Raw genomic sequence first — 56,042 nt, 5'->3', positions numbered from 1 at the left:
CCGCCCGACCGTGCCGACGTTCTTCTGCGACCAGACGCTCCGCGCGCGCCGCGGCGTGTACCGGACGGTGAACCAGTCGTCGTCGACCCGGTTGGCGCGGCCGTCGATCCAGCCGAAGCACAGCGCCACCTCCACCGCCTCGGCCGCCGTCACCGACGGCACCCCCGCGGACTTCTTCGCGATCTTCAGGAACAGCCCCGCTGCGCGTTCGTGCTCCGCCTCCAGCCACGCCTCGAACGCGGCCGCGGACGGGAAGGACAGCACGGGGAGGTCGTCGTCACCGGGCATGCCGCGCATCCTGCTCCTGCCCGCTGACAGTTCCCGGCGGTTTCGCGCACGCACGCCCCGGCTACGGCAGGGCGGACGGCGCCGGGACCAGGCGCCCCGACCGACGGGACGTGGGATGGCGCAGGAGCCGGGACCGTCCGCGCTGTGGCTGGTCCGCCACGGCGAGAGCCTCGGCAACGTGGCCGACGCCGAAGCGCACCGGACCGGGGCCGGGCGGCTGCAGCTCGACGTCCGCGACCCCGACGTCCCGCTGTCGGGCACCGGCGAGGAGCAGGCCGCGGCGCTGGGCCGCTGGCTCGCCCGGCTGGACCCGGCCGAGCGGCCCACCACGGTGCTCAGCTCGCCGTTCACCCGGGCCGCGGCCACCGCCCGCGGCGCGGTCGAGGCCAGCGGGCTGGACCTGACCACCCGGTTCGACGAGCGGCTGCGGGAGCGCGACTTCGGTGCCTTCGACGGCATGACCGGGACGGCGATCCGTGACGAGTACCCCGACGAGGCGCGCCGCCGCGACGTGCTGGGCAAGTTCTACTACCGCCCCCCGGGCGGCGAGAGCTGGGCCGACGTCGCCCTGCGGGTGCGCAGCCTGCTGGCCACCGAGGCGCTCCGGCACGACGGGGAGCGGCTGGTCTGCTTCACCCACCAGGCCGTCGTGATGGTCTTCCGCTACGTGCTCGAGGAGCTCTCCGAGCAGGAGCTGCTGGAGGTGGACCGCGCGCACACGGTCGCCAACACGTCGGTCACCCGCTACCACCGGGACGACGGCGGGGCGTTCCGGCTCGAGGAGTTCAACGGGGTCGGCCACCTGGCCGGCGACCGCGAGCCCGACGTCACCGAGGAGCACGATGTCCCGTCCCCAGCCTGAGCGCGTCCTGGTCACCCCGCAGGTGCTGCGCGGCTGGCAGCTGCCCGAGCCCACCGGCGGCAAGGAGGCCCGCGGCTCGATCCTGGTCGTCGGCGGCAGCACCGAGACCCTCGGCGCGGTGCTGCTCGCCGCGGAGGCGGCGCTGCGGTCGGGAGCGGGCAAGCTGCAGGTCGCCGTCCCGGCCAGCGTCGCCGGGCCGGTGGCGGTGGCACTGCCGGAGGCCCTGGTGCGGGCGCTGCCGGAGACCGCCGACGGCGCGGTCTCCGCGGACGCCGCCGACCGGGTGGTCGAGCTGGCCCGGCGGGCCTCCGCGGTGCTGATCGGCCCGGGCATGCAGGACGAGGAGCAGACCCGCCACCTGGTGCAGCGGCTGCTCCCCGAGCTCGAGGGCCCGGTGGCGCTGGACGCGCTGGGACTGGCCGCGGTCACCGCCGACCCCCGCTGCCTGCACCACCTCGACGGCCGGGTGGTGCTCACCCCCAACCCGACCGAGCTGGCGATCGCCCTGCACGCCGAGCAGGGCGCCGTCGAGGACGACCCGGCCGGCGCGGCCCGGGAGCTCGCGAGCGCCGCCCGGGCCGCAGTGGGGCTGGGTGGCGCGACCAGCTGGGTCGCGGCCCCCGACGGCCGGCTGTGGGAGGACCAGAGCGGCGGCGCGGGCCTGGGCGTCTCCGGCTCGGGCGACGTCCGGGCCGGGGTGGTCGGCGGGCTGCTGGCCCGCGGCGCCGACCCGCTGCAGGCCGCGGTGTGGGCCTCCTACCTGCACGGCCGGGCGGGTGAACGGCTGGCCGGGGAGATCGGCATGCTGGGCTTCCTCGCGCGGGAGCTGCCGCTGCAGATCCCCAAGATCATCGCCGAGACCGCCCGCTGAGCACGTCGACCCCTGCAGGAGCCAGCCGCATGACCGAGCCCTTCCTCGGCGCCCTCGACACCGGTGCCCCCGACGTCGACCCGACCGCGTTCGTCGCGCCCACCGCCACCGTGGTCGGCCGGGTGACGATGGGCCCCCGCTCGAGCCTCTGGTACGGCGCGGTCGCGCGCGCGGACGCCGAGGTGATCGAGATCGGCGCCGACTCCAACGTGCAGGACGGCTCGACGCTGCACAGCGACCCGGGCTTCCCGCTGGTGCTCGGCGAGCGGGTGACCGTGGGGCACGGCGTCGTCCTGCACGGCTGCCGGGTCGACGACGAGGTGCTGGTCGGCATGGGCAGCACCGTGCTCAACGGCGCCCACATCGGCACCGGCTCGATCATCGCCGCCGGCGCCGTGGTCACCCAGGGCACGGAGGTGCCGCCGCGCTCGCTGGTCGCCGGGGTGCCGGCGAAGGTCCGCCGGCAGACGACCGACGACGACGTGGCCGCCATCCGGGCCAACGCGACCAGCTACACCGACCGGCTGGACCAGCACCGCGCGGTGCGCCGGCTCCCCTGACCCGCGGGGCGGGACGAGCCCCGCGGGACTCGTGTGACGAGTGGGCCCGCCACCCGGTGCGCGGTCCGGCGAGGCGACGACGGGACGGGTCCGTCCCTCCCTAGCGTCGTCGCGCCGGGTCTTCCCACCCGGCCCCTGGGTCGCCCAGGGTGACGGGGAGTGGAGGGCGCGTGCGCCAGGAAACGACGTCGCCGGCCCGCGCGAGGGGCCGGCTGGCCGCTCTCGACGGGCTCCGCTTCCTCGCCGCCCTCGCCGTCGTGGCGTTCCACTTCACCGGGCGGATGAGCCCGGCGTGGGACGGCGGGATCGACACGGTCTTCCCGACGCTGAGCAAGCTCACCGTCCTCGGGTGCTTCGGCCCGTACCTGTTCTTCATGATCAGCGGCTTCGTCGTCCTGATGAGCGCCTGGGGCCGGCCGGTCGCGGGCTTCCTCGCCTCCCGGGTCGGGCGGCTCTTCCCGGCCTACTGGCTGGCGGTGGTCGTCACCGGCGTCGTGCTGTTCACCAACCAGACGTTCCTCGCCGGCTGGGAGGGGCTGGGCCTGCCCGGCGTCACCCTGAACCTGACGATGTTCCAGTCCGCGTTCGGGGTCGGCCACGTCGACGGCGTCTACTGGACGCTCTGGGCCGAGCTGAAGTTCTACCTGATCCTGGCGCTGATCGCGGTCGCCGGCATCACCCGCAGCCGGATGCTGCTGCTCTGCCTCACCTGGCCGGTGCTCGGCGCGCTGGCCCGCACCACCGAGCAGCGCTTCCTCACCGAGGTGCTGATGCCGGACTACGCGCCGTTCTTCTGCATCGGCGTGCTGCTCTACCTCGCCTACCGCGACGGCTGGGGCGCGGCCATCGGCCTGCTGCTCGGGCTGAACTACGTGTGCGGCCTGTGGGCGATCGACCTGTACTACATCCCGGAGACCACCAAGGTCGCCGGCATCCCGGCCGGGTCGTTCGCCACGCTGGCCGTGCTGTTCACCCTGTGCATCGCCGCGATCGTCGTCGTCACCATGACCCGCGTCTCCCGGATCGGCTGGGGCTGGCTGACCACCCTCGGCGCGCTGACCTACCCGCTGTACCTGCTGCACGAGATCAACGGCTGGACGCTCATCCGGCACCTGCAGCCGGTGCTCCCGGCGTACGCGAACGTCGCGGTCACCGTGCTGGTCCTGCTGCTGCTCGCCCACCTGACGGCCCGGTTCGTGGAGAAGCCGCTGGGCAACCGGCTGCGCCGCGCCGTCGAGCGCGACCTCGGCCGCTCGTTCAGCCGGCTGGCCACGGTCCCGGCGGGCGAGCGGGCGGAGCAGGCCCCGCCCGCCGCACCCGCGCCCCAGCTGATCGCCCCGGCCGCGCCGGTCGCGGAGCCCGCGACCGCGGCGATGGCCCGGCCGCTGGCCCAGTTGGTCGACCAGCTGGTCTCCCCGCCGACCCCGCCCGCCCGGCGGATGCCGCCGGTCCCGGCGGCGGGCCGCTCGACCGTCCAGTTCCACGTCCCGGGCCCCCGGTCGACGCCGGAGTGCACCCCGGCGGCGGCGCCCGCCACCGCCGAGGTGCCCGCCCAGCGCCGGCCGGTCAGCTCCCGCTGATCAGACCCGGTACTGCTGCACGAGCGGGCAGCGGAACGGGTCGCGCTCGCCGAGACCCACCTGGTTGAGGTAGCGGACGACGGTGCCGTAGGAGCCCAGCAGCGACATCTCGGTGTAGGCGATCCCGTGCTGGGCGCAGAACGCCCGCACCATCGGCTGGACCTTGCGCAGGTTCGGCCGGGGCATGCTCGGGAAGAGGTGGTGCTCCACCTGGTAGTTGAGCCCGCCCATGAAGAGGTCGGTGAACCGGCCGCCGCGGATGTTGCGCGACATCAGCACCTGCCGGCGCAGGAAGTCGACCCGGCCGTTCTCCGGCACGATGGGCATGCCCTTGTGGTTGGGCGCGAACGAGCCGCCGAGCAGGACGCCGAAGACGGCGAGCTGGACGCCGATGAAGGCCGCGGCCAGCCCCGGCGGGAGCAGCAGGAACAGCACGCCGGCGAACGCGGCCAGCCGGGCCAGGACGACGCCCAGCTCCAGCCGGCGGTGCGGCATGTCCTTGACCTGCAGCAGCGTCTGCACGCTCGCGGCGTGCAGGGCGAGGCCCTCGAGGGTCAGCAGCGGGAAGAACGCCCAGCCCTGCCGGCGGGCGAACCAGGCGCTGAAGCCGCTGCGCTTCTGGGCGTCCTCGACGGTGAACACCAGCGGACCCTCGCCGGAGATGTCGGGGTCCTTGCCCCGCTGGTTGGGCGCGTTGTGGTGCTTGTTGTGCTTGCCCATCCACCAGCCGTAGCTCAGCCCCGCGAAACCGCAGGACAGCACCCGGGCGGCCCACGCGTTGGTGCGGTGCGAGGCGAACACCTGCCGGTGGGCGGTGTCGTGGCCGAGGAAGCCGAACTGGGTGCTCACCACGGCCAGCGCCGCGGCCAGCGCCAGCTGCCACCACGTGTCGCCCAGGAGCACGACCGCCACCCAGAGGCCGGCGAACGCGGCGACGGTGAGGGCGATGGCGGTCAGGTACCAGCCGCGGCGGCGGGCCAGCAGCCCGGCGTCCCGCACCTGGCGGGAGAGGTCGGCGTAGGCGCTGACCGGCCGGTCGCGTCGGGAGGGGGGACGCACGGCGTCGCCCAGGAGCTCAGCGGTCATGGGTGCTCTCTGAGGTGTGCCCCGGACTGCCACGGGACGGCGCCGGCGGGGAGCCGGCGGAGGGGAAGGACCGCGCTGCGGCTGCAGGGGCCGCGTAGGCCGACGGTAGGTGGCGAACCCGTGGTGCGCCACAGAACGATCGGCTGCCCAGGACCCTCAGCTGCCCAGCGCGGCGACCGCCGCGCGGATCTCCCCGACGGTCAGCGCCAGCGTCGCGTCGCCGACCGGCAGCTCCACCCGCAGGGTCCCCGGGTCGCCGGTGGGCGCGGGGTGCAGGCCGACCCACAGCCCCTGCCGGGCCAGCTCCAGGCTCGCGGCGCGGAACGCGTCGGGGGTGGTGCGCAGCAGCAGGTGCAGCATCGGCGTCTGCGGCGGGTCGGGGACGACGGTGGTCCCGGGCAGGTCGCGGACGGCGTCGGCGACCTCCCGCGCCCGCACCAGGTACGCCGGGAACCGCGACCGCCGGCGGCGCAGGTTGGTCAGCGCGGACGCGGCGCCCGGCCACAGCCCGAACAGGGTGCCGCCCATCCGCCGCCGCCAGGTGCGCACCTCGGCCACGACGTCCTCCGGCCCGGCCAGGCAGCAGCCGGCGAGCGCGCCGATGCCCTTGTAGAAGCTGACGTAGACGGTGTCGAACAGCGCGGCCAGCTCGGCGGGGGAGCGGTCGTAGCCGGCCGCGGCCTCCCACAGCCGGGCGCCGTCCAGGTGTGCGGCCGCGCCGAGCCCGTGCGCCCAGCGGACCTGCTCGACCAGGTCCTCCCACGGCGGGAGCTGCCCCCCCAGGTCGCGCTGCGGCAGCTCGACCAGCAGCGCCGCCGGCTGCTCGGCCACCTCGTCGAGGTCGCTGCGCAGCAGCAGCCGGTCGCGGTGGCCGGTGGGGCGGCCGACCAGCCCCTGCAGCCGCTCCAGCGCCCGGCCCTCGTGCACCTCGAGGTGGGCCTGCGGGTGGTAGACCACGGTCCGCCGGCCGCGCCGGTCGGCGTGCACCCGCAGCGCCGCCTGCTGGGCCATCACGCCGCTGGGCAGGTACACGGCCGCGGGCAGCTCCAGCAGGTCGGCGACCTCGCCCTCCAGCTCGGCGACCACGCCGCCGTCGCCGTACCGGTCGACCTCGGTGTCGGCCGGGACGTCGGCCAGCTGGTCGGCGACCCGCCACACCCCGTGGCCCGCCAGCGACCGGTCGCAGGAGGGCCGCAGCGCCTTCAGGTCGTCGTCCACCCCGTCAGTCTGCCTGGGCGTCAGCCGGCGAGCAGTTCCCGGACGAGGTCGCCGACGGCGGCGGTCTCGAGCAGGAAGCCGTCGTGCCCGTAGGGGCAGGGGATGACCCGGAGCGGCACGCCGAGGCCGTCGGCCACCCGCTGCTGCTCGCCGATCGGGTACAGCCGGTCGGAGTCCACGCCGGCGACGACGGACCGGGCGGTGACCCGGCGAAGCGCCGCCTCGACGCCGCCGCGGCCGCGGCCGACGTCCCAGCCGTTCATCGCCTCGGTGAGCACGACGTAGCTGCCCGGGTCGAACCGCCGGGCGAGCTTCGCGGCGTGGTGGTCGAGGTAGGAGGCCACGGCGTAGCGGCCGTCGTCCTGCACCGTGTTGCCGAAGCGGGCGCCGAGCTCGATGTCGCTGCGGTAGGTCAGGTGGGCGATCCGCCGGGCGATGCCCAGGCCGGTCACCGGGCCCGGGCCGGGGTGGTAGTCGCCGCCGGCCCAGGCGGGATCGGCCCGGACGGCGGTCTGCTGGGTGGTCTGGGTGCCGATCTGGTCGGCGGTCGCGACCGCCCCCGACGCGAGGAAGAACAGCCCCGCGACCCGGTCCGGGTGCCCGACCGCCCACTCCAGCGCGCGCATGCCGCCCATCGACCCGCCGACGACGGCCCGCCAGCGGCCGACGCCCAGCGCGTCGGCGAGCGCGGCCTCCACCACGACCTGGTCGGTGATGGTGACCTCGGGGAAGCGGGAGCCCCAGGCCCGGCCGTCGGGCGCCGTGGACGACGGGCCGGTGGTGCCCTGGCAGCCGCCGAGCACGTTGGCGCAGACGACGAACAGCTCGTCGGTGTCCAGCGGGGCGCCGGGCCCGACCAGCGAGGGCCACCAGCCGGCGGTCGGGTGGCCGGGGCCGGCGGGGCCGACGACGTGGCTGTCCCCGGTGAGCGCGTGCTCGACGAGCACCGCGTTGCCGCCGTCCGGGGCGAGCGTGCCCCAGGTCTCGTAGGCGACGGTGACGACGGGCAGCACGCCACCGCGGTCGAGCCGGACCGGTCCGTCCAGCGTCAGGAAGCGCCGGTCCCCGGCCGGGTCGCCGGGCTGCCAGCCGCCGGCATCGGGGGTCCGGGACGCCGGTCCGGCGTCCCGGACCCCGCTCACGTCAGGCCGCCTTCGCGGCCCGGAAGCCGGACTCGAGGTCGGCGAGGATGTCCTCGATCCCCTCCAGGCCCACGGCGAGGCGCACCAGGCCGGGGGTGACGCCGGTGGTCCGCTGCTCCTCCTCGGTCAGCTGCGAGTGCGTGGTCGACGCCGGGTGGATGACCAGGCTGCGCACGTCGCCGATGTTGGCCACGTGGCTGTGCAGCTCCAGCGCCTCCACGAACCGCTTGCCGGCCGCCACGCCGCCGCGGATCTCGAAGGCGAGCACCGCGCCCGCACCGCGCGGGGCGTACTTCTGCTGCGCGGAGTGCCACGGGGAGGAGGTCAGGCCGGCGTAGTGCACCGACTCGACCTCGTCGCGGGACTCCAGCCACTCGGCGACCCGCTGGGCGTTGGCGACGTGCCGCTCCATCCGCAGCGACAGCGTCTCGATGCCCTGCACGACCAGCCAGGCGTTGAACGGCGAGATGGCCGGGCCGAGGTCGCGCAGCAGCTGCACGCGGGCCTTGAGCGCGTAGGCCGGCGCGCCGAGGTCGGCGTAGACCACGCCGTGGTACGTCGGGTCGGGCTCGGTGAAGCCGGGGAACTTCCCGCCGGTCCAGTTGAAGTTGCCCGAGTCGACGATGACGCCGGCGATCGCCGTGCCGTGCCCGCCGAGGTACTTGGTGGCGGAGTGGACGACGACGTCCGCGCCGTGCTCGATCGGCCGCACCAGGAACGGCGTGGCGATGGTGTTGTCGACGATCAGCGGCACGCCGTTGCGGTGCGCCACCTCCGACACCGCGGAGGTGTCGAGGACGTCGCCCTTCGGGTTGCCGATCGACTCGGCGTAGAAGGCCTTGGTGTTCTCCTGGACCAGGGACTGCCAGTTCTCCGGGTCGTCGGGGTTCTCCACGAAGGAGACCTGGACGCCGAGCTTGGGCAGCGAGTGGTGCAGCAGGTTGTAGGTGCCGCCGTACAGGGAGGCGGAGGCGACGACGTGGCTGCCGGCCTCGGCGACGTTCAGGATCGCCAGGGTCTCCGCGGCCTGGCCGCTGGCCACGGCGAGCGCGGCGACGCCGCCCTCGAGCGACGCGACGCGCTGCTCCAGCGCGTCCTGCGTCGGGTTCATGATCCGGGTGTAGATGTTGCCCATCTCGGCCAGCGCGAACAGGTCCGCGGCGTGCTGGCTGTCGCGGAACTGGTAGCTGGTGGTCGCGTAGATGGGCAGCGCGCGGGCGCCGGTGGTCGGGTCGGGGGCTGCGCCGGCGTGGATCTGCCGGGTCTCGAAGCTCCAGCCGCTGGGCTCGGTCATGCGCCATTACCTCCTGAGGTCGCCGGAGCACCCACGGCGCGGAGGGCTCCGTCCTTGCCCGCCGGCGGGCGCCGGAGGGCCGGCTCTTCCCCTGGGAGCACCTCAGACGGAGTAGAGGTTGCCGGGCAGCCAGCCAGGTGCTTGTCGCTGCCTCTCGTGAGCCAGTCGCGATCTTAGGACGGCGGCCCGGCCCCTGCGCAATCCGCCTTCCGTCCTGATCGGCTGGCACGATCCCCGGGTGCCTCCTCTCGAGCTGCGCCCGGTGGCGCTGGCCGACCTCGTCGAGCTCCGCGACGCCGCGCTCTCGGCCGGGCACCCCGGCCGGCCGGTGGTCTGGCCCTACGACACGGCCCCCGGCGCCGGCCACCACGGCGGGTACGTCGACGGCCGGCTCGTCGCCTGCGTGAGCACCGACCGCACGCCGCTCGAGGGCAGCGACCCGGCGTCGACCTACCGCTTCCACTCGATGGGCGTCGCGCCGGCGTGGCAGGGCCGGGGCGTGGGCGCGGCGGTGCTGCGCGCGCTCGCCGGCGTGCTGGTCGACCAGCAGGCCACGCTGCTGTGGGCCACCGCCCGCGCGTCGGCGCTCGGCTTCTACCGGCGGATGGGCCTGGCGGTGGCCGACGGGGAGTTCGTCGTCCCGGAGACCGGTTTCGCGCTGCGCGTCATCTCCCTGGACGCGGCCGGCCTGGCCACCCTCGCCGGCCGCTGTTGAAGGACCCCGTCCCCCTCACCCCTCGCACGCTCGGGGCGAGCCCCTGGACGGGGCCGGGGGAGACTGGCCGGCGTGCGCGCGCTGGTGTTCGAGGAGTTCGGCGGTCCGCTCTCGGTGCGGGAGGTCCCGGCGCCCGACCCGGCCCCGGACGGCGTGGTCGTGCGGGTGGGCGCCAGCGGCATCTGCCGCAGCGACTGGCACGGCTGGGCCGGGCACGACCCGGACGTCGTCCTGCCGCACGTGCCGGGCCACGAGCTCGCCGGCAGCATCGCCGCGATCGGGCCCCGGGTGCGGAGCTGGTCGGTCGGTGACCGGGTGACCGTGCCGTTCGTCTGCGCCTGCGGCCGGTGCGCGGCCTGCCGGGAGGGCAACGGCCAGGTCTGCCTGCGCCAGACCCAGCCCGGCTTCACCCACTGGGGGTCGCTGGCCGAGCTCGTCGCCCTCGACGCCGCCGACGTCAACCTGGTCGCGCTGCCCGACGAGCTGCCGTTCGCCACCGCCGCGGCGCTGGGCTGCCGGTTCGCCACCGCGTTCCGGGCGGTCACCGGGGTCGCCGCGGTGCGGCCGGGGGAGTGGGTGGCGGTGCACGGCTGCGGCGGGGTGGGGCTGTCCGCCGTCCAGGTCGCGGTCGCGTCCGGCGCCCGGGTGGTCGCCGTCGACGTCTCGCCGGGCGCGCTGGAGCTGGCCCGGGCGTGCGGCGCCGAGCACGTCGTCGACGGGACGGCGGACGACGTCCCCGCCGCGGTCGCCGCGCTCACCGGTGGCGGCGCGCACGTCTCCCTCGACGCGCTCGGCGCCCCGCAGACCTGCGTCAACTCGATCCGCAGCCTGCGTCCCCGCGGCCGGCACGTGCAGGTGGGGCTGCTGCCGCCGGCGGCCGGCCGCGCCGAGGTGCCGATGGAGCTGGTGATCGCCCGCGAGCTGCAGCTGCTGGGCAGCCACGGCATGGCCGCCGCCGACTACCCGGCGATGCTCTCGCTCATCGCCGCCGGCCGGCTGCGGCCCGAGCTGCTGGTCACCCGGCAGCTCGGGCTCGCCGACGCGGGCCCGGCGCTGGCCGCGGTGGGCCGCACGCCGGGCATCGCGGTGGTCACCAGCTTCTGAGGTCAGCCGGTCGGCGTCGCCCCGGTGCCGCTGCCGCCGGTCTCCTCGGCGCCGCTCTCGCCCCCGCCCGCGGTGGTCGCGGGCGCCTCGCTGGTGCGCTCGCGCGGGCTGGGCGGCGACACGCTGGTCGAGCGGGGCGGTGCCGACGACGTCGACCGCTCCGGCGTCCGCGACGGGGTGGTCGACTCGTCCCCGGGCGCGCTGCTCGGGGCCGACCCGCTGGTCGTCGGCGACCCGGGGGCAGGCGACGAGGACTCCGCGGGCACCGACGACCGCGGGGCCTCCTCCGTCGGCGTCGACGGCGGGGTGGTGGTCGCCGGGGCGTTCCGGTTGAACGAGCTCACCCGGAACTGCTCCCCGGTGTCCGGGTCGGTGATCGTGCGGGTGTCCGGCCGCGGCAGCGCCACGTTCAGCGCGAACAGCAGCACGAACAGGCAACCGATGACCACCGTCGAGGTGCGGGCGCGGCCGAGCCGGGTGGGCACCCGGCGGCGCCAGAGCGGTGGCCGCTTCGCGGTCGGGGCGCCGGGCACCGCCGGCAGGCCGGCCGCGACGGGCAGCATCGTGGTCGGCGGGTCGACCGGGCCGGGCCGGGCGCCGTCGGGGCCACTGCCCTGGGGACCGGGGTCGGCGTGGGTCATGCCGCACCCCCGCTGCGCACGCGGTCCTCCGCGAGCGCCTCCTCGTGCGGGTCGGTGCCGTCCGGACCGGTCGGAACGTGCAGGGTGACCCCCTCCCGGGACAGCGCCAGCGCGACCCGGGCCCGCAGGTCGCGGCCGACGTCGAACTGCTTTCCGGGCAGCGTGCGGGCGACCATGCGCAGGTTCACCTCGTCCAGACCGAGGCTCTCGACGCCCATCAGGCTCGGCTCGTCGAGCAGCAGCGGGTGCAGCCGCTCGTCGGCGAACGCCCGCGCGCCGACCTCTCGCAGCACCTCCTGCACCCGGTTGACGTCGGTGGTCGCCGGCACCGGCACGTCGACGACGGCGCGCGCCCAGTCGCGGGACAGGTTCACGACCTTGACGATCTGGCCGTTGGGCACCGTCACCACCTCGCCGTCGGGCGAGCGGAGCCGGGTGATGCGCAGCGTGACGTCCTCGACGGTGCCGCTCGCCGGGTCACCCCCGCCGACGACGTTGATCGAGACGACGTCGCCGAAGCCGTACTGCCGCTCGGTGATCAGGAAGAACCCGGCCAGCACGTCGCCGACGACCCGCTGGGCGCCGAAGCCCAGCCCGACACCCAGCACGGTCGCCGGCGCGACCAGGCCGGTGACCGGAACGCCGAGCCGCTCGAGCACGAAGAACACCGCGATCGACCAGATCAGCACGATCAGCGACCAGGTGATCACCTGGGTCAGCGAGTGCCGGTGCTTGGCGGCCTCCGAGCGGACCAGGGCGTCCCCGCCGGTCGAACCGGCGTCGATCCGGTCGGTGATCCGGTTCCCCGTCCAGCTGACCAGCCGGGCCAGCAGGACGGCCCCCAGGATGATCAGCAGCGCCTCGAGGCCGGGGCCGCGGAGCCAGATGAGGAGGTCTTCGGCAGGGCCTTCGCTGAGCACGTCCATCCCCTCCAGTCTGGCCCGTCCCCCGGGCCGCGGCGACACCGGTGTCGTTCACCCAGGTGGGTGACGATCGGGCCACATCCGGGTTCGCCCCCGGTGCCAGCGGGGATGGAGGAGAGGTTCCGCCTCCGTGCGCCACACCGCCGTGCGCGCCGGACCGCACCACGAGAGGAGGGGCGCCCGCACCTCGGGCGCCACCCACATGGCGAGTACCACCGTGCCCCACCGGCCGACGGACGGGGACGACGCGCCGCACCCGGCGCTCGACGTCCGGCCACCCGTCGCCGACCGCTCCGCCGGCCTGGACCGCGTCGTCTTCGGCGTCGCCGCGGCCGTCGCGCTGGCCTTCCTGGCCTGGGGTTTCCTGGGGTCGGACAACCTCGGTTCCACCAGCTCCGGCGCGCTGACCTGGATCGAGTCGAACCTCGGCTGGTTCTTCGTGCTCATCGCGTCCGGGTTCGTGCTGTTCGTGCTGTGGCTGGCCGCCGGCCGCTACGGCCGCATCCCGCTCGGCCGGGACGACGAGGCGCCCGAGTTCCGCACCGTCTCCTGGGTCGCGATGATGTTCAGCGCCGGGATGGGCATCGGGCTGATGTTCTACGGCGTCAGCGAGCCGCTGACGCACTACGTGTCGCCGCCCCCGGGCACCGTCGAGGGCGAGTCCGCCGACGCGGTCCGGACGGCGATGGCGACCACGCTGTTCCACTGGACGCTGCACCCGTGGGCCATCTACGCGGTGGTCGGCCTGGCCATCGCGTACGGCTCGTTCCGGCGCGGCCGGCCGCAGCTGATCAGCGCCGTGTTCACCCCGCTGTTCGGGCGGCGGGCCGCGGGGCCGGCCGGCAAGGTCATCGACGTCCTGGCGATCTTCGCCACGCTGTTCGGCTCCGCCGCCTCCCTCGGTCTCGGTGCCCTGCAGATCGGCAGCGGCGTCGAGATCCTCGGCTGGGCCGGGAACGTCGGCAACGGCGTCCTGGTCGGCATCATCGCGGTGCTGACCGCGGCGTTCGTCGCCTCGGCGGTGTCCGGGGTGGCCAAGGGCATCCAGTGGCTGTCGAACACCAACATGGTGCTCGCCGTCGTCCTGGCCGCCTTCGTGTTCGTCGTCGGGCCGACCGTCTTCATCCTCAACCTGCTGCCCGAGGCGATCGGCGGCTACTTCTCGGACCTCGGGGAGATGGCCGGGCGCACCGAGGCCGCCGGCGGCGACGCGATGGCCACCTGGCTGCGCGGCTGGACGGTCTTCTACTGGGCCTGGTGGATCAGCTGGACGCCGTTCGTCGGCATGTTCATCGCCCGGATCAGCCGCGGCCGCACGATCCGGCAGTTCGTCAGCGGCGTGCTGCTCGTGCCCAGCGTGGTGAGCCTGGTCTGGTTCGCCGTGTTCGGCGGGGCCGGCATCGCCGCCCAGCGGGACGGCGTCGACGTGGCCGGCCAGGCGACCAGCGAGGGCCAGCTGTTCGGGGTGCTGCGCGAGTACCCGCTCGCCACGGTCATGACGGTGCTGGTCATGGTGCTGGTCGCGATCTTCTTCGTCTCCGGCGCCGACGCCGCCTCGATCGTCATGGGCTCGCTGTCGCAACGGGGCACGCTGTCGCCCAGCCGCTGGGTGGTCGTGTTCTGGGGCGTCGTGATGGGCGGTGTGGCCGCCGTCATGCTGCTGGTCGGCGGTGACGACGCGCTCACCGGGCTGCAGAACCTCACGATCATCGCCGCGCTGCCGTTCGCGGTCGTCATGGTGGGCATGGCGGTCGCGCTGGTCCGCGACCTGCGCACCGACCCGCTGGTCCTGCGCGGCACGTACGGCCGGGCCGCGGTGGAGCAGGCCGTCGTCGACGGGATCACCCGGCACGGCGAGGACTTCGTGCTCGAGGTGCGCGCCGCCGACCCGCCGGCGGACGGCGGCAACGTGGTGGCGCCGCAGCCGGTGGTCGACACCGCGGAGCCGGCGACCCCCCGGCGCTGAGCGGGGCCGGCGCGGCCGGGATGTGGTCCCGGCCGCGTCGGCTCAACAACCCCGCGCGCCGGACGATGACCTCAGGGACAGCTGTGCCCGTCCTGAGGAGCCCTCATGCCCACCACCCCGGCCCCCCAGGGGGCCCCGGCCCGGCGACGGTCGACGCCGGGTGCGTGGTGGGCCGACCGCCCGGTGGCGGTCAAGGTGCTCACCGGTGTCGGCGCCGCCTCCCTCGTGGCCGCCGTCATCGGCGTCAGCGGTCTGGTCGCGCTGTCCGCCGAGGCGGGCACCAGCGAGCGGCTCTACCACGAGGACGTGCTGGGCATCGACGGCATCACGGCGCTGATCAGCGACGTGAAGGACGTCGCCAACGCCCAGCAGGCCGCGGTGCTGGCCACCACGCCCCAGGCGACCACCGACGCGCTGCAGCGGTCCTCGGAGGCGCGCGACCGGTTCGGCGACCACCTCGACGACTTCCTGGCGCTGGACCACCCGGGTGAGACCGAGGACGCCCTCACCGAGGTCGAGCAGACGTTCACCCGGGCCGGGCAGGTCGAGCAGGGGCTGCTCGCGTCGCTGGCCCAGCAGCACGACCCGGCCGCGTGGACCGCCGTGCACGACGCCCAGGTGAAGCCGCTCTACGACGAGGCGCTGGCCGGGCTGGTCGAGCTGGAGGAGCTGGAGAGCGCCGACGCGGCGGCCAACGCCGCCCAGGCCCGCGCCGACAGCGCCCGGCAGCGGACGTTCTCCGTGATGGTGCTGGTGGTCGGCGTGCTGGTGGCGCTCACCATCGGGCTGCTGGTCGCCCGCGGCGTGGCCCGCACGGTGCGCCGGGTCGAGGAGGTCGCCCAGGCGCTGGCCCGCGGCGACCTGACCCGCAGCACCGGCATGACCAGCCGGGACGAGCTGGGCCGGATGGGCGCGGCGATCGACGCGGCGCTGGCGCAGCTGCGCGGGGTGATGGCCGGGATCGTCGCCTCGTCCTCGACCGTCGCCGCCTCGGCCGAGGAGCTGTCGGCGTCGGCCGGCCAGATCTCGGCGTCGGCGGAGGAGACCAGCACCCAGGCCACCGTCGTCTCGGCGGCGGCCGAGGAGGTCTCGCGCAGCATCGAGACCGTCGCGGCGGGCTCGGAGGAGATGAACGCCGCCATCTCCGAGATCTCCAAGGGCGCCGCCGAGGCCGCCCGGGTGGCCGGCGGGGCCGTCGTCGAGGCGGGCCGCACCAACGCGTCGGTGCAGAAGCTCGGCGACTCATCGCGCGAGATCGGGGAGGTGGTGAAGGTGATCACCTCGATCGCCGAGCAGACCAGCCTGCTGGCGTTGAACGCCACCATCGAGGCGGCGCGCGCGGGCGAGGCCGGCAAGGGCTTCGCGGTCGTGGCCAGCGAGGTGAAGGAGCTGGCCGAGGAGACCGCCCGGGCGACCGACGACATCTCCCGCCGGGTCGCGGCCATCCAGACCGACACCGGCGCCGCGGTGGAGGCCATCGGCCGGATCACCGACGTGGTCGGCTCGATCAACGACTTCCAGCTGACCATCGCCTCCGCCGTGGAGGAGCAGACCGCCACCACCAACGAGATGGCCCGGTCGGTGGCCGAGGGCGCGACCGGCGCCAGCGAGATCGCCGCCAACATCACCGGTGTCTCGCAGGCGTCGGAGTCCACCACCGCGGCCCTGGGGCAGACCCGGATCGCCGTCGACGAGCTCTCCCGGCTGGCCAGCGACCTGCGGGTGACCGTCTCGCAGTTCACCTTCTGAGCGGCCCACCCCACCGGCCGGCCGGGCGGTGCGCCCGGCGAGGATGAGCGGGTGACCGACGTCGTCGCCCGGGCCCGCCGCCTCGCCGAGGAGCTGCTCGCACCGGCCGCCGGCGGGGCGGACGCCGCGGGCCGGCTGCCCGCCGGGCACCTCGACGCGCTCGCCGCCGCTGGCCTGTACGGCCTGACCGGGCCCGTCGACGCCGGCGGCCTGGCCGCCGCCCCGGGCACCGTGGCCGACGTCGTGGCGGAGCTCGCCGCCGGCGACCTGGCCACCGCGTTCGTCTGGCTGCAGCACCTCGGTGTCGTGGCGCGGGTCGCCGGCGCCCCGGCCGACCTGCGCGCGGAGTTCCTGGCCCCGCTGTGCGCCGGCCGCAGCCGGGCCGGCACCGCGCTGCAGGCGGCCACCCGGCCGGGACCGGCCGCGGTGGCGGTCCGCCGGGACGGCGGCGACCTGGTCCTGGACGGCGAGGTGCCCTGGGTGACCGGCTGGGGGCACGTCGACCTGCTGCTGGTCGCCGCCCGGGAGGCCGACGAGGTCGCCTTCGTGCTCCTCGACGCGGCGGCCGGACCCACGCTGACCGCCACTCCCCAGCGGCTGGTGGCGGTGCCGGCCAGCGCGACTGTGGAGCTGGCCCTGCACGGCCACCGGGTGCCGGCCGCCCGGCTGGTGGGCACGGTGCCGCTCGCGGAGCTGCGGGCCGCCGATGCCGCCGGGTTGCGCACCAACGGCGCGCTGGCGCTCGGCCTGGTCCTCCGCTGCACCCGGCTGGTCGGGCCCTCGCCGCTGGACGCCGACCTGGCCGCCGTCCGGGCGGAGCTGGCCGCGGCGACCCCGGCGGAGCTGCCCGCGGCCCGGGCCGCCGCCTCGGCCCTGGCCCACCGCGCCGCCGGCCTGCTGGCCGCGGCCACCGGCAGCCGGGCCGTGCTGGCCGGGTCGACCGCGGAGCGGACCGCCCGCGAGGCGCTGTTCCTGCTGGTCTTCGGCTCCCGCCCCGCGATCAGGGGCGAGCTGGTGCGCCGGCTGGGCGGCTGATCCCGCGGAGTCGGGACCAAGGTCCCGCGTGTGTCCCCTTGCGCCGGGCGTGACGCCTGCCATCATCGAGCCGCTCACGGAAACGGCGGGTTTCGTAACTCGCCGCCGTGGCGCCCGGGCCCTGCCCCCGCTCGGGTGCCGCGCCTCTCGTCCCCGGAGTGCCCGGGTGCCTCAGCGCAGGCGGCGGACCGGCACGACCATCGGCGTCCCGGTGACGGGGTCGGGCACGACCCGGGCCTCGAGCTCGAACACCTCGGCCAGCAGCTGCTCGGTGAGCACCTCGGCCGGCGTCCCCGCGGCCACCAGCACGCCGTCCTTCATCGCCACCAGCCGCTCGGCGTAGCGGGCGGCCAGGTTGAGGTCGTGCAGCACCACCGCGACGGTGCGCCCCCGCTCGGCGTGCAGCCGGCCGACCAGCTCCAGCACGTCGACCTGGTGCGCCAGGTCGAGGTAGGTCGTCGGCTCGTCGAGCAGCAGCAGGTCGGTGCCCTGGGCCAGCGCCATCGAGATCCAGGCGCGCTGCCGCTGGCCGCCGGACAGCGCGTCGACCGGGACGTCGGCCAGCTCGGCCATGTCGGTCCAGCTGAGCGCCTCGGTGACGATCGCCTCGTCGTCCGAGGACCACTGCCGCAGCCAGCTCTGGTGCGGGTGCCGGCCGCGCGCCACCAGGTCGGCGACGGTCAGCCCCTCGGGCGCCAGCGGTGTCTGCGGCAGCAGGCCGAGCACCTTGGCGACCTCGCGGGTGGGCGTGGAGGTGATCGCCCGGCCGTCGAGCAGCACCGTGCCCCCGGTGGGGCGCAGCAGCCGGCCGAGGGCGCGCAGCAGCGTCGACTTGCCGCAGCCGTTGGGGCCGACGATCGCGGTGAAGCTGCCGTCGGTGAGGGCGAGGTCCAGCGAGTCGACGACGACGTGCTCGCCGTAGGCCAGGCGCACGCCCTCGGCGGCGAGCCGGACCGGCCGGGGCGCCGGGGTGGCGGGGCCGGTGGCCGGCGAGGCGTTGGTCACGAGATCGGTCACAGGGTCGATCGCCGCCTTCCGCGGACGAGGAGCCACAGCAGGTACGGGGCGCCGACCACCGCGGTGACGACGCCGACCGGGAAGCTGTCGGGGAGGACGGTGCGGGCCAGCAGGTCGCTGGCCACCAGCAGCAGCGCGCCGAGCAGGCCGGAGGCGAGCAGCGGGGGCCGGGAGCCGCCGGCGAGCCGGACGGCGATCTGCGGGACGACGAGCGCGACGAACTGGATCGGCCCGGCCGCCGCCACCGCCACCGCGGCCAGCGCGACCGCCACCACGACGGTGACGCCCTGGGCCAGCGGCACCCGCACGCCCAGCGCGGTCGCCGTCTCGTCGCCGAACTGCAGCACCCGCAGGGTGCGGCCGAGCGCGAGCGCGGCGGGCAGCAGCACGACCAGCGACAGCGCCAGCGGCACCGCCTGGTCCCAGTCCCGGCCGTTGAGCGACCCGGTGATCCACACGTTCGCGACCGCGGCCAGCTGGATGTCGCTGCGGGTGAGCAGGTAGCGGATGACCGCCTGGGCCATCGCCGACAGCGCGATCCCGACCAGCACCAGCCGGTAGCCGTCGATCCCCTGCCGCCAGGCCAGGCCGAAGACGAGCGCCGCCATCACCAGCCCGCCGGCCAGGGCCGCGCCGGGCAGCCCGATCGAGGCCAGCGGACCGGACAGCGACGAGCCGCCCAGCACCAGCACCGCGACCGCGCCGATCGAGGCGCCGCCGGTCACGCCCAGCACGTCGGGGCTGGCCAGCGGGTTGCGGGCGAAGGTCTGCACGAGCGCGCCGGAGACGCCCAGCGCGATGCCGACGAGCACCGCGACCACGATCCGCGGCGCGCGCAGCTCCAGCACGATGAACCGGTCGGTCTCCTCGCCCAGGCCCACCAGCGAGCGCAGCACGTCGACGGTGCTGATCGGGTAGTCGCCGCGCCCCAGGCTGACCGCCGACACGAGCACCAGCGCGACCGCGAGCACCACCGGCACCAGCAGGTCGCGCCGCCGGTAGGTGGCCGAGACCGGGCCGACGCGGAGCGTCTGCAGCGGCCGGGGACGACGGGCGGCCGTGCGGGTCGGCGCCGTGGCGGTCACAGCGCGGCCAGCTTCCGGCGGCGCACCAACGCGATGAAGAACGGTGCGCCGACCACCGCGAGCACGATGCCCACCTGCAGCTCGCCGGGGCGGGCCACCACCCGGCCCAGCACGTCGGCCAGCAGCAGGAACACGATGCCGAGCAGGCCCGACCAGGGGACCAGCCAGCGGTGGTCCGGGCCGGTGACCGCGCGGGCCACGTGCGGCACGACCAGCCCGACGAAGGCGATCGGCCCGCACGCCGCGGTCGCCGCGCCGGTGAGCAGGGTGATGGCCAGCAGGCCGACCGCGCGCGCCAGCCAGATGCGCTGGCCCAGCCCGCGGGCGACGTCCTCGCCCAGGCCGAGCAGGTTCAGCGCCGGCGCGTTGACCACGGCCAGCACCAGGCCGACGACGATGAACGGCGCCACCTGGACGACGACGTCCGAGCCGCGGCCGGCCAGCGCGCCCACGACCCAGAAGCGGAAGGCGTCCAGCGCGGTGGTCTCCCGGATGGTGATCGCCTGGACCAGCGCGAACAGCAGGAAGCTCAGGGCCGACCCGGCGAGCGCCAGGCTGACCGGGGTGGCGCCGCCGCGCCCGGAGGAGCCGACCAGGTACACCGCGACGCTGCCCAGCAGCGCCCCGGCGAGGGCGAACCAGACGTAGCCGGCCGCCGAGTTGAGGTGCAGCAGCCAGATGGAGAGGACGACGGCGAACGAGGCGCCGGCGGTGATGCCCAGCAGGCCGGGGTCGCCCAGCGGGTTGCGGGTGTGCCCCTGCATCAGCGCCCCGGCGACGCCGAGCGCCGCGCCGGCCAGCACGCCGAGCAGCGTGCGCGGCACCCGCAGCTGGCGGACGATCACCGTCTCGTCGCCGGGGGCGTGCGCGTTCCACAGCGCGTGCCAGACGGTGCCCAGCCCGATCGACCGGGTGCCGACGGCGATGCTCAGCGCGCAGACGGCCACGGTGAGCGCGAGCAGCAGGCACAGGCCCAGCAGCCGGCTCCCCGCGCCGGGGAGCAGCCCGCGGCGTGGGGGTGCCGCCGCGGCCGGGGCGGCCGGGGTGGCCGTGCGCTGGGCCACGGGCGGCTCCTGGTCGGCAGGCCGGGGCGCACCCGGCACGGGTTGGTGAGGCTCACCTTACCCACGGGCCGGTGGCGCCGACCGGCCGCGGGTCAGCGCGGGGTGACCCCGGCCACCACCAGGTCGGCGAGCTCGCGGTAGGCGGCGGCGTCGTCCAGGCCGGTGAGCGCGCCGATCTGGCCGGCGGCGATCGCGTTCATCACCTGGGCCACCGCGGCGCCGACGAACGAGGCGTCGACCGGGCGCAGCTCGTGCGCGGCCACCCCGGCGGCGACGAGCTCCTGCAGCCGCGCGGCCGCGGCGCGGGTGTTGCGCTCGTAGATCTCCCGGGCCGGCGGGAACGCGGCGACGTCGGCGAAGAACCGCGTCGACGCCGGCTGCAGCTGCTCGGCGACCGCGAGCAGGTAGGCGCCGATGCGCGCCCGGGAGTCGCCCGGCTGGGCGGCCCGGCCCTCGACCGTGGCGGTGGCCCGCTGGAAGAACCGCTTCACCGCGGCCACCACCAGCTGCTCCTTGCTCGCGGCGATGCCGTAGAGCGTGCTCTTCGAGCAGTGCAGCCGGCGGGCGAGGTCGTCGAGGGTCAGCGTGGCGAAGCCCTCGGCGAGCACCAGGGCGACCAGGTCGTCGAGCAGCTCGGCGCGGCGCAGCAGCACGCGGGCCGAGCGGGTCTCCAGCGACGTCATCGGGGTCCTCCTCCTGGCGGGGGGAGAGTAGCCACGCCGTCCTTGAGTACGCGGACCAGTACTGCGTACCCTTCAGGAGTACTGCTCGCCGGACAGCGCCGTCCGGCCCGATGCTCCGGAGGTGGCCCGTGGCCGTCCGTCGTCTGGTCCCCACCCAGGAGGCCGCCGACCTCCTCGACCTCACCCGAGAGCTCGCCCGCGAGGAGCTGGCGCCCCGCGCCGCCGCCGCGGAGGCCGCCGAGGAGTTCCCCCGCGAGGTGTTCCGGACGCTGGGCCGCACGGGCCTGCTCGGGCTGCCCTACGACGAGGCCCTCGGCGGCGGCGGGCAGCCCTACGAGGTCTACCTGCAGGTGCTCGAGGAGCTCGCCGCCGCGTGGGCCAGCGTGGCCGTCGGGGTGAGCGTGCACGGGCTGTCCTGCTTCGCGCTGGCCACCGCCGGCTCGCCCGAGCAGCAGGAGCGCTGGCTGCCCGACCTGCTCGGCGGCGAGCTGCTGGGCGCCTACTGCCTCTCCGAGCCGCACGCCGGCTCCGACCCCGCCGCCATGCGGACCCGCGCCGACGCCGTGCCCGACGGCTACCGGATCACCGGCGACAAGGCGTGGACGACGCACGGCGGGCAGGCCGACTCCTACACGGTGATGGCCCGCACCTCGGCCGACCGCACCGGCGGCATCTCGGCGTTCCTGGTGCCCGCCGGCGCCGACGGGCTGTCGGCCGACCCGGCCGAGCGGAAGATGGGCCTCACCGGCTCGACCACCGCCACGATGCGGTTCGACGGCGTGCCGGTGGCCGCCGACCGGCGGCTCGGCGCCGAGGGCGAGGGGCTGCGCCTGGCGCTGGCCGCGCTGGACGCCGGCAGGCTGGGCATCGCCGCCGTCGCCACCGGGCTCGCCCAGGGCGCGCTGGACGACGCGGTCGCCTACGCCAAGGAGCGGGAGACGTTCGGCGTCCCGATCATCGAGCACCAGGGGCTGGGGTTCCTGCTCGCCGACATGGCCGCCGCCGTCGAGACCTCCCGGGCGATGTACCTGTCCGCCGCACGGCTCCGCGACGCCGGGCTGCCCTACGCCCGGCAGGCGTCGATCGCCAAGCTGGTGGCCACCGACAACGCCATGAAGGTGACCACCGACGCCGTCCAGGTGCTCGGCGGCTACGGCTACACCCGCGACTTCCCCGTCGAGCGGTACATGCGCGAGGCGAAGGTCATGCAGATCTTCGAGGGCACCAACCAGATCCAGCGGGTGGTGATCAGCCGGGCGCTGGCCCGCGGCGACGGCGGCGGCACGGTGGTCGCCGGCACCCGGCCCGCGGACCTCGACCTCGCCCGCTGACCTCCCACGCCGTTGTGCGCTGATCGTCCCTTCCCGCCCCGGGAGGCAGCGATCCGTGCACAACGATCACGGTCGGCGTCCTACGGTGGCGGCATGTGCCGGAACATCCACGTCTTGCACAACCTCGAGCCCGCGACCACGGACGACGAGGTGCGTGCCGCCGCGCTGCAGTACGTGCGCAAGGTGAGCGGGTCGGCGAAGCCGTCGCAGGCCAACGCCGCGGCGTTCGAGCGGGCGGTCGAGGAGATCGCGCACGTCACCCGCCACCTGCTCGACGACCTGGTCACCGCCGCGCCGCCGCGGGACCGCGAGGTGCTGGCCGCCCAGGCCCGTGCCCGCGCCGCCACCCGCTACGCCCGCTGATCCGGCCCCCGGTTCCTCGCGGGAAACCGGGTAGTGGCCGGGCATGGCGGAGCAGTTGCAGGGGCGGGTCGCGCTGGTCACCGGCGGGTCGGGCGGCATCGGCGGCGCGCTGGGCCGCGCGCTGGCCCGGGCGGGTGCGGACGTCGCGCTGACGTGCACCGCCCACCGGGAGGACGCCGAAGCGGTGGCCGACGACGTCCGCGCGGCCGGCCGCCGGGCGCTGGTGCTGCCCGCCGACCTCGCCGACCCCGACGTCCCCGCGGAGGTCGTCCGCCGCACCCGCGACGAGCTGGGCCCGGTCGACGTCCTGGTCGCCAACGCGGGCGTCGGCCAGCAGCTGGACTGGACCGACGTGGAGCTCGACGTCTGGGACCGGACGATGGCGGTCAACCTGCGGGCGCCCTGGTCGATGACCCGCGAGGCGCTGCCGGCGATGGTCGAGCGCGGGTTCGGCCGGGTGCTGTTCGTCTCGTCGGTCGCGGCGCTCAACGGTGGCGTCGTCGGTCCGCACTACGCGGCGAGCAAGGCCGGCCTGCACGGGCTGATGCACCACCTCGCGCCGCGGGTCGCCGGGAGCGGGGTCACGGTGAACACCGTGGCGCCCGCGTTGATCGCCGGCACCCGCATCCTGCCGGTCGACCCGGACGACCCCGACGCGATGCCGCTCCCGGTGCCGGTCGGCCGGCTGGGCACCGTCGAGGAGGTCGCCGAGATCTCGCTGGCGGTGCTCACCAATGGCTACCTGACCAACAAGGTGATCACCCTCGACGGCGGCCTCGTCCCCGCCTGACCCCCACTTTCGGCGCCGAAAGCGGACCCACTTTCGGCGCCGAATGCGGGAGGGGTGGGGGTCAGATGCCGCGGTAGGGGCCGCGGGTCGACTCCTTCTCCGGCACCGGCTCGAACACGTTGCCGCTGGTCGGGGGCACGTTGTCCCGCGAGTAGCCGAACACCTTCAGCAGCGGCCCGACCAGCGCGTCGTACACCGGCGGGAACAGCCGGAACCCCGCGATGATCAGCGGGTTCGCGAAGCCGGACTGCTTGAGCCGGCGCGGGCGCTCGACCCGGGCGAGCACGTGCCGGGCCACCCGCTCCGGCGTGTAGACCGGCGGCGGCGGGTGGCCGGTGTTGCCCAGCACGGTGGCGGCCTGGTGGTAGATGGGCGTCGTCGTCCCGCCGGGGGCGACCGCCGACACGTGGACGCCGGGCAGGTCGCGCACCTCCTGCTGGAACGTGCGGATCAGGCCCAGCTGACCCCACTTGCCGGTGTTGTAGGCGCCCATCGTCGGCGTGGTGACCGAGGCCAGCAGCGAGCTGACGACGACGAGCGACCCGCGCTGCTGCGTCCGGAACTGCGGCAGCACGGCCCGGAACACGTGGAAGGTGCCCTTGATCGCGGTGTCGACCACCCGCTCGAACACGGCCGGGTCGAGGTCCTCGATCTTCCCGTAGGCCATCACCTGCGCGGAGTGGACGACGACGTCGAGCCGGCCGAACCTGCCGGTCGCGCGGTCGACGGCGGCCTGCACGTCCTCGGGCCGCAGCACGTCGCCGGGCACGCACTCGACCGCCCCCGCCCCGGCGTCGCGGCACTCCGCGGCGGCCTGGTCGAGGGTGGCCGGGCTGCGGGAGACCAGGACCAGCGAGGCACCGCGGCGGGCGAACGCGACGGCGCTCGCGCGGCCGATGCCGCTGGAGGCCCCGGTGACGAGGACGACCTCGCCGGAGCCCGGGGCGGAGGACGCGGGGGTGGCTGGCTGCTCAGCGCTCACGACGGCGGCACTACCCGCTCCGGTCGCGCACGACGCACCGTGTCCGGCCCGGGCGTGTCAGCGGACGTCTGGGACGACCCCCACCCCGGCCGCTACGGTGCGGCAACGCCCCTGGACGAGAGGACGCGCCCGTGTTCCACAAGGTCCTGGTCGCCAACCGCGGTGAGATCGCCGTCCGCGCGTTCCGCGCCGCCTACGAGCTGGGGGCCGGCACCGTCGCGGTGTTCCCGTACGAGGACCGCAACTCCGTGCACCGGCTCAAGGCCGACGAGAGCTACCAGATCGGCGAGCAGGGCCACCCGGTGCGCGCCTACCTCGACGTCGCGGAGATCGTCCGCGCCGCGCAGCGCGCCGGGGCGGACGCCGTCTACCCCGGCTACGGCTTCCTGTCGGAGAACCCGGAGCTGGCCGAGGCGTGCGCCCGCGCGGGCATCACCTTCGTCGGTCCGTCGGCGGAGGTGCTCGAGCTGACCGGCGACAAGTCCCGGGCGATCGCCGCGGCCCGCGAGGCGGGCCTGCCGACCCTGCAGGGCACCGACCCCAGCGACGACGTCGAGGCGCTGCTGGTGGCCGCGGGGCAGATCGACGGGCCGGTCTTCGTCAAGGCGGTCGCCGGTGGCGGGGGCCGCGGCATGCGCCGGGTCGACGACCGGGCGCAGCTGCGCGGGTCGATCGAGGCGGCGATGCGCGAGGCGGAGTCGGCGTTCGGCGACGCCACCGTCTTCCTGGAGCAGGCCGTCGTCGACCCGCGGCACATCGAGGTGCAGATCCTGGCCGACGGGGCCGGGAACGTGATCCACCTGTTCGAGCGGGACTGCTCGGTGCAGCGCCGGCACCAGAAGGTCATCGAGCTGGCGCCCGCGCCGAACCTGGACCCCGCGCTGCGCGAGCGGATCTGCGCGGACGCCGTCCGGTTCGCGCAGCACATCGGCTACAGCTGCGCCGGCACCGTGGAGTTCCTGGTCGACCGGCAGGGCCGGCACGTGTTCATCGAGATGAACCCGCGCATCCAGGTGGAGCACACGGTGACCGAGGAGGTCACCGACGTCGACCTGGTGCAGAGCCAGCTGCGGATCGCGGCCGGGGAGACCCTCGCGGACCTCGGCCTCGCCCAGGAGACCGTGCAGCTGCGGGGCGCGGCGCTGCAGTGCCGGATCACCACCGAGGACCCGGCGAACGGCTTCCGCCCGGACACCGGCCGGATCACCGCCTACCGCTCGCCGGGCGGCGCGGGCGTGCGGCTGGACGGCGCGGCGACCCTCGGCGCCGAGGTCGGCGCGCACTTCGACTCGATGCTGGTGAAGCTGACCTGCCGCGGGCGCACCTTCGACCTGGCCGTGGCCCGGGCCCGCCGCGCGGTCGCCGAGTTCCGCATCCGCGGGGTGAGCACCAACATCCCGTTCCTGCAGGCGGTGCTCGACGACCCCGACTTCCGCGCCGGCCGGGTGACCACCTCGTTCATCGAGGAGCGGCCCGGGCTGCTCACCGCGCGGCAGTCCGCCGACCGCGGCACCAAGATCCTCAGCTACCTGGCCGACGTCACCGTCAACCGGCCGCACGGGGAGCGCCCGCACCTGGTCGACCCGGTGGAGAAGCTCCCGGACGTCGACCTGCGGCTGGCCCCGCTCGACGGCTCGCGGGACCGGCTGCTCGAGTTCGGCCCGGAGCGGTTCGCCGCCGACCTGCGCGCGCAGCGGGCGCTCGCGGTCACCGACACCACCTTCCGCGACGCCCACCAGTCGCTGCTGGCCACCCGGGTGCGCACCAAGGACCTCGTCGCCGTCGCCGGCCACCAGGCCCGGCTGCTGCCCCAGCTGCTGTCGATCGAGGCCTGGGGCGGGGCCACCTACGACGTGGCGCTGCGCTTCCTGCACGAGGACCCCTGGGACCGGCTCGCCGCGCTCCGCGAGGCGGTGCCGAACGTCTGCCTGCAGATGCTGCTGCGCGGCCGCAACACCGTCGGCTACACGCCCTACCCCGAGCAGGTGACCACGGCGTTCGTCGCCGAGGCCGCGCGCACCGGCATCGACGTCTTCCGGGTGTTCGACGCGCTCAACGACGTCGGCCAGATGCGCCCGGCGATCGACGCGGTCCGCGAGACCGGGACGGCGGTCGCCGAGGTGGCGCTCTGCTACACCGGCGACCTCTCCGACCCGGCCGAGCAGCTGTACACGCTGGACTACTACCTGCGGCTGGCCGAGCAGATCGTGGCCGCCGGCGCGCACGTGCTGGCGATCAAGGACATGGCCGGCCTGCTGCGGGCGCCGGCCGCGGCCACCCTGGTGCGGGCGCTGCGGGAGCGGTTCGACCTGCCGCTGCACCTGCACACCCACGACACCCCCGGCGGGCAGCTCGCCACCCTGCTCGCGGCGTGGACGGCCGGGGTCGACGCGGTCGACGGCGCCAGCGCCTCGCTCGCCGGGACGACCTCCCAGCCGGCGCTGAGCAGCATCGTCGCCGCCACCGACCACACCGAGCGGGCCACCGGCCTGGACCTGCGCGCGGTCAACGACCTCGAGCCGTACTGGGAGGCGGTGCGCCGGGTCTACGCGCCGTTCGAGTCGGGGCTCCCGGCGCCGACCGGGCGGGTCTACACGCACGAGATCCCCGGCGGGCAGCTGTCCAACCTGCGCCAGCAGGCGATCGCGCTGGGCCTGGGGCAGCGGTTCGAGGAGGTGGAGGCGATGTACGCCGCCGCCGACCGGCTGCTCGGCCACCTGGTGAAGGTCACCCCGTCGTCCAAGGTGGTCGGCGACCTGGCGCTGCAGCTGGTCGGGGCGGGGGTGGACGTCGAGGAGTTCGCCGGCGACCCGGGCCGCTTCGACCTGCCCGACTCGGTGGTCGGGTTCCTGCGCGGGGAGCTCGGCGACCCGCCCGGCGGCTGGCCGGAGCCCTTCCGGTCCAAGGCCCTGGAGGGCCGCCGCCCGGCGGAGCCCCCGGCTGAGCTGTCGGCCGAGGACGCCGACGGCCTGGCCGGCCAGCCGCGGGCCACCCTCGACCGGCTGCTGTTCCCCGGCCCGACCCGGGAGTTCGAGCAGCACCGCGAGCAGTTCGGCGACGTGTCGGTGCTGCCCAGCAAGGAGTTCCTCTACGGGCTGCGCCGCGGGGTGGAGCACTCGGTCGACCTGGAGCCCGGCGTCCGGCTCCTGATCGGCATCGAGGCGGTGTCCGACGCCGACGAGCGCGGCATGCGCACCGTGATGTGCACGCTCAACGGCCAGCTGCGGCCGGTGAGCGTGCGGGACCGGTCCGTCTCGGTCGACGTGCAGACCACCGAGAAGGCCGACCGCACCGATCCCGGCCACGTGGCCGCCCCGTTCGCCGGGGTGGTCACCCTGCAGGTCGCCGAGGGTGACGCCGTCGAGGCCGGTCAGCAGGTGGCGACGATCGAGGCGATGAAGATGGAGGCCTCGATCACCGCGCCGCGCGCCGGCAGCGTCACCCGGCTGGCCATCGGCGCCGTCCAGCAGGTCGAGGGCGGCGACCTCCTCGTCGTCCTCGGCTGAGCCGCCCCTCCCGCTTTCCCGCGAGAACTCGGGCCGGTTTCTCGCGAGAAACCGGCGAGTGGGGGGTCAGCCGGGCCAGCGGGGGACCTCCTGGCAGGGGTGCAGGCCGGCGTCGTCGTCCGCGTGCGAGTTCTGGACGGCGACCTGCGTGCCGAACTCCAGGTAGCCGGTGAGCGCCTCCCGGCTGCGGGCGTCGGCCGGGAACCCGGTGGTGTCGGCGGCGGCCAGGAACAGGTCGACGAACCGCCGCCGCTGCTCCTCGCTGATCCGCCGGCCCCGGTGCGGGACGAGCAGCGCGGGGAAGCCGCCGAGCTCCTCGGTGTAGCGCCGCGGCCCGCCGAGCACCTCGGCCAGGAAGGCGGTCAGGTGGTCGACGTGGCCGTCGTGCCCGGCGCCGAACAGCGGGTGCAGCAGCGGGTCGGCGAGCACCGTCGGGTACCAGGCGGCGACCAGCCGGTGGATCGCCGGCTCGCCGCCGACGTGCTCGTACAGGGTGGTGGACGAGGTCATGGCGTCCTCCTCGGTGCGTCGTGATTACACGGTTGCACCGCCAGCCACCCAGGGGAAGGCGGGTCAGCGCGCCGTCCACCCGCCGTCGACGGTCAGGCAGTGCCCGGTGACCAGCGACGCGGCCGGCGAGGCGAGGAAGGCGACCGCGGTCGCCACCTCCTCGGGCCGGCCGATCCGGTGCAGCGCGGCGATCCTGTCGACGACGTCGGCGCGGAACGCCGGGTCCGACAGCGCCGGCTCGGTGCCCGGCGTCTCGATGAACGTCGGCGCGACCGCGTTCACCCGGATGCCGAGCTCGCCCCACTCGACGGCCAGGCACCGGGTCAGGTGCAGGACGGCGGCCTTCGCGGTGCAGTAGGAGACCTCGCCGGGCAGCGCGACCAGCCCGGCCTGCGAGGCGACGTTGACGATCGACCCGCCGCCGGTGGCGGTCATGTGCCGGGCGGCGTGCTGGGCGAGGAAGAACGTCGAGCGGGTGTTCAGCGCCCAGACGGCGTCGAAGTCCTCCTCGGTGACGTCCAGCGCCGCGCCCATGATGCCGCCGCCGGCGTTGTTGACCAGCACGTCGAGCCGGCCGAGTTCCGCGACGGCGGTGTCGATCGCCGCCCGGCTCGCGGCCAGGTCGGTGACGTCCATGGCCAGCGGCACCGCCCGGCGGCCGAGCGCGGTCACCTCCGCGACCAGCCCGCCGTCCCGGGCGGGGTCGCGCAGCCCGAGCGCCAGGTCGGCGCCCGCGGCCGCCAGCTCCAGCGCGACCGCGCGGCCGATCCCGCGCGCCGCGCCGGTCACCAGCGCCACCTGCCCGTCGAGTGCACCTGCGTCGGCCATCCGGTCCTCCGGTTCATCCTGTGGTCATCTGACGGAATCGTGTTGTGCTGCGGAGACGCTAGAAAGGGTCATGCACGTCTGCGTCCCCGACTCCCTGAGCTGCCCGTGAGCGCCCCGGCACGAAGTGTCACCCGCTCGTCCGCGGGCCACCTGCTCGCCCAGCTGTCCGCCCCCGCCCGCCGGCTGCTGCGCACCGAGGCGGCCAGCGCCGGCCTGCTGGTGCTGGCGACCGTCGCCGCCCTGGTCTGGGCCAACTCCCCCTGGGGCGACGTCTACGACCGGGTGTGGCACACCGAGCTGGCGGTCGGGATCAGCGACCACGTGGTGGAGATGAGCCTCCAGCACTGGGTCAACGACGGCCTGATGGTGTTCTTCTTCTTCCTCATCGGCATGGAGGTGCGCCGGGAGCTGTCGATCGGCGAGCTCACCCAGCGCAGCCGGCTGGCGGTCCCGACGATCGCCGCCCTCGCCGGGCTCGCGGTGCCCGCGCTGGTCTACTGGCTGATCAACCGCGGCGGTGCCGGGGAGCACGGCTGGGGCGTGCCGATCGCCACCGACACCGCCTTCCTGCTCGGGGCGCTGGCGCTGGTGGGCCCGCGCAGCTCCACCCAGCTGCGGGTGTTCCTGCTGTCGCTGTCGGTGGTCGACGACATCGGCGCGCTGCTGGTGATCGCGTTCTTCTACTCCGACGACCTGGACCTCGGCGCCCTGGCGCTGGCGGTGCTCTGCGCCATCGCCTTCTGGGGGCTGATGCGCATGCGGGTCTGGCGGGGGCCGTTCTACTTCGTCGTCGGCACCGTGATGTGGTTCGCCACCCTCGCCTCCGGCGTGCACCCCACGATCGCCGGCGTCGTCCTCGGCCTGCTGGTCAGCGCCTACGCGCCGCGCCGCGAGGAGGTCGAGTCGGCGGGGTCCCTGGCGCGGGCCTTCCGGCAGTCGCCGCAGGCGTCGCTGGCCCGGCAGGCCAAGCTGTCGGTGGAGCGCGCGATCTCGCCCAACGAGCGCATCGGCGAGCTGCTGGTGCCGTGGAGCGGCTACGTGGTCGTGCCGCTGTTCGCGCTGGCCAACGCCGGCGTGCACTTCAGCCGGGAGCTGGTCTCCGACGCGCTCACCTCGCCGGTCACCATCGGCGTGTTCGTCGCCCTGGTGGCCGGCAAGTTCCTGGGCATCGGGGCGGCGGCCACCGCCGCGGTGAAGCTGCGGCTGGGCACCCTGCCGCCGGGCGTCGCGCTGCGCGGGGTCTGGGGCGGCGCGGCGCTGGGCGGGCTGGGCTTCACCGTCTCGCTGTTCGTCGCCGACCTCGCCTTCGACGACCAGGAGCTGCGGCAGGAGGCGATGGTCGGCATCCTCGCCGCGGCCGTCGTGTCCGCGCTGCTGGGCCTGGTCTGGTTCCGGCTGGTCGGGCTGCGCCGGCCCACCGGCGCGCCGGTCGTGCACCGGCTGGACCCGCCGGTCGACCCGGCCCGGGACCACGTGCGCGGCCCGGTCGGCGCGCCGCTGGAGCTGGTCGAGTTCGGCGACGTCGAGTGCCCCTTCTGCGGCCGCGCGACGGGGGTGGTCGAGGACCTGCGCCGCCGGTTCGGCGACGACCTGCGCTACGTCTTCCGGCACCTGCCGCTGCCCGACGTCCACCCGCACGCCGAGCTGGCCGCGGAGGCCACCGAGGCGGCCGGGGCGCAGGGCGCGTTCTGGGCCATGCACGACCGGCTGTTCGCCCACCAGGACCAGCTCGAGGCCGACCAGCTGCTCGACCACGCCGCCGCGCTGGGCCTGGACCTCGGCCGGTTCGCCCGCGACCTCGGGGACGGCGCCTTCGCCGCCCGGGTGCGCGACGACGTGGCCGGTGCCGAGGCCAGCGGGGTGCGCGGCACCCCGACGTTCTTCGTCAACGGCATCCGGCACGACGGGCCGACCGCCACCGACGCGCTGGCCGCGGCGCTGCTGGCCACCGACCCGCGCGGTCCGGGCCGGCGACCGCTGCCGCCGCCCACCGACGGCGTCCCGGTGCCCCGGCGGCGGGTCATCTCCCCGGCGGCCGAGCTGCCCGGGCTCACCAAGGTGCCCGGCGGCCACTTCGAGGAGACGCCGGACGACGGGTCGACCCCGCGGCTGACCGACGAGCAGCTCGCCGCCTTCCTGCGGGTGGGCCGGCGGGTGCGCACCGAGCCCGGGCAGGTGCTGCTGCGGGCCGGGGCGGCCGAGTACGACTTCTTCGTCATCCTGGCCGGCACGGTCGCGATCGTGGAGGGGCCGCTGGACCGCGGGGCGGACGGCGGCAAGCGGGTGATCGCGGTGAACGGGCCGGGCCGCTTCCTCGGCGGGCTCAACCAGCTGGCCGGCCAGCGGCCGGTGCGCTCGCTGGTGGCCGCCGAGGCCGGCGAGGTGCTGGTGCTGAGCCTGGAGCAGCTGCGGGCGCTGCTGGCCCGCAACCGCGAGCTCAACGACCTGGTCACCCGCTCGTTCCTGCTCCGCCGGGCGATGCTGATCGGGCAGGCCAACGGGCTGCGGGCGATCGGCGACCGCCGCTGGCCGGGCAGCGCCGACCTCGAGGACCGGCTCGCCGAGGCCGAGGTCACCTACCAGTGGCTCGACCCGGCCGACGACCCCGCGGCCGCCCGGATGTGGGCCGAGGTGGGCACCGACGGCCGGCACCAGCCCGTCGTCCTGGCGCCGGACGGCCGGGTGATGGAGGAGCCCAGCGTCGAGGACCTGCGCCGCGCCGCGGGCTCGATGACCCGCGACCTCACGACGACCTGAGGACCGGTCCGGGGGGCCGCGCCCCCGGGGCGGTCAGCTGCGCATGTGGGCGAGGAAGCGGGTCATGTCCGACCGCAGCCGCTCCGCCAGCTGGCTCAGCCCCGGGGACGCCGAGCCCAGCGGGTCGTGCCCACCGGAGCCGTCGACCGCGGTGGTGATGCCGCCGACCAGGCCGGTCATGTCCGACACCGTCGTCCCGACGTTGCTCATCACGTCCGCCACGTCGTCGCAGGCCGCCCGCACCGACTCCACCTGCGCGGTGACCTGCTCGGTGGCCCGGGCGGTCTGGTCGGCGAGGTCCTTGACCTCGCTGGCCACCACGGCGAAGCCCTTGCCGGCCTCGCCGGCGCGGGCGGCCTCGATGGTGGCGTTCAGCGCCAGCAGCCGGGTCTGCGCCGCGACCGCGTCGATCATCGCGATGATCTCGCGGATCTGGGTCGAGGACTGGGTGAGCGAGGTGATCGAGCCCTGCGCCCGGCCCACCTCGGTGCTCGCGGCGCCGGCGGCCTGGGTGAGCCCGGCGGCCGAGGCGGACAGCTCGGTGGACGCCGTGGCGACCTGCTCGCTCATGCCCATCACCACCGACTCGAACTCGTCGGCGAGCTGCTGCCGGGCGCTCTGCGCGTCGGCGACGCGGGTGGCCGAGCTCTGCATGACCTCACCGGCCTGGTTGAGGATGCCCGCGCCGCGCCGGTACGCGCCGGGCAGCCCGCGGCGCAGCACCCGGCGGTGGAATCGGCCCTCGGCGGCCGAGGTGAGCGCCGCGCCGGCCTCGCGCACGAAGGTGTCGGAGACGTCGAGCAGCGCGTTGACGCTGTGCCGCAGCTCGACCAGCTCGGGCACCTCCGCCGACCCGGGGACGGCGGAGCTGCGCGCCTCCAGGTCGCCCGCGGCCGCCGCCCGGCACGCCCGGCTCAGCTCCTTGACGAACGCCCGGTAGACCTCGAGCTCCTCGGCCTCCGCCGTCCGGCCGGTCCGCCCGCGCACCTCAGCACCCTCCGTCGTCGATGAGCGACCAGACGAACTGGTCGTAGGTGAGGCCGCGCTCGGCGAGCACGGTGCCGAGCAGGTCGGCGCCGGCCTGCGCGGCGGCGGGCCCGTTCGGGTGCCGGCGCTCCTCGGCGAGCAGCCGGTCGTACACCGGCGTGATCGCGGCGACCGCGCCGGCGGACGGCGCTCGGCGGCTGGAGTGGTAGCCGACCACCTGCCCGCGTGCGTCGTAGCTGGGCGTGACGTTGGCCAGCACCCAGTAGTGCGCGCCGTCGCCGGCCAGGTTGTTGATGTAGGCGAACACCTCGGCGCCGGCGGTCAGCGTGTCCCAGAGCAGCTTGAACACGGCCCGGGGCATGTCGGGGTGCCGCAGCAGGTTGTGCGGCTGACCGAGGACCTCGTCCTCGGCGTAGTGCGAGATGCGCAGGAACGCCTCGTTGGCGTAGGTGATGACACCCCGCCGGTCGGTCTTCGAGACGATCAGGTCCTCCGGGTCGAGCGTCCGCTCCTGCCCCGTGGGCCGTACCGCTCCTGCTGTGCGCGTCCTCGACACCTGATCCCCTCCCCGGACCTCATCGGCAGGCGCGCGGGGCGGACGTACCGCGTCAGCGGGTCGCGTCGATGACGTGCGGGACGAAGAACGACAGGTCGTCGGTGATCAGGCCGTCGGACTCCCGGATGCCCATCCCCGCCGCCTCGCCGTCGACCACCCAGGTGCCGAGCACCGGGTGGTGCGGGCCGTCCGGGCCGGGGAAGTCCGGCAGCGGGCACAGCTGCTGCACGACCCACCCCTCGGCGCCGTACCGGCCGCCCTGCGCCGCGATCGGCTCGCCGTCCGGGCCGACCAGCTCCACGTTGTTGCCCTCGCGGCCGAAGATCGGCTTGCGGGCGAAGCCGGTCGACCGCAGCTCGCCGGCGGCCGGGTCGTCGCCGAAGTAGGCCGGCAGCAGGTGCCGGCCGATCACCGGGTCGTCGCGGTAGCGCTGCCACAGCACCGGCAGCAGGCCCTTGTTCGACCACAGCATCTTCCAGATCGGCTCGATCCAGGTGGTGCCGTCGGGCCGGCGGAAGTCCGCGAGCACGGAGGCCCCGTACTCGTCGGCGAGCAGCCACTCCCAGGGGTAGAGCTTGAAGACGACGTCGATCCGGTTGCCCTTGGGGTCGTAGAACCGGGCGTCGCCGGTGTCCAGCCCGATCTCCTCGGTGGTGATCACGACCGCCTCGTAGCCGGCCCGCTGCACGGTGTCGGCGAGGTAGGCGACGGTCATCCAGTCCTCGCCGCTGCGGTCGCCCTCGGTCCAGGCCAGGTGCACCCGCGGACGCCGACCGGTGTGCCCCTGCCAGCGGCCGAGGTTCCGCCGCCAGGCGTCGACGAGCCGGTCGTCGAGCTGGTTCCACTGGTCGCCGCCCTGCCGGGTCTCCAGGAACCACGACCACTGGACGACGGCGGCCTCCACCAGCGAGGTGGGCGTGTCGGCGTTGAACTCCAGCAGCTTCGGGTCGCCGCGGCCGTCCCACCACAGGTCGAACCGGCCGTAGACGCTGGGCGGCTCGCTCTGCCAGGTGGCCCGGACCAGGTCGCGGGCGGCCGGCGGGATGCGCATCCGGTCCAGCAGCCGCTCGTCGGCCAGCGCCACCTCGCCGGCCTCGACGCAGGCGGCGAACAGCAGGTCGGTGGTGTCGGCCAGCCGGTCGACCTCCGCGGCGGTGAAGTCGTAAAAGACGTCCTCGCGCCAGTACGAGCGCACCCGCCCACCCGGGACCGTCGTCTTGTTGTAGACCAGGCCCTGGCTCTCGATCTCGGCCTCCCAGCCGACCCGGGCCGTGCCGTACAGCCGCCTCACGAGCCGCCGCCGCCCCCGCCGGAGCCGATGCCGCCGGTGACCCGCTGGCCGGAGGTGACCCGCCCGGTGGTGGGCAGGCCGGCGTTGCGGCGGGCGGTCGTGTCGCCGACGCCGATCCGCTGCGCGCCCTGGGTGTAGCGCTGCGGGATGACCTGACCCGGGGCGTACCGGTTGCCGCCGAAGCTGCTGAGCAGGAAGAAGAACGGCAGCCCGCCGACGAAGCCACCGCTGCGCTCGGCGCGCTCGCACTCGTCCTCGTCGACCACCCGGTCCTGCTGGTCGACGCAGTAGACGCGCTGCGCGTCCTCGCGGTCGTCGCTGCCGCAGGCGGCCAGGAAGCCCATGGCCGCACCGGTCAGGCTGACCGTGCCCAGCGCGGCCTTCACCCGGTTGCTCCTCGACGTGGTCACCGTCTGCGCTCTCCGTCCGCCGCGGCCCGCCGACGCGGCGGACCTCGCCCATCGTGTCGGAGTGTCGCAGGGGTCGCGCGCCCGGCCCTCCCGGGATCCACAGCGACGGCCCAGGTCGGTGCGGTGGCGGCCACAGCCGGCGAGCCGACGCTGCACGGTGGCCCCGCCCGCGGAGGCGGCCCCCGACCACCCGAGGAGCACGTCGATGAGCGAGACCACCCCGCCGGCCGGGCAGCCGCAGCAGCCGCAGCAGCCGTGGGTGCCGCCCACCCCGCCGCCCGCCCACCAGCCCGCCCAGCCGCCGGTCCCCCCGGCCGCCGCCGCGACCCCGCAGGGCCGGCGCCCGCTCGTGCTCGGCCTGGCCGGGGCCGGGATCCTGGCGGTCGGCGTCGTCGTCGGCGTGGTGGTCGGCCAGGCCACCGCCGGCAGCGCGGCCGCCGACCCGGGCAGCAGCGTCCAGCAGGGCAGCGCCCCGGGCGGCAGCGGCGGGTACGGCGGCGTCGTCCCCGGCGACGGCTCGACCGGTGAGGGCTCGACCGGTGAGGGCGTGCCCGGCGACAGCGACGGCGACGGCGACGGCGGCGGGCCGGGCGGCTTCGGCGGGCACGGCCGGTTCGGCACGCCCCGCGGCGGCAGCACGGACGGCGGGAGCATGGACGGCAGCACCCCCGACGGCAGCACCCCCGACGGCAGCAGCCCCGACAGGACGGGCGGCCCGGGCGACGACCAGACCACCTGAGCGATGAGTTCGGGCGCCCGGCGCCGTCTCCTCTGCGACACCACGCCCCCGACGCCGAGGAGCCTCCCGTGCGCTACATCTTCGTCAACCTGCCGGTGACCGACCTGGCCCGGGCCCGCGCGTTCTACGGCGGCCTCGGCTTCACCTTCGACGAGCGGTTCTCCGACGAGCGCACCGCGTCGGCCGTGATCGAGGAGAACATCGTGGCGATGCTGCTCACCCGGGACCGCTTCGCCGACTTCGTCCCCGGCGCGGTCGGCGACCCGGCGCAGGCGACGTCCGCGATCCACGCCCTGTCGGCGGCCAGCCGGGAGGAGGCCGACGAGCTGCTGGCCCGGGCGCTGGCCAACGGTGGCAAGCCCTGGCAGCCGGCCCAGGACCTCGGCTTCATGTACGGCACCAGCTTCACCGACCCGGACGGCAACGTCTGGGAGGCGGTCTGGATGGACCCGGCCGCCCTGGCCGGGTGAGCCCGGCTCGGCCCAGCGGATGCCTCAGCGCAGCGGGATCTCCGTGCCGCGCTCGTCGTCGCCGCGCGGGCCGTGCCAGCGGCGCCCGGACTCCTCGATCCGGACGTCGTTGATGCTGGCCTCGCGGCGGCGCATCAGCCCGTGCTCGTCGAACTCCCAGTTCTCGTTGCCGTGGCTGCGCCACCACTGACCGTCGGCGTCGTGCCACTCGTACTGGAAGCGGACCGCGATCCGGTCGTCGGTGAACGCCCACAGCGACTTGCGCAGCACGTAGTCCTGCTCGCGCTGCCACTTCGCGGTCAGGAACTCGACGATCGCGGCGCGGCCGGTGAGGAAGGTGTCGCGGTTCCGCCACTGCGAGTCCTCGGTGTAGGCCAGCGCCACGCGCTCGGGGTCGCGGGAGTTCCACGCGTCCTCGGCGGCCTGCACCTTCTGCAGGGCGGTCTCGCGGGTGAACGGCGGCAACGGCGGGCGGTCGGCCACGAGGAGGCTCCTCGGTCTGTCGGGGCGGGAGGTCAGCGGGGCAGCACGGACTCGATCGTGGTCCGCACCTCCGCGGCGTCGGGCAGCGTGCGGGGGCGGAACCGGCCGACGACCTCGCCGTCCGGGGCGAGCACGAACTTCTCGAAGTTCCACTGCACGTCACCGGCCGCGCCGTCGGCGTCGGGCACCTCGGTGAGCCGGCGGTAGAGCGGGTCGGCGCCCTCGCCGTTGACCTCGACCTTGGCGGTCATCGGGAAGGTGACGCCGTAGGTGGCCGAGCAGAACGTGGCGATCTCCTCGGCGGTGCCCGGCTCCTGCCCGGCGAACTGGTTGCACGGCACGCCGACGACGGTGAACCCGCGGCCGGCGTACTCCTCGTGCAACGCCTCGAGCTGGGCGTACTGCGGTGTCAGCCCGCACCGGCTGGCCACGTTCACCACCAGCGCGGCGTTGCCCGCGGTCAGCGCGCCGAGCGTCGTCCGCTCGCCGGCGAGGGTGGTCACGGGCAGCTCCAGCAGGTCGCTCATGCGGCGGGCAACCGCGCACCCGGCTGTCCTGTTCCCCCGACCCGCCCACCCGCGCCCGCCGGGTCGCGGGATCGCCGCGGACCCGACAGGCTGGCCGGGTGCGCGTCCTGGTCACCGGAGCATCCGGGTTCGTCGGCAGCCGGCTCACCCCGGCCCTCGAGGAGGCCGGCCACGAGGTGCGGGCGATGACCCGCCGGCCGGAGAGCTACTCAGGCGCCGGCACCCCGGTCGCCGGGGACGTCGGCGACGAGGCGTCGCTGCGGCAGGCGCTGGAGGGCTGCGACGCCGCCTACTACCTGGTCCACTCGCTGGACTCCGCGGACTTCCAGGAGAAGGACGCCGCCGCCGCGCGGGCCTTCGGGCGCGCCGCGGCCGACGCCGGTGTCCGGCAGGTCGTCTACCTGGGCGGCCTGGGCGACGACGCCGACGACCTGTCGCCGCACCTGCGGAGCAGGCGCCAGGTCGAGCGGTTGCTCGCCGAGGGCGGCGTGCCGGTGACGGTGCTGCGCGCCGGCATCGTCGTCGGCCACGGCGGTGTCTCGTGGGAGATGACGCGCCAGCTCGTCGCCCACCTGCCGGCGATGATCACCCCTCGCTGGGTGCACACCCGCACCCAGCCGATCGCCGTCGGCGACGTCGTCCGGTACCTGGTCGGGGTGCTGGGCGACCCGGCCGCGGAGGGCCGGACGTTCGAGGTGGGCGGCCCCGAGGTGCTCGAGTACCTGGAGATGCTGACCCGGGTCGCGGAGATCCAGGGCCGGCGGCTGCTGATCATCCCGGTGCCGCTGCTGACGCCGCAGCTGTCCTCCCGCTGGCTGGCGCTGGTCACCTCGGTCGACCTGCAGACCGGCCGCTCGCTCATCGACTCGATGACCAACGAGGTGGTGGTCCGCGACGACTCGATCCGGGAGGTCGTGCCGTTCGAGCCGATGACCTACGACGACGCGGTGCTCACCGCGCTGGGGGAACGGGCGAAGGCCCGCCGGGCCGCACGGCACGGCCGGACGGCCTCGGGCTTCGGGCGGGTCCGGTGACCCGTGCCCGCCGGCGGATCGGCCAGTCGGTCATCTCCGACGACAACCTGACCCGGCTGCTGGCCAGGGCGCCGTCCTGGCTGGTCGACAAGGTGCCGCGCGACCACCACGAGTCCGACGCGGCCTTCCGCCGCCGGCGGCGGGTGACCGCCGGCGTGTCGGTGGCCGGGGCGGGGCTGCTGGGGGTGTCGCTGTCGCAGAAGCCGGACACCCCGGCGTTCTACGCGCTGACCCTCGGGGTGGCCGGCACCTGGGTGGCCGGCGGGCTGGCGTCCGGGCCGCTGCACCTCGGGTGGATCCAGACGCCCCGGGCCACGCTGCGCCGACCGCTGCTCACCCCGGTCGTCGGCGGGGCCGCCGCGTTCGGGCTGTTCTACGTCGGCGCGCTGGTGGCCAAGCGCATCCCGCCGCTGGAGGCCGCGGTCACCCGGGTGCTGCGCTACGCCCAGCAGGGCAACCCGGCGCTGGTCACCACCACCACGCTGGCCAACGGCCTGGCCGAGGAGGTGTTCTTCCGCGGGGCGCTGTACGCCGCGGTCGGTACCGAGAACCCGGTGCTGAAGTCCTCCGCGGTCTACACGCTGGCCACGGTTGCCACCCGCAACCCGGCACTGGTGCTGGCGTCGGTGCCGATGGGCCTGCTGTTCGCCTTCCAGCGGCGGGTCACCGGCGGCATCCAGGCCCCGGCGCTCACCCACCTCACCTGGTCGGTGCTGATGCTGCGGTTCCTGCCGCCGCTGTTCCGCGACAAGCCCTCGATCGACGACCCGCGGGCCCCCCAGCACGGCTGACCGCGGGTCAGGCCAGCGCCGCCAGGTAGGCGGCGGTCAGCGCGGGGTCGCGCATCAGCGGGCCCATGACGGCGACCCCGTGCGCGCCGGCGGCGAGGCAGCCGGCCACGTCGTCCGGCTGCACGCCGCCCAGCGCGTAGGCCGGTGGGCCGCCGGCCAGCAGCGCGGCCAGCCCGCCGGTGCCCAGCGCCGGCCCGTACCCGGGTTTCGACGCGGTCGGGAACACCGGCGACACCATCACCCAGTCGCAGCCCTCGGCCCGGGCCCGCGCCACCTCGCCCGCCGAGTGGCAGGACCGGCCCAGCAGCGGGGGACGGGGCGTGGGGACGGCGTCCCGCGCGGCCAGGTGCACGGCGTCGTCCGGGGCGAACCCGGCCGCGCCGCCGACCACCAGCAACCCGCCCACCGGGGCGAGCAGCGCGCGCAGGTCGGCGGCGATCGCCCGGCGCTCGGCGTCGGGCAGGTCCTTCTCCCGCAGGACGACGGCCCGCGCGCCGGCGGCGACCGCGGCCGCGACCGTGTCGGTCAGCCCGCGCGGTGCCTGGGTGCGGTCGGTGAGCACCAGCAGCCGGGGTGGGCTCACAGCTCGGGCAGCCCCTGCATCTGCGTCGACGCGCGGGCCGAGAAGCGACGGGGGATCCGCCCGGCCCGCGCCGCCAGCCGGCCGCCCTCCACCGCGTGCCGCATCGCGGCGGCCATCGTCTCCGGCTCGCGGGCGCGGGTGACGGCGGTCGCCAGCAGCACGCCGTCGCAGCCGAGCTCCATGGCCAGGGCGGCGTCCGAGGCGGTGCCGATGCCGGCGTCCAGGATGACCGGCACGTCGACGAGCTCCCGGATGAGCGCGATCGCGTGCGGGTTGCGGATGCCCAGCCCGCTGCCGATCGGGGCGCCCAGCGGCATCACCGCGGCGCAGCCGAGGTCGGCCAGCCGGCGGGCGACGACGGGGTCGTCGCCGGTGTAGGGCAGCACGGTGAACCCGTCGTCGACCAGCTGCTCGGCGGCGTCCAGCAGCTCCACCGGGTCCGGCAGCAGGGTGTCCTCGTCCCCGATGACCTCCAGCTTCACCCAGTCGGTGCCGAACGCCTCGCGGGCCAGCCGGGCGGTGAGCACGGCCTCCCGGGCGGTGGCGCAGCCGGCGGTGTTGGGCAGCAGCTGCACCCCGCACCGGTCGAGCACCGCGAGCATCGCGCCGTCGCTCGCCGCCTCGACCCGGCGGAGCGCGACGGTGACCAGCTCGGTGCCCGACGCGCGCACGGCCCGCTCCAGCGCCTCGAGGCTGGGTGCGCCGCCGGTGCCCAGCAGCAGCCGGGAGGTGAAGGTGCGCCCGCCCAGGACGAAGGGGTCCGTCACGGCGGTCCCGGTCGGGACGGGGTCGGTCTCGGTCACGGTCATGTCAGCCTCCGGCGGTGGGGGCGAGCACCTCGACGGTGTCGCCCGGGGAGAGGGTGGTGCGCTCCCAGCTGCTGCGCGGGACGACGCCGCCGTTGAGGGCGACGGCCACCCGGCTGTGGCCGGCGCTCCGCTGGGCCACCAGGCCCGCCACGGTGGCGCCCTCGGCCAGCTCGGCGGCCTCGCCGTTCACGGTCACCTGCACAGGACCTCCTGCTGCTCGAAGCGGTCTCGGGTGAAGGGCGCGGCGACCTCGGGCAGCACACCGGTGGCGAGGAACTCGCCGACCGCGTCGCCGGTGACCGGGGTGAGCAGCACGCCGTTGCGGTGGTGGCCGGTGGCGAGCACCAGCCCGGGGACGCCGGACGGACCCAGCACCGGCGCGTTGTCCGGGGTGCCGGGCCGCCAGCGGGCCAGGGTCTCGGTCAGCTCCAGCTCGGTGACGCCGGGCAGCACCTCGACGGCGTCCCGCAGCAGCTCGTACACGCCGCCGGCGGTGACGGTGTCGTCGAAGCCGCGGTCCTCGACGGTCGCGCCGACCACCAGCCGGCCCTCGCCGTAGGGCACCAGGTAGACGTGCCGGCCGCGCACCAGTGCCCGCACCGTGCCGGTCAGCAGCCCGTCGGCGCCGGCCATCCGCAGGACCTGCCCCTTCACCGGCCGCACGGGCAGCGCCGGGACGCCGGGCAGCCGCCCGCTGTGCGCGCCGAGCGCGACGACGACCTGGTCGGCGGCCAGCGCGGTGCCGTCGGTGAGCTCCAGGCCGGTGGCGCGGCCGCCGTCCACCCGCACCGCCGCGGCCCGGCCGGGCACGAACCGCACACCCGCGGACCCCGCGGCGGCCAGCAGCGCCGCGTGCAGCGACCGGCCGTCGACCGAGTGGTCGCCGGGCACCAGCAGCCCGCCGCGCAGCCGCGGGGTCAGCGCTGGCTCGCGGCGGCGGGTGTCCCGGGAGGAGAGCCGCTCGGCGGCCAGCCCGAGCTCGGTCTGGAAGGCGTGCAGCGCGTCGAGCGCCCGCATGTCGTCGGCGTCGAAGCCGACGACCAGGGTGCCGGCGGTGCGCAGCCCGACCCGCCGTCCGGACGCCGCCTCCAGCTCCGCGACGAACGCCGGGTAGCGGTCCAGCGAGGCGGCGCACAGCCGCAGCAGCGCCTGCTCGCCGTAGGCCGCCTCGGTGACCGGCGCGAGCATGCCGGCGGCCGCGCGCGACGCGCCGGCGCCCGGGGCGTCGTCCACCACGGTGACCGCCAGGCCGCGCTGCGCCGCGCGCCAGGCCACCACCAGCCCGACCAGGCCGCCGCCGGCGACGAGCACGGCACCACCGCTGCGCACTGCACGCTCCCCACGCCGGCATTACCCGGATCAGGTCCCGCGGTCGGCAGCGTGTCCAGCCGCCCTCTCAGCCCGGTCCACCCCGGGCTCCCGCACGTCTGCCCGCCAGCCTAGGCCCCGGCCGGCGGCCTCCCGAGCTGCGGGGTCGCGTGCGGGTCGCCCGGCGCCCGCTTCGTGGCAGGCTCCCGATGTGACCGTAGACACCCCGGACCGCGCGGCCTCGCGTGTCGCCGCACGGGCCGCCGAGGTGGCGGCGGCGACCAACGCCGTCCTCACCCGGATCGACCCGCCGCTGGCGCACGCCGCCGACGGTCCGCTCGCCGGGGTGCGGGTCGGCGTCAAGGACAACATCGACACCGCCGGCGTCCGGACCACCTGCGGCTCGCTGTTCTTCTGCGACCGGGTGCCCGACGCCGACGCCGAGGTGGTCGCCCGGCTGCGGGACGCCGGTGCCGAGATCGTGGCCAAGCTGAACCTGTCGGAGTTCGCGGTCGGGGTCACCTCGCAGAACTCCGCGGCCGGCCCGGTGCGCAACCCCTGGGACCTCGACCGGGTGCCCGGCGGGTCCAGCGGCGGGTCGGGGGCCGCGGTCGCGGCCGGGCTGGTCGACCTGGCGCTGGGCACCGACACCGGCGGCTCGGTACGGCTGCCGGCCGCGGCGTGCGGGGTGACCGGGCTGCGGCCGGGCACCTCGGTCGTGCCCGGCGTCGGCACCTTCCCGATGTGCGAGCTGGTCGACACCGTCGGCCCGATCGCCCGCACCGTCGACCTGGTCGCCCGGGCGTTCGCGGTGCTGGCCGGCCGGCCGGTGCGCGCCCCGCAGCCCGCCCCGCCGCGGCGGATCGGGCTGCCGGAGCTGTGGTTCGACGACCTGGACCCCGGGGTGGCCGAGGTGGTGGCGGCGGCCGCGGACGACTTCGCCGCGGCCGGCAGCGAGCTGGTGCCGGTGCAGGTGCCCGGCATCGGCGCCGCCCAGGACGTGCTCTACACGATCGTCTACGCCGGCCTGCTCGACGTGCACCGCGACCGGCTGGGCACCCCCGACCTGTTCCACCCCGACACGCTGGCCCGGGTCCGGCTGGGCGAGGGGCTCACCGAGGGCCACCTCGAGCAGGCGCTCGCCGTCCGGGCGGAGTACCAGCGCGGCCTGGACGAGGTGTTCACCGAGGTCGACGTGCTGCTCACCCCGACCCTGTCGGACGACGTCCCGCGGGCCGGCGCCGGCGGCGACGTGCGCACCGTCACCCGCCGGCTGATCCAGCTGACCGCGCCGTGGTCGCTGCACGCCGGCCCGACGCTGGCGCTGCCCGCCGGCCGGCACCCCCGCTCCGGCATGCCGGTCGGCGTGCAGCTGACCGCCGCGATCGGCGGGGAGGACCTGCTGCTCGACGCCGGCGCCTGGTTCCAGCAGCAGACGTCCTGGCACACCCTGCGCCCGGCCTGCGCGGTCGACTGAGCGGTCAGGCGGTGCCGGTGCGCTGGGCGGTGGGGACGTCGTCCGCGCCGCCGGTGCCCGCGGCGAGCAGCCGGCCGGCGCTGGTCAGCGTGATGCCGCGCTCGGCGACCCGGCGCAGCACCCTGGGCAGGGCCCGCACCTCGACCTCGCGCCGGGCGGCCAGGCCGGCGGTGAACGCCGTGCCGGGCTGGAACGTGCCGCGGCCCAGCCCGTCGTGCAGGTCGACGACGTCGCCGGGGGAGACCAGCGCGCCCAGGTGGTCGGCGACGACGTCGGTGGTACCGACGCCGTCCGGCCCGCGGGTGCACGACCACACCCAGACGTCGTAGCCGAGCTCGGCGCAGACCCGCAGCGCGTAGCCGGTGACCATGCCGCGGGGCGGGCGGAACCCGGCCAGCCGCTGCCCGACCAGGTCCTCCACCGTCTCCGCGCAGCGGACGATCTCCTCGCGGGTCTCCGCGGGGGTCAGCCGGGTCAGGTTGAGGTGGCTCCAGGTGTGGTTGCCGAGCTCGTGCCCGGCGGCGACGACCTCGCGCAGCAGGCTCTTGTGCGCCACGGCGTTGTGCCCCATGACGTTGAACGTCGCGGTCACCCCGGCCTCCCGCAGGGCCTCCAGGACCCGCGGGGTGTACTCGGGGGTGGGGCCGTCGTCGAAGGTGAGCGCGGCGAGCGGCCGGGTGGTCGGCACCGACCAGATGACCCGGTTCATCCCGAAGCGCCCCGGCTCCTCGACGACCTCCGGGAACGCGGCGCCCTCGAGGTCGCGCTCGCGGAAGTCGTGCCCGCTGCGGGGCAGCGGCAGCGCCACCGGGCCGTTGCCGGCGACGGTGTCGGCCACCACGCCCGCCGATCCCAGCCCCAGCGCGAACCCGGTCGCCCCGGCGCCCAGCAGGAACCGCCGCCTGCTCGTCTCCGCCACGCTGCAACTCCCCGTCCGGCCTGGTCGTGGTCGCCGGCCGGTGGTCCGGTGGCGGGTCCCTCACCCCTCTGCTGGGGATGGTCGGCGGACGGTAGCGCGAACTTGAGCCCGGTGGGGACGGCCTTCCCCGCGTCCGGCGTCCCGGGAGCGGCTGTGCGCGGCCTGCGCGGTGGCCCAGAACCCGTCGTTGACCAGGCGGGACGGGCCGGACCGTCCTAGCGTGGAGGGATGACGACCCACCTGGTGGCGCCCCGCCGGGAGGCCGCCGCGCCCTCCGCGCCGGCACCGGCGGGTGCCCCGTCCCGGCCCCGGCTGCGCGGGGTCGACGTGCTGCGCGGCCTCGCCGTGGTCGGGATGCTGTTCGTCGACAACCGCGGCAACCCGGCGATCCCGGCCCAGCTGGAGCACGCGTCGTGGGACGGGCTGCACGTCGCCGACGTCGTCTTCCCGGTGTTCCTGCTGGTCGTCGGGGTGTCCATGCCGTTCTCCCGGCGGGCGGACCGGCCCCGGCCGGCGCTGACCCGGGTGGCGAAGCTCGCCGTGCTGGGCTGGCTGGTGGTCACGGTGAAGTACGGCTCCCCGATCGCCGGCGTGGGCGTGCTCGGGCACATCGCCGGCGCGTACCTGCTCTGCTGGCTGCTGCTGCGGCTGCCCCGCCGGGCGCAGCTGCCGACGGCGGCCGGCGTGCTGGCCGCGCTCAGCGTGCTCACCGTCGCCGGCGGGGCGGACCCCGACCGGTCGTGGGCGCACTCGTTCGACGCCGTCCTGGGGCTGCCGTTCTCCGCCGAGGCGCCGCACTCGTACCTGGCGAGCGCGGTCACCGTCTACCTGGGCGTGCTCGCCGGGCGCGTGCTGCAGGCCGGCGCCGGGCGGGCGGCGCTGACCCGGCTGGCTGCCGGCGGCGCGGCGCTGCTGGTCACCGGCCTGGCGCTGGCGCCGCTGGTCCCGGTCAACAAGCGGCTGTGGTCGCCGTCGTTCGTGCTGGTCACCGGGGGGATCGCGCTGCTGGCGCTGGCCCTGGCGCACTGGGTGGTCGACGGGCGCGGGCTGGTCGGTCCGCTGCGGGTGCCCGAGGTGCTGGGTCTCAACGCGATCGTGGCGTTCGTCTTCTCCGAGGTGGTGTTCCGCGCCGTCCTGGCGCCCACCGTGCAGCCGGTGGTCGACGGCTGGCTGACCTCGGTCGTGGGGGCGCTGACCGCCGCGGTGCTGTACCCGGTGCTGTCGGTCGCGGTGATCTGGGCGGTGTGCGCCGCGCTCGTGCGGCGCGGGGTCATCGTCCGGGTCTGACGCCCGCTGTCAGGACGTCCCGCCGGTGCCGCCGATCGGCTCGGGCACGCTGCGCGCGAGCAACCGGTTGGCGCTGATCAGCGAGATCCCGCGGTCGGCGATCTGCTGCAGCGCGGTCGGCAGGGCGCGCACCTCCAGCTCCCGCCGGTCCGCCAGTGCCCGCGCGAAGGCGGCGTCCGGGTGGAAGGTGCCCTGGCCGATGCCGTCGTGCAGGCCCAGGACGTCGCCGGCCTCGACCGTCCGCCCCATGTAGTCGCTGATCTCGCGCACCTCCTTCTTGTCGCCGGGCCCGCGGGTGACCGACCAGATGTAGGTGTCGTAGCCCAGCTCGGCGGCGATCCGCAGCGCGTAGCCGGTGAGCTCGCCGCGGGGTGGCCGGAAGCTGGTGAACGGCCGGCCGAGCAGCGCCTCGACCTCGTCCCGGCAGCGCACCAGCTCCTCGCGGGTCTGCGCGGCGTCGAGCGTGGTCAGGTCGCGGTGCGTCCAGGTGTGGTTGCCGATCTCGTGCCCGGCCGCGACCACGTCGCGCAGCACGTCGGCGTGGTGCACCGCGTTCCAGCCCATGATGTTGAAGGTGGCGGTGAGCCCGGCGCGGTCCAGGGCGTCGAGGATGCGCGGGGTGTACTCGGGGGTCGGCCCGTCGTCGAAGGTGATCGCCGCGATCGGCTCGGTGACCGTGGTGTTCCAGATGACCCGACGCGTCCCCAGGCGGGCCACCCCCTCGCCCTCGTCGGCGGCGCCACCGGCCTCCAGGAAGCGCTGCTCGGCCCGGGCCGTCGCGCGCTGCCGCACCGCGTCGTCGTCGTCCGCGACGAGCGCGCCGCCGGTCGCGCCCACCGCCAGCCCGGCCGCCCCGACCCCGGCGCCCCACAGGAACTGCCGCCTCGTCGTCATGCACAGGTCCTAGTCCTCGGACCCCCTGGTGGGAAGCCACCCCACCGCGCCGGTCACCGGGCGGCTGGGAGACGCCTGGGAACCTGCCATCCCCGGCTGCCAGTTCCCTGGTGGAGGCTGCCGGAGGCGCGGCGGCGGTCCTAACGTGCCTGGCCGTGACCACCTCGCCCGCTGCGCGCCGCGTGCACCGGCCGGGGCGGCCGGCCGCGTGGCTGACCGCCCTGCTGGTGGTGGCCGCCGCCGCGACCGCGTGGTCGCAGCGCGCCGACCTGCGGGCCGCCGGCCGGGCGGTGCGGACCGGCTCGCCGGCCTGGCTGGCGGTGCTGGGCGGTGGGCTGCTGGTCTGGTGGGCGGCCTGGGCGCTGGTCCACGGGACGGCGCTGCGGTCGGCCGGCGCCGCGCTGACCAGGCGCGACGTGCCCGAGCTGTGCCGGGCCTCGGTGGCCGCGGTCGCGCTGAACGCGGTGGTGAAGTCCGGGGGGACGGCCGGGCTGGCGGCCTTGACCCGCGCCGGGCGGCGGACGGGCTGGCCCCGCAGGACTGTCCAGCAGGGGTACCTGCTCTCCGTCGCCGCGGCTGATGCCGGGTTCCTCGTCGCCGTGGGGCTCGGCCTGCTGGTGCTCCTGCTGCACGGGCCGTTCACGGCGGTGGACGCGGTCGCGGCGGGAGCCGTCGCGGTCCTGACGGCCGGCCGGCTGGCCCTGCTGGTGCTGGCGCTGCGCCGGCCGGCGCTGGTCCAGCGGCTGGGAGCCGCCGGGGCCCGGGTCCGGGACCGGCTGCTGCGCCGCCCGCACCGCCCGCTCGACCCCCGGGCGGTCGCCGACTTCACCGACGGGGTCCGGCGGCTCGCCGCCCGGCCGGCGGCCGCCGTCCCCCCGGTCCTCGCGGCCGCCACCGTCGACGGCGCCGCTGTCCTGATGCTCTGGGCCGCCGTCGCGGCCGCCGGCGGCGGGGACCACCCCGCCGCGGCGCTCGCCGGGTACCTCCTCGGTGCGATGGCGGCCGTGCTGGGGCCGTTGCCGGGCGGCCTCGGGGTCACCGAGGCCGGCACCCTGGCGACGCTGGTGGGCAGCGGCGTGCCCACCGGGGCGGCGGTCGCGGGGACGCTGCTGTTCCGGCTGGCCGAGTTCTGGCTGCCGCTGGTGGTCGGCGGCCTGGTCTGGTGGGTGGGCCGGCAGCCGCCCGCCCGGCGGGAGGGAGCCACGTGACCGCCGCCGGGGCGCTCGTCCGGCGAGTCGCCGCGGGCGGTGCGGTGGCGACCGGGGGCATGTCGCTCGCCGCGGTCCTCCGCACCCCGCCGGCCGCCGTGGCGGTCCGGCGGGCGCACCACCTGGCCCCGCTCGCCGGCACCGTGCACGGCCTGCACGGCGGTCTGGACGGCGGTCGCTACCTGGTGTTCGGCAGCGGCCTGGTCCTCGTCGTCCTGTCCCGGGCCCTGCTGCGCGGGCACCGCACGGCGTGGGCGGCCGCCGTCGGGGCTCTGCTGGTCGGGGCTGCCGGTGCCGCGGCGGCGCACCACGGGTGGCCCCGCACCCCGGTCCTGGTCGGGCTGGCGGCGGCCCTCGCGCTGGCCCGCCCGGCGTTCCGGGCCCGCGGCGACATCGCCCGCGCCCGCCGGGGCGTCGGCCTCCTGGCCGGCGGCCTCGGGGTGCTGTTCGCCTTCGCCACGGCCGGGCTCGTCCGGTTCGACGGCCAGTTCCGCGGCGGCACGACGCTGGGCAGCTCCCTGCTGGACGCGCTGAGGTTGCTGGTCATGCTCCCCGTCGACGCGGAGCCCGCGACCCGGCACGCGGCGTGGCTCATCTCGGCGACGAGGGGGGCGGCGCTCGCGGTCGTGCTGGTCGCGGCCTGGATGCTCATCGCCGCGGCCGGGGCGGGGCGGCAGCACGCCGAGGACCTGCCGCGGGTGCGCGCCCTGCTCGACCGGTACGCGACGACCGCGCTGGCGCACTTCCAGCTGCTGCCGGACAAGCGGTGGCTGGTCGCGGCCGACGGGCGGGCCTTCCTCGGCTACGGGGTCCGTGGGCGCACGGCGGTGGCGCTCGGCGGGCCGATCGGTGCGCCGGACGCCCTCGCCGGGGTGGTCCGCGACTTCCTCCGGCTGTGCCGCGACAACGGCTGGACGCCGGCCTTCCACCAGGTCGCCCCCGCCGAGCTCGCCGTCCTCCGGGAGGCCGGGCTGCGGGCGGCCAAGATCGGCGAGGTGGCTGTCGTCCCGGTGACCGGCTTCGACCTGTCCGGTCGTGCGATGCGGTCCGTGCGGTCCGCCGTCCGGCGGTGCGAGCGGGCCGGCCACCGGGTCGTCGCGCTGCCGCACCCGCTCCCGGACGCGGACCTGGCGCGCCTGCGGGAGGTGTCCGACGCCTGGGCCGTCGACGGGGGGGCACCGGGAGCGGACGTTCACCCTCGGCCAGTTCGACGCCGCCCAGCTGCGCCGCACGCCGGTGCTCGCCGTGGTCGACGAGCGGGACCGGGTGCAGGCGTTCGTCAACCTGCTGCCGGCGTACCGGTCGGACCAGCGGTCCTTCGACCTCATGCGCCGGCGGCCGGGAGCGGTCAACGGGGTGATGGACCAGCTGTTCGTCGCGATGATCGAGCGGGCCCGGGACGAGGGCGCGACCGGTCTGGACCTCGGGCTCGCGCCGTTCACCGGGCTGGAGGGCGAGCCCGGGGCGCCGGCGTCGGTGATGCGGTTGCTCTACGAGCGCGGGGGCACGCTGTTCAACTACGCGGGCCTGCGCGCGTTCAAGGAGAAGTGGCAGCCGGTCTGGGAGCCGCGGTACCTGGTGACGGCGTCGGCCGGCGACCTGCCGCGGGTGGCCGTGGCCGTCGCCCGGCTCGGCGAGCTGCCCGACCGGGGCCGGCCGTGGCGGCGTGCGGGGGCGGTGCTGCAGCGGTTCCCCGCCACGGCGACGTTCCTCGCCGTCCAGCTGTGGTTGATGCTGAGCACGGCCTACGACCCGCAGGTGCACCGGCAGCTGTTCGCCGCGACCGGCTCCTCCTGGGACACCGTGGCGCACGGCCAGCTGTGGCGGCTGCTGGCCTCGCCCGTGGTGCAGACCAGCCCGGGTCTGGTGTGGGTGAACCTCCTGCTCGGGCTGCTGGCGTTCCTCGTGGTCGAGGCCCGGCTGGGCAGCCGCTGGGCGGTGGTCGGGTTCTTCGCCGGCGACCTGCTCAGCAGCGTGCCGGTCGTCCTCGTGCTGCGCGCGCTCGCCGGCACCGGGGTGGGCGCCGCGCAGGAGGCGCTGCACCGGCTGGACGGCGGCAGCTCCGCGGGCACCTGGGCACTGCTCGCCGTGGCGGTCCTCACGCTGCCCCGGCGGCGCGTGCGGCGGGCCGCGGCGGCGCTGCTGGTCCTCGGGCTGGCGATCGCGCTGGCGGTCGACCAGCAGCTGTTCGACGTCCAGCACCTCGTCTCGGTGCTCGGCGTGCTGGGCCTGGCGGCGGCCCGCCGGCTGCGGCCGGGGCACCCGCGTGCCGACCCGCCCGCCGGTGGTGCTCAGGCCGCGCGGCGGGCCCGGATGACGACCGTCGTGCCCTCGGGGCTGGGTGTCGCGTTGACCTCCGCGAAGGCGCTCATCAGCGTCGAGCCGCGGCCGCGGTCCATGCTCGGGACCCGCTCGCGCCACTGGCCGTAGTCGCGCACGGTGATCTCCACCTCGTCGCCGGTGACGTCCACGGTGACGTCGACGTACGGCTGGCTCGGCTGCTGGGCGTGCTCGACGGCGTTGGTCGCCGCTTCGCAGGCGGCGAGCAGCAGGTCGTAGGTCTGGTCCTCCTCCAACCCGGCCCCGGTGAGCAGCGCCCGGAGCCGCCGGCGCAGCGCCGGCACCGCGTGCACGGTGGCGGGGAACCGCCAGCGGGCGCTGTGCTCGGCGTCCTCACCGGCGTCCTCGGCGGGCTCCGCGGCCGGCGGCACGACCTCGTCCTCGACCCGCGGCACCGGGACACCGGACGGCGGCACGACCGGCTCGGCGTCCCCGGCCGGGCGGCCGCCCGCGACCGGCGGGACGCGACCGGCGGCCCGCTCGATCGCCACCCGCACCCGGGCGAGCAGCTCCGGCGCCTGGAACGGCTTGGCCAGGTAGTCGTCGACCCCGGCGGTGAAGCCCTCGACGGCGGCCTCCTGGCCGGCGCGGGCGGTCAGCATGACCACCGGGACGCCGGCGGTGGCCGGGTCGGCCCGCAACCGGCGCAGCAGCTCGAAGCCGTCGACCCGCGGCATCATCACGTCGGTCACGACGACGTCGGGCAGCTCCTCGCCGACGGCGGCCAGCGCCTCCTCGCCGTCGGCGACGGTGCGCACGGAGTAGTGCGGGGCGAGCAGCCGCCGCAGGTAGGCCCGCATGTCGCCGTTGTCGTCGACCACCAGCACGGTGGCGGTGCCCTCCTGGCGGGGGGCGGCGGAAGCGTGCGGGGCGACGTCCTGCACCCAGGTGTCCGCGGTGCCGCGGGCGGCGGCGGTCGGCAGCCGGGCCGGGTCGGCCGTCCGCGCGGCCGGGACGTCGGGGGCGCCGAAGGGCACCCGCACGGTGAAGCTGGTGCCCCGGCCGGGCTCGCTGGCGACCTCGATGCTCCCGCCGTGCAGGAGCACCAGCTCGCGGGCCAGTGCCAGCCCGAGGCCGCTGCCCTCCCGGTTGCGGCCGGCCGACCCGGGGACCCGGTGGAAGCGGTCGAACACCCGCGGCAGCTCGCCGGCCGGGATGCCGACGCCGGTGTCGGAGACGGTGAGCTCCACGTCGTCGCCCGCGGCGCGCAGGGTCACGGTGATCGTGCCGACGAACGTGTACTTGACCGCGTTCGACAGCAGGTTGACGACGACCTTCTCCCACATGCGCGGGTCGACGGCGACCGTCCGCGGCAGCGGCGGGCAGTCGACGGTCAACCGGAGGCCCGCGCGCTCGGCGGCCGCGCGCAGCAGCCCGGCGAGCTCGGTGGTGTACGCGGCCAGGTCGACCGGCACCCGGACGGCGGCGCCCCGGCCGGCCTCGATGCTGGCGAACTCCAGCAGGTCGTTGACCAGGCGCTGCAGCCGTTGGCCGTTGCGCATCGCCATGGTCAGCTGCTCGCGCGCCGCGGGACCCAGCGGCTCGTCGGACTCGGCGAGCACGTCGCTGATCGGGCCGAGCAGCAGGGTCAGCGGCGTGCGCAGCTCGTGGCTGACGTCGGAGAAGAACGCGGTCTTCGCCCGGTCCAGCTCGGCCAGCGCCTCGGCGCGCCGGCGCTCGGCCTCGAAGGTCCGCGCGTTCAGCAGCCCCCCGGCGACCTGGCCGGCGGTGAGCTCGAGGAAGGTCCGGTACTCGGCGTCCAGCAGCAGGTTCGGGCTGGTCGCGGCGAGCAGCACGCCCAGCTGCTCCTCACCGGCCGTGGCCGCCAGGGGCAGGACCACGGCGTCGGCGACCGGGTCGCGCCAGAACCCGCCGGCGACACCCAGGTGGTTCACGGTGCGGGGGAGCCGGACGGCGTCGGGGACCGAGGCGGGCAGCAGGTCGGCGTCGATGCCCACGGTGGTGGCCCGCTGCAGCCGGCCGTCGGGGCCGGTCAGGTAGACGGCGGCGAACGGCACGTCCAGCGGGTCGCCGGCCAGCGCGGTGGCCAGCGCGGCCAGCACGGTGTCCTCGTCGCCGAGGGAGGCGCCCGCCGTCGACAGGTCGTGCAGCAGCTGCTGGCGGCGCTCGGCGACCACCTCGCCGGTGACCTCGGTGCAGACGCCGAGCATGCCGCCGACCGATCCGTCGTCGTCGAACGCCGGGGCGTGCGAGACGGTGAAGTAGGTCTCCTCGCGGTACCCGGCGCGCTCCAGCAGCAGGGGGAGCCGGGGGAGCCAGGAGGCCTCGCGGGCGGTCATGGCGTGCTCGACCGGCCCGGCCAGCGCGGCCCACCCCTCGGCCAGGGTGACCCGGATGTCCTCGCCGATCGCGGGGTGCTTGGCCCCGATGAAGGGGGCGTAGGCGTCGTTGTAGAACTGCGTGTACTGCGGTCCCCAGGTGAGCACCATCGGGAACCGGGAGGCGAGGATCGTGCGGACGGCCCAGCGCAGGCCGGCCGGCCAGCCCGAGACCGGGCCGAGCGGGGTGGCCGACCAGTCGAAGTCGGCCATCAGCGCCCCGGCCTCGCCGCCGCCGGCGAAGAGGTCCCCGGCCGGGCCCGGGGGTGGCGCGGCTGCATCGGTCACGGTCGCCGCACACCTCCAGCCGCACGTCCAAGGGCTGCGGGACCCGTCGCCTCGGCGTCGAGACGGAAGAGGGAACTGGCAGTCGTGGCTGCGCCCGCGGGAGCAACCTAACCCAGCCGGGCCGGAGCGCGTCGGCGAGACCCGGTGGGCGGCTCCGCCGGGCGCCCGCTTGGATGGGTCCCGTCCCGCCGGGAGAGCCCTGGCACCCGAGCTCACCGAGGAGATCCCCATGGCCGAGCCGACCCGCCCCGATGTCGAGCCCCCCACCGGCCCCGCCCCCGACGACCTGGTCGTCGAGGACCTGGTGGTCGGCGACGGTCCCGAGGCCACCGCGGGCAGCCTGGTGAGCGCCCACTACGTCGGCGTCACCCACGACGGTGGCGAGCAGTTCGACGCCTCCTGGGACCGGGGCGACCCGCTGGAGTTCCGGCTGGGTGTCGGCATGGTCATCCAGGGCTGGGACGAGGGCATCCAGGGCATGCGCGTCGGCGGCCGCCGCCGGCTGACCATCCCCGCGCACAAGGCGTACGGCGACCGCGGCGCCGGCGGCGTCATCAAGCCGGGCGCGACGCTGGTGTTCGTCGTCGACCTCATGGGCGTGCGGTAACCGCTCAACCCCACCGCGCCGGGGACGCGATGGCGTCCCCGGCGCGGTTGCACAGCACGCGCACGGGGAACCGGTGGCTGCATGACGCAACCTGCGCCGGCACCGGAGCACGCCCTCGTCGAGGAAGCCCGCGAGACCTCGGTCGAGGAGAAGGGCTCCGGGGGTGGTGAGTCGACCGGCACCGTGATCGTCGCCGGTGCGGCCAACCTCGCGATCGCCGCGGCCAAGCTGATCGGCGGTCTGATCAGCCACTCCTCCGCGATGATGTCGGAGGCGGCGCACTCGCTGGCCGACACGGTCACCGAGGTGCTGCTGTTCGTCGCGCTGAAGCGCGGCAACAAGGCACCCGACGCCCGGCACCCGTACGGCTACGGGCGGGAGACGTACTTCTGGGCGTTCCTCGCGGCGCTGACCACCTTCGGCCTGGGTGCGGGGTTCTCGATCTGGCAGGGCGTCCAGACGATCATCGAGCGCAAGGAGGAGGGCTCGCCGACCGTCTCCTACATCATCCTGGCGGTGTCCTTCGTGCTGGAGGGCAGCTCGCTGCTCAAGGCGGTGCGCCAGGTCCGGTCGGCGGCGCAGGAGCGGGGCATCACCGCGCGCCAGTACCTGCGGACGACGACCGACACGACGGTCAAGGCGGTCACCTTCGAGGACAGCGCCGCGCTGGTCGGTCTGTTGCTCGCCGCGCTGGGCCTGTTCCTGGAGCAGGTGACCGGCGACCCGCTGTGGGACGGCATCTCCGCGGTGCTGATCGGTGTGCTGCTGGTGCTGGTCGCGGGGTCGCTGGCGCGGGCGAACGTCTCGCTGCTCATCGGGCAGTCGGTGTCGGATCGGGTGCGCGACCAGCTGCGCCAGGAGATCCTCGCGCTGGAGCTGGTCACCGACGTGCCGTTCCTGCTGACGACGGTGCTCGGCCCGGGCCAGCTGCTGGTCGCGGCGAAGGTGGACTTCGTCGACAGCGCGACCGCAGCGGACATCGAGCGGGTGTCCGACGACGCCGAGCGCCGGCTGGTGGCCCGGCACGAGGGCATCCGGTACGTGTTCCTCGACCCCACCTCGGGGCGCGGTGCCCGGGTGGACGCCCCCTCGGCGGACGAGGTCGGAATGGACTGAGCCGGGTGGGCGTTCGCCCGGTTCATGCAGGTCGAGGTGTGGTCCGACGTCGTGTGCCCGTGGTGCTACATCGGCAAGCGCCGGCTGGAGACAGCGCTCTCCGGGTTCGCGCACGCCGACGAGGTCGAGGTCGTGTGGCGGTCGTTCCAGCTCGACCCGTCGATCCCCGAGGGGCACACCGAGCAGACGCTGCCGGCACTGGCGGCCAAGTACGGCGCGAGCGTCGAGCAGATGCGCGGCAACATGGTCCGCGTCGAGGAGCTCGCTGCCGCCGAGGGGCTGGACTACGACCTGGCCAGCGGCGTGTCGGGCAACACGCTGCTCGCCCACCAGCTCATCCACCTGGCGGCCGAGCACGGGCTGCAGGCGCAGATGAAGGAGCGGCTGCTGCACGCGCACTTCGAGGAGCGCCGGCCGGTGTTCGACGTCGACTCGCTGGTGCCGCTGGCGGTCGAGGTCGGGCTGGACGAGGCGGAGGTGCGCGCGGCGCTCGGTGAGCGCCGGTACCTGGCGGCCGTGGAGTCCGACATCCGCGCGGCGCACTCGCTGGGCGCCACCGGCGTGCCGTTCTTCGTCGTGGACCGCACGTACGGCGCGGCGGGTGCCCAGCCGGCCGACGTGCTGCTGCAGCTGCTCGAGCGCGCCTGGGCCGACAGCCACCCGCAGCTCACCACCGTCCCGGCCGCCGACGCCTGCGAGGACGGGACCTGCGCGGTCTGAGCCCGGGCTGGACGACGCGCTACCTACCGCCCGGCCGTGCACTGCACGGCCGGGCGGAGCTGTCTCCGAGGAGAGCGGGGACGCCGACCGACCAGCTGGCGAGCTAGAACGGTGGCGGGTCGTCCGCCGGGTCGATCGGTGGGCGTTCCGGCGGTGACGATGAGCCCGGTGGCCCAAGATCGGGCGGTTGATCGGGGGCCCGCACCCGCATCCCCGGTGGTCGGGTCGTCCGCGTGATCCCGCTGGGTGTGGTGACCGTCAGCGTCCCGTCGGGGGTCATGGTGAACCGCCAGCCGGGGGCGAAGGTCTTCAAGCGGTGGTGGCTGCGGCACAGGCAGCACAGGTTGGTGCAGTCGGTGCGACCGCCGCAGGAGTGCGCGAGAACGTGGTCGAGGTCTGCCCAGCCGACGCGTTGCCCGCAGTTGGGGAACCGGCACCGGCGGTCGCGGGTGGTGACGAACGCCCGCTGCTTCGCGGTCGGCGCGTAGGCGCTGGTCTCCGGCGGCGGCCCGAGCGCCGCGCACCCACAGGCGGTGTCCGGGTGGTCGGGGCAGCCGCGCTTGACCAGCCGCTCCAGCTCCGCCGCGGTCACCGTGGCCAGGAGCTCCCCGTCGGGGCCGGTGATGGCGAAGCTCAGGGACCCACCCTCGGGCGCGACCAACCCCAGCGCACCCACCCGGGCGAGCAGTTCCCGCAGGTGCGCGGCGGTGACCACCAGGCCGTTCACCTCACCCGGTGCACTGCTCCGGTCCTGCAGCGAGGCCAGGTCGACGGTGACGGTGAGGTGCGCGCACACCGGGACCAGCCCGCCGGCGCCCGGGCGCAGCAGCAGCGCGGCGGCGATCTCGGCGCGGATCACCCCGATCGGCCGGTCGTCCCCATCGCGTTTGGCGGTCTTCGCGAGTTCGT

General features: G+C 75.8%; 52 protein-coding genes, 1 pseudogene and 2 riboswitches (1 of these 55 running past the window's edge). Of the genes and pseudogenes, 25 read left to right on the top strand and 28 right to left on the bottom strand.

What is annotated here, in order from left to right; translation table 11 throughout:
• Positions 1–288, bottom strand: the start of a protein-coding gene (locus AB0J00_RS05835) for a YdeI/OmpD-associated family protein (RefSeq protein ID WP_357741521.1). The gene continues 321 nt to the left of window position 1, outside the view; the window shows 288 of its 609 coding nt (coding positions 1–288); it begins with the start codon at positions 286–288; its stop codon lies beyond the left edge, outside the window.
• A gap of 115 nt (positions 289–403) precedes the next feature.
• On the opposite strand from AB0J00_RS05835, the gene AB0J00_RS05830 reads away from it, so the two are divergent.
• The 4 genes from AB0J00_RS05830 to AB0J00_RS05815 all read left to right on the top strand — a co-directional run bounded on the left by AB0J00_RS05830 (position 404) and on the right by AB0J00_RS05815 (position 4,161).
• Positions 404–1,150, top strand: coding sequence for a histidine phosphatase family protein (locus AB0J00_RS05830; RefSeq protein WP_357741518.1), 747 nt, complete (start codon positions 404–406; stop codon positions 1,148–1,150).
• Positions 1,131–2,021, top strand: a complete 891-nt coding sequence (locus AB0J00_RS05825) for an NAD(P)H-hydrate dehydratase (RefSeq protein WP_357741515.1) — start codon at positions 1,131–1,133, stop codon at positions 2,019–2,021. Before AB0J00_RS05830 ends, AB0J00_RS05825 begins: the two co-directional genes overlap by 20 nt.
• A gap of 29 nt (positions 2,022–2,050) precedes the next feature.
• Entirely contained in the window at positions 2,051–2,581 is a 531-nt protein-coding gene (locus AB0J00_RS05820) for a gamma carbonic anhydrase family protein (protein WP_357741512.1), read from the top strand.
• Between the two features lie 170 nt (positions 2,582–2,751).
• On the top strand, positions 2,752–4,161 hold the full coding sequence (locus AB0J00_RS05815) for an acyltransferase (protein WP_357741510.1): 1,410 nt from the start codon (positions 2,752–2,754) through the stop codon (positions 4,159–4,161).
• Here the strand turns inward: AB0J00_RS05815 and AB0J00_RS05810 are convergent, their stop codons facing one another.
• The 4 genes from AB0J00_RS05810 to AB0J00_RS05795 all read right to left on the bottom strand — a co-directional run bounded on the left by AB0J00_RS05810 (position 4,162) and on the right by AB0J00_RS05795 (position 8,901).
• Entirely contained in the window at positions 4,162–5,247 is a 1,086-nt protein-coding gene (locus AB0J00_RS05810) for an acyl-CoA desaturase (protein ID WP_357741507.1), read from the bottom strand.
• A 156-nt stretch (positions 5,248–5,403) separates the two neighbouring features.
• Positions 5,404–6,465: a beta-eliminating lyase-related protein gene (locus tag AB0J00_RS05805; protein ID WP_357741505.1), complete on the bottom strand. Its 1,062-nt coding sequence runs from the start codon at positions 6,463–6,465 to the stop codon at positions 5,404–5,406.
• Positions 6,466–6,485: 20 nt separating this feature from the next.
• Positions 6,486–7,607: a homoserine O-acetyltransferase gene (locus AB0J00_RS05800; RefSeq protein WP_357741502.1), complete on the bottom strand. Its 1,122-nt coding sequence runs from the start codon at positions 7,605–7,607 to the stop codon at positions 6,486–6,488.
• A gap of 1 nt (position 7,608) precedes the next feature.
• On the bottom strand, positions 7,609–8,901 hold the full coding sequence (locus AB0J00_RS05795) for a bifunctional o-acetylhomoserine/o-acetylserine sulfhydrylase (protein WP_357741499.1): 1,293 nt from the start codon (positions 8,899–8,901) through the stop codon (positions 7,609–7,611).
• Between the two features lie 45 nt (positions 8,902–8,946).
• A riboswitch (SAM riboswitch) is annotated at positions 8,947–9,063 on the bottom strand.
• A gap of 76 nt (positions 9,064–9,139) precedes the next feature.
• On the opposite strand from AB0J00_RS05795, the gene AB0J00_RS05790 reads away from it, so the two are divergent.
• Both AB0J00_RS05790 and AB0J00_RS05785 read left to right on the top strand, forming a co-directional pair.
• The gene (locus AB0J00_RS05790; protein WP_357741497.1) at positions 9,140–9,616 is read left to right on the top strand and encodes a GNAT family N-acetyltransferase; all 477 of its coding nucleotides are present in this window, start codon (positions 9,140–9,142) and stop codon (positions 9,614–9,616) included.
• A 72-nt stretch (positions 9,617–9,688) separates the two neighbouring features.
• A complete protein-coding gene (locus AB0J00_RS05785; protein ID WP_357741494.1) occupies positions 9,689–10,720 on the top strand; it encodes a zinc-dependent alcohol dehydrogenase family protein in 1,032 nt (343 codons plus the stop codon).
• 2 nt (positions 10,721–10,722) lie between these two features.
• Here AB0J00_RS05785 and AB0J00_RS05780 read toward each other — a convergent pair whose 3' ends face one another.
• Together AB0J00_RS05780 and AB0J00_RS05775 are read right to left on the bottom strand one after the other, a co-directional pair.
• Positions 10,723–11,361: a hypothetical protein gene (locus tag AB0J00_RS05780; protein WP_357741491.1), complete on the bottom strand. Its 639-nt coding sequence runs from the start codon at positions 11,359–11,361 to the stop codon at positions 10,723–10,725.
• Positions 11,358–12,287 carry a mechanosensitive ion channel family protein gene (locus tag AB0J00_RS05775; protein WP_357741488.1) on the bottom strand — a complete coding sequence of 310 codons (930 nt, stop codon included), beginning with the start codon at positions 12,285–12,287 and terminating at the stop codon, positions 11,358–11,360. The genes AB0J00_RS05780 and AB0J00_RS05775 overlap by 4 nt, the downstream gene beginning before the upstream one ends.
• 214 nt (positions 12,288–12,501) lie before the next feature.
• Between AB0J00_RS05775 and AB0J00_RS05770 the strand changes: the two genes are divergently transcribed.
• From AB0J00_RS05770 to AB0J00_RS05760, 3 genes are all read left to right on the top strand, one after another.
• On the top strand, positions 12,502–14,250 hold the full coding sequence (locus AB0J00_RS05770) for a BCCT family transporter (protein WP_357741485.1): 1,749 nt from the start codon (positions 12,502–12,504) through the stop codon (positions 14,248–14,250).
• 105 nt (positions 14,251–14,355) lie between these two features.
• A complete protein-coding gene (locus tag AB0J00_RS05765) occupies positions 14,356–15,999 on the top strand; it encodes a methyl-accepting chemotaxis protein (protein ID WP_357741482.1) in 1,644 nt (547 codons plus the stop codon).
• A gap of 51 nt (positions 16,000–16,050) precedes the next feature.
• Positions 16,051–17,034 carry an acyl-CoA dehydrogenase family protein gene (locus tag AB0J00_RS05760; RefSeq protein WP_357741479.1) on the top strand — a complete coding sequence of 328 codons (984 nt, stop codon included), beginning with the start codon at positions 16,051–16,053 and terminating at the stop codon, positions 17,032–17,034.
• A gap of 171 nt (positions 17,035–17,205) precedes the next feature.
• Here AB0J00_RS05760 and AB0J00_RS05755 read toward each other — a convergent pair whose 3' ends face one another.
• The 4 genes from AB0J00_RS05755 to AB0J00_RS05740 all read right to left on the bottom strand — a co-directional run bounded on the left by AB0J00_RS05755 (position 17,206) and on the right by AB0J00_RS05740 (position 20,883).
• Entirely contained in the window at positions 17,206–18,051 is an 846-nt protein-coding gene (locus AB0J00_RS05755) for an ABC transporter ATP-binding protein (RefSeq protein WP_357741476.1), read from the bottom strand.
• The gene (locus tag AB0J00_RS05750) at positions 18,048–19,136 is read right to left on the bottom strand and encodes an iron chelate uptake ABC transporter family permease subunit (RefSeq protein ID WP_357741473.1); all 1,089 of its coding nucleotides are present in this window, start codon (positions 19,134–19,136) and stop codon (positions 18,048–18,050) included. Before AB0J00_RS05750 ends, AB0J00_RS05755 begins: the two co-directional genes overlap by 4 nt.
• Entirely contained in the window at positions 19,133–20,200 is a 1,068-nt protein-coding gene (locus tag AB0J00_RS05745) for an iron ABC transporter permease (RefSeq protein WP_357741470.1), read from the bottom strand. The genes AB0J00_RS05750 and AB0J00_RS05745 overlap by 4 nt, the downstream gene beginning before the upstream one ends.
• A 92-nt stretch (positions 20,201–20,292) precedes the next feature.
• On the bottom strand, positions 20,293–20,883 hold the full coding sequence (locus AB0J00_RS05740; RefSeq protein WP_357741467.1) for a TetR/AcrR family transcriptional regulator: 591 nt from the start codon (positions 20,881–20,883) through the stop codon (positions 20,293–20,295).
• A 128-nt stretch (positions 20,884–21,011) separates the two neighbouring features.
• Here AB0J00_RS05740 and AB0J00_RS05735 point away from each other — a divergent pair, with 128 nt between their 5' ends.
• The 3 genes from AB0J00_RS05735 to AB0J00_RS05725 all read left to right on the top strand — a co-directional run bounded on the left by AB0J00_RS05735 (position 21,012) and on the right by AB0J00_RS05725 (position 23,367).
• Positions 21,012–22,214 (top strand): acyl-CoA dehydrogenase family protein, encoded by a 1,203-nt coding sequence (locus tag AB0J00_RS05735; protein ID WP_357741464.1) that lies wholly within the window; start codon positions 21,012–21,014, stop codon positions 22,212–22,214.
• A 93-nt stretch (positions 22,215–22,307) separates the two neighbouring features.
• Positions 22,308–22,577, top strand: a complete 270-nt coding sequence (locus AB0J00_RS05730; protein ID WP_357741461.1) for a DUF2277 domain-containing protein — start codon at positions 22,308–22,310, stop codon at positions 22,575–22,577.
• 43 nt (positions 22,578–22,620) lie between these two features.
• The gene (locus tag AB0J00_RS05725; protein ID WP_357741458.1) at positions 22,621–23,367 is read left to right on the top strand and encodes an SDR family NAD(P)-dependent oxidoreductase; all 747 of its coding nucleotides are present in this window, start codon (positions 22,621–22,623) and stop codon (positions 23,365–23,367) included.
• Between the two features lie 61 nt (positions 23,368–23,428).
• Here the strand turns inward: AB0J00_RS05725 and AB0J00_RS05720 are convergent, their stop codons facing one another.
• On the bottom strand, positions 23,429–24,349 hold the full coding sequence (locus AB0J00_RS05720) for an SDR family NAD(P)-dependent oxidoreductase (protein ID WP_357741455.1): 921 nt from the start codon (positions 24,347–24,349) through the stop codon (positions 23,429–23,431).
• Positions 24,350–24,480: 131 nt separating this feature from the next.
• Here AB0J00_RS05720 and AB0J00_RS05715 point away from each other — a divergent pair, with 131 nt between their 5' ends.
• On the top strand, positions 24,481–27,855 hold the full coding sequence (locus AB0J00_RS05715) for a pyruvate carboxylase (RefSeq protein ID WP_357741452.1): 3,375 nt from the start codon (positions 24,481–24,483) through the stop codon (positions 27,853–27,855).
• A 66-nt stretch (positions 27,856–27,921) separates the two neighbouring features.
• On the opposite strand, the gene AB0J00_RS05710 is transcribed toward AB0J00_RS05715, so the two are convergent.
• Together AB0J00_RS05710 and AB0J00_RS05705 are read right to left on the bottom strand one after the other, a co-directional pair.
• Positions 27,922–28,365 (bottom strand): group II truncated hemoglobin, encoded by a 444-nt coding sequence (locus tag AB0J00_RS05710; RefSeq protein WP_357741449.1) that lies wholly within the window; start codon positions 28,363–28,365, stop codon positions 27,922–27,924.
• A gap of 63 nt (positions 28,366–28,428) precedes the next feature.
• Entirely contained in the window at positions 28,429–29,193 is a 765-nt protein-coding gene (locus AB0J00_RS05705; RefSeq protein WP_357741446.1) for an SDR family NAD(P)-dependent oxidoreductase, read from the bottom strand.
• A gap of 105 nt (positions 29,194–29,298) precedes the next feature.
• Between AB0J00_RS05705 and nhaA the strand changes: the two genes are divergently transcribed.
• Positions 29,299–31,950: a Na+/H+ antiporter NhaA gene (gene nhaA, locus AB0J00_RS05700; protein ID WP_357741444.1), complete on the top strand. Its 2,652-nt coding sequence runs from the start codon at positions 29,299–29,301 to the stop codon at positions 31,948–31,950.
• Between the two features lie 33 nt (positions 31,951–31,983).
• Here the strand turns inward: nhaA and AB0J00_RS05695 are convergent, their stop codons facing one another.
• The 4 genes from AB0J00_RS05695 to AB0J00_RS05680 are packed head-to-tail and all read right to left on the bottom strand — an operon-like array spanning position 31,984 to position 35,194.
• Positions 31,984–32,937 (bottom strand): methyl-accepting chemotaxis protein, encoded by a 954-nt coding sequence (locus AB0J00_RS05695; protein WP_357741441.1) that lies wholly within the window; start codon positions 32,935–32,937, stop codon positions 31,984–31,986.
• A gap of 1 nt (position 32,938) precedes the next feature.
• On the bottom strand, positions 32,939–33,493 hold the full coding sequence (locus AB0J00_RS05690; protein WP_357741438.1) for a PAS domain-containing protein: 555 nt from the start codon (positions 33,491–33,493) through the stop codon (positions 32,939–32,941).
• 52 nt (positions 33,494–33,545) lie between these two features.
• Positions 33,546–34,784: a glutathionylspermidine synthase family protein gene (locus AB0J00_RS05685; protein ID WP_357741435.1), complete on the bottom strand. Its 1,239-nt coding sequence runs from the start codon at positions 34,782–34,784 to the stop codon at positions 33,546–33,548.
• A complete protein-coding gene (locus AB0J00_RS05680) occupies positions 34,781–35,194 on the bottom strand; it encodes a hypothetical protein (RefSeq protein WP_357741432.1) in 414 nt (137 codons plus the stop codon). The genes AB0J00_RS05685 and AB0J00_RS05680 overlap by 4 nt, the downstream gene beginning before the upstream one ends.
• Before the next feature lie 205 nt (positions 35,195–35,399).
• Between AB0J00_RS05680 and AB0J00_RS05675 the strand changes: the two genes are divergently transcribed.
• Positions 35,400–35,933: a hypothetical protein gene (locus AB0J00_RS05675; protein ID WP_357741429.1), complete on the top strand. Its 534-nt coding sequence runs from the start codon at positions 35,400–35,402 to the stop codon at positions 35,931–35,933.
• A 68-nt stretch (positions 35,934–36,001) separates the two neighbouring features.
• A complete protein-coding gene (locus AB0J00_RS05670) occupies positions 36,002–36,403 on the top strand; it encodes a VOC family protein (RefSeq protein ID WP_357741426.1) in 402 nt (133 codons plus the stop codon).
• A 24-nt stretch (positions 36,404–36,427) separates the two neighbouring features.
• On the opposite strand, the gene AB0J00_RS05665 is transcribed toward AB0J00_RS05670, so the two are convergent.
• Both AB0J00_RS05665 and AB0J00_RS05660 read right to left on the bottom strand, forming a co-directional pair.
• Complete coding sequence (locus tag AB0J00_RS05665) at positions 36,428–36,886, bottom strand: nuclear transport factor 2 family protein (RefSeq protein ID WP_357741423.1); 459 nt, start codon at positions 36,884–36,886, stop codon at positions 36,428–36,430.
• A gap of 32 nt (positions 36,887–36,918) precedes the next feature.
• A complete protein-coding gene (locus AB0J00_RS05660; RefSeq protein ID WP_357741421.1) occupies positions 36,919–37,413 on the bottom strand; it encodes a glutathione peroxidase in 495 nt (164 codons plus the stop codon).
• 98 nt (positions 37,414–37,511) lie between these two features.
• On the opposite strand from AB0J00_RS05660, the gene AB0J00_RS05655 reads away from it, so the two are divergent.
• Together AB0J00_RS05655 and AB0J00_RS05650 are read left to right on the top strand one after the other, a co-directional pair.
• Positions 37,512–38,447: an NAD(P)H-binding protein gene (locus AB0J00_RS05655; RefSeq protein WP_357741419.1), complete on the top strand. Its 936-nt coding sequence runs from the start codon at positions 37,512–37,514 to the stop codon at positions 38,445–38,447.
• Positions 38,444–39,238, top strand: coding sequence for a type II CAAX endopeptidase family protein (locus tag AB0J00_RS05650; RefSeq protein WP_357741417.1), 795 nt, complete (start codon positions 38,444–38,446; stop codon positions 39,236–39,238). Before AB0J00_RS05655 ends, AB0J00_RS05650 begins: the two co-directional genes overlap by 4 nt.
• A gap of 7 nt (positions 39,239–39,245) precedes the next feature.
• Here AB0J00_RS05650 and AB0J00_RS05645 read toward each other — a convergent pair whose 3' ends face one another.
• The 4 genes from AB0J00_RS05645 to thiO are packed head-to-tail and all read right to left on the bottom strand — an operon-like array spanning position 39,246 to position 41,959.
• Complete coding sequence (locus AB0J00_RS05645; RefSeq protein WP_357741415.1) at positions 39,246–39,821, bottom strand: thiamine phosphate synthase; 576 nt, start codon at positions 39,819–39,821, stop codon at positions 39,246–39,248.
• A complete protein-coding gene (locus tag AB0J00_RS05640) occupies positions 39,818–40,630 on the bottom strand; it encodes a thiazole synthase (protein WP_357741413.1) in 813 nt (270 codons plus the stop codon). The genes AB0J00_RS05645 and AB0J00_RS05640 overlap by 4 nt, the downstream gene beginning before the upstream one ends.
• A gap of 1 nt (position 40,631) precedes the next feature.
• Complete coding sequence (gene thiS, locus AB0J00_RS05635) at positions 40,632–40,832, bottom strand: sulfur carrier protein ThiS (RefSeq protein WP_357741410.1); 201 nt, start codon at positions 40,830–40,832, stop codon at positions 40,632–40,634.
• A complete protein-coding gene (gene thiO / locus AB0J00_RS05630; protein ID WP_357741407.1) occupies positions 40,823–41,959 on the bottom strand; it encodes a glycine oxidase ThiO in 1,137 nt (378 codons plus the stop codon). The genes thiS and thiO overlap by 10 nt, the downstream gene beginning before the upstream one ends.
• A gap of 3 nt (positions 41,960–41,962) precedes the next feature.
• A riboswitch (TPP riboswitch) is annotated at positions 41,963–42,057 on the bottom strand.
• A 92-nt stretch (positions 42,058–42,149) separates the two neighbouring features.
• Between thiO and AB0J00_RS05625 the strand changes: the two genes are divergently transcribed.
• Positions 42,150–43,415 carry an amidase gene (locus tag AB0J00_RS05625; RefSeq protein WP_357741404.1) on the top strand — a complete coding sequence of 422 codons (1,266 nt, stop codon included), beginning with the start codon at positions 42,150–42,152 and terminating at the stop codon, positions 43,413–43,415.
• 4 nt (positions 43,416–43,419) lie between these two features.
• On the opposite strand, the gene AB0J00_RS05620 is transcribed toward AB0J00_RS05625, so the two are convergent.
• Positions 43,420–44,334, bottom strand: a complete 915-nt coding sequence (locus AB0J00_RS05620; RefSeq protein WP_357741401.1) for a polysaccharide deacetylase family protein — start codon at positions 44,332–44,334, stop codon at positions 43,420–43,422.
• A gap of 228 nt (positions 44,335–44,562) precedes the next feature.
• Here AB0J00_RS05620 and AB0J00_RS05615 point away from each other — a divergent pair, with 228 nt between their 5' ends.
• Complete coding sequence (locus AB0J00_RS05615; protein WP_357741398.1) at positions 44,563–45,621, top strand: heparan-alpha-glucosaminide N-acetyltransferase domain-containing protein; 1,059 nt, start codon at positions 44,563–44,565, stop codon at positions 45,619–45,621.
• Positions 45,622–45,630: 9 nt separating this feature from the next.
• Here the strand turns inward: AB0J00_RS05615 and AB0J00_RS05610 are convergent, their stop codons facing one another.
• Positions 45,631–46,515 carry a polysaccharide deacetylase family protein gene (locus AB0J00_RS05610; RefSeq protein WP_357741395.1) on the bottom strand — a complete coding sequence of 295 codons (885 nt, stop codon included), beginning with the start codon at positions 46,513–46,515 and terminating at the stop codon, positions 45,631–45,633.
• A gap of 155 nt (positions 46,516–46,670) precedes the next feature.
• On the opposite strand from AB0J00_RS05610, the gene AB0J00_RS05605 reads away from it, so the two are divergent.
• The gene (locus AB0J00_RS05605; RefSeq protein WP_357741393.1) at positions 46,671–47,723 is read left to right on the top strand and encodes a YbhN family protein; all 1,053 of its coding nucleotides are present in this window, start codon (positions 46,671–46,673) and stop codon (positions 47,721–47,723) included.
• A gap of 59 nt (positions 47,724–47,782) precedes the next feature.
• Positions 47,783–49,244: pseudogene (locus tag AB0J00_RS05600) on the top strand (phosphatidylglycerol lysyltransferase domain-containing protein); the annotation flags it as partial.
• A gap of 770 nt (positions 49,245–50,014) precedes the next feature.
• On the opposite strand, the gene AB0J00_RS05595 reads toward AB0J00_RS05600, so the two are convergent.
• Complete coding sequence (locus AB0J00_RS05595; RefSeq protein ID WP_357741391.1) at positions 50,015–52,690, bottom strand: ATP-binding protein; 2,676 nt, start codon at positions 52,688–52,690, stop codon at positions 50,015–50,017.
• Between the two features lie 229 nt (positions 52,691–52,919).
• Here AB0J00_RS05595 and AB0J00_RS05590 point away from each other — a divergent pair, with 229 nt between their 5' ends.
• The 3 genes from AB0J00_RS05590 to AB0J00_RS05580 all read left to right on the top strand — a co-directional run bounded on the left by AB0J00_RS05590 (position 52,920) and on the right by AB0J00_RS05580 (position 55,133).
• Positions 52,920–53,297, top strand: coding sequence for an FKBP-type peptidyl-prolyl cis-trans isomerase (locus AB0J00_RS05590; RefSeq protein ID WP_357741388.1), 378 nt, complete (start codon positions 52,920–52,922; stop codon positions 53,295–53,297).
• Positions 53,298–53,378: 81 nt separating this feature from the next.
• Positions 53,379–54,413, top strand: a complete 1,035-nt coding sequence (locus tag AB0J00_RS05585) for a cation diffusion facilitator family transporter (protein WP_357741386.1) — start codon at positions 53,379–53,381, stop codon at positions 54,411–54,413.
• A gap of 24 nt (positions 54,414–54,437) precedes the next feature.
• Entirely contained in the window at positions 54,438–55,133 is a 696-nt protein-coding gene (locus AB0J00_RS05580; protein WP_357741383.1) for a DsbA family oxidoreductase, read from the top strand.
• Positions 55,134–55,236: 103 nt separating this feature from the next.
• Here the strand turns inward: AB0J00_RS05580 and AB0J00_RS05575 are convergent.
• Positions 55,237–56,042 (bottom strand): HNH endonuclease signature motif containing protein (locus AB0J00_RS05575; protein ID WP_357741380.1); only part of this gene is annotated, 806 nt, incomplete at its 5' end.

The organism is Modestobacter sp. NPDC049651 (assembly GCF_040659695.1).
GTDB lineage: Bacteria > Actinomycetota > Actinomycetes > Mycobacteriales > Geodermatophilaceae > Modestobacter.
The sequence above is the reverse complement of the archived record's forward strand: the minus strand, read 5'-3'. Positions and strand labels throughout refer to the sequence as shown.

Bases quoted from the DNA above. Each gene is read 5' to 3' on its own strand.
- AB0J00_RS05830 (WP_357741518.1), top strand. From the start codon at position 404: ATGGCGCAGGAGCCGGGACCGTCCGCGCTGTGGCTGGTCCGCCACGGC.
- AB0J00_RS05825 (WP_357741515.1), top strand. From the start codon at position 1,131: ATGTCCCGTCCCCAGCCTGAGCGCGTCCTGGTCACCCCGCAGGTGCTG.
- AB0J00_RS05820 (WP_357741512.1), top strand. From the start codon at position 2,051: ATGACCGAGCCCTTCCTCGGCGCCCTCGACACCGGTGCCCCCGACGTC.
- AB0J00_RS05810 (WP_357741507.1), bottom strand. From the start codon at position 5,247: ATGACCGCTGAGCTCCTGGGCGACGCCGTGCGTCCCCCCTCCCGACGC.
- AB0J00_RS05795 (WP_357741499.1), bottom strand. From the start codon at position 8,901: ATGACCGAGCCCAGCGGCTGGAGCTTCGAGACCCGGCAGATCCACGCC.
- AB0J00_RS05780 (WP_357741491.1), bottom strand. From the start codon at position 11,361: ATGACCCACGCCGACCCCGGTCCCCAGGGCAGTGGCCCCGACGGCGCC.
- AB0J00_RS05775 (WP_357741488.1), bottom strand. From the start codon at position 12,287: ATGGACGTGCTCAGCGAAGGCCCTGCCGAAGACCTCCTCATCTGGCTC.
- AB0J00_RS05765 (WP_357741482.1), top strand. From the start codon at position 14,356: ATGCCCACCACCCCGGCCCCCCAGGGGGCCCCGGCCCGGCGACGGTCG.
- AB0J00_RS05740 (WP_357741467.1), bottom strand. From the start codon at position 20,883: ATGACGTCGCTGGAGACCCGCTCGGCCCGCGTGCTGCTGCGCCGCGCC.
- AB0J00_RS05730 (WP_357741461.1), top strand. From the start codon at position 22,308: ATGTGCCGGAACATCCACGTCTTGCACAACCTCGAGCCCGCGACCACG.
- AB0J00_RS05725 (WP_357741458.1), top strand. From the start codon at position 22,621: ATGGCGGAGCAGTTGCAGGGGCGGGTCGCGCTGGTCACCGGCGGGTCG.
- AB0J00_RS05710 (WP_357741449.1), bottom strand. From the start codon at position 28,365: ATGACCTCGTCCACCACCCTGTACGAGCACGTCGGCGGCGAGCCGGCG.
- AB0J00_RS05705 (WP_357741446.1), bottom strand. From the start codon at position 29,193: ATGGCCGACGCAGGTGCACTCGACGGGCAGGTGGCGCTGGTGACCGGC.
- AB0J00_RS05675 (WP_357741429.1), top strand. From the start codon at position 35,400: ATGAGCGAGACCACCCCGCCGGCCGGGCAGCCGCAGCAGCCGCAGCAG.
- AB0J00_RS05660 (WP_357741421.1), bottom strand. From the start codon at position 37,413: ATGAGCGACCTGCTGGAGCTGCCCGTGACCACCCTCGCCGGCGAGCGG.
- AB0J00_RS05640 (WP_357741413.1), bottom strand. From the start codon at position 40,630: ATGACCGTGACCGAGACCGACCCCGTCCCGACCGGGACCGCCGTGACG.
- AB0J00_RS05615 (WP_357741398.1), top strand. From the start codon at position 44,563: ATGACGACCCACCTGGTGGCGCCCCGCCGGGAGGCCGCCGCGCCCTCC.
- AB0J00_RS05610 (WP_357741395.1), bottom strand. From the start codon at position 46,515: ATGACGACGAGGCGGCAGTTCCTGTGGGGCGCCGGGGTCGGGGCGGCC.
- AB0J00_RS05590 (WP_357741388.1), top strand. From the start codon at position 52,920: ATGGCCGAGCCGACCCGCCCCGATGTCGAGCCCCCCACCGGCCCCGCC.
- AB0J00_RS05585 (WP_357741386.1), top strand. From the start codon at position 53,379: ATGACGCAACCTGCGCCGGCACCGGAGCACGCCCTCGTCGAGGAAGCC.
- AB0J00_RS05580 (WP_357741383.1), top strand. From the start codon at position 54,438: ATGCAGGTCGAGGTGTGGTCCGACGTCGTGTGCCCGTGGTGCTACATC.